This window comes from Marinobacter sp. MA, from assembly GCF_048298425.1.
Lineage (GTDB): Bacteria > Pseudomonadota > Gammaproteobacteria > Pseudomonadales > Oleiphilaceae > Marinobacter > Marinobacter salsuginis.
Genome location: NZ_CP103058.1, coordinates 3214391 through 3271778 on the forward strand (window position 1 = coordinate 3214391; position 57388 = coordinate 3271778).

Annotated in this window: 55 protein-coding genes and 1 pseudogene (1 of these 56 only partly in view); 21 read left to right on the forward strand and 35 right to left on the reverse strand. The window is 55.6% G+C overall.

The features are described 5' to 3' along the window. Together NUW46_RS14855 and NUW46_RS14860 are read right to left on the reverse strand one after the other, a co-directional pair. Positions 1–202, reverse strand: the start of a protein-coding gene (locus NUW46_RS14855) for a branched-chain amino acid ABC transporter permease (protein ID WP_209400614.1). It extends 674 nt beyond the left edge of the window; 202 of the gene's 876 nt are visible here — the first part of the coding sequence; the start codon lies at positions 200–202; its stop codon lies off the left edge, out of view. An 83-nt stretch (positions 203–285) separates the two neighbouring features. Then, complete coding sequence (locus NUW46_RS14860) at positions 286–1443, reverse strand: ABC transporter substrate-binding protein (protein WP_305965960.1); 1158 nt, start codon at positions 1441–1443, stop codon at positions 286–288. Positions 1444–1717: 274 nt separating this feature from the next. Here NUW46_RS14860 and paaX point away from each other — a divergent pair, with 274 nt between their 5' ends. Continuing rightward, entirely contained in the window at positions 1718–2686 is a 969-nt protein-coding gene (gene paaX / locus NUW46_RS14865) for a phenylacetic acid degradation operon negative regulatory protein PaaX (RefSeq protein WP_305965959.1), read from the forward strand. Between the two features lie 7 nt (positions 2687–2693). Here the strand turns inward: paaX and NUW46_RS14870 are convergent, their stop codons facing one another. Continuing rightward, positions 2694–3203 (reverse strand): acyl-CoA thioesterase, encoded by a 510-nt coding sequence (locus NUW46_RS14870; RefSeq protein ID WP_222465105.1) that lies wholly within the window; start codon positions 3201–3203, stop codon positions 2694–2696. A 212-nt stretch (positions 3204–3415) separates the two neighbouring features. Here NUW46_RS14870 and NUW46_RS14875 point away from each other — a divergent pair, with 212 nt between their 5' ends. After that, on the forward strand, positions 3416–4570 hold the full coding sequence (locus NUW46_RS14875) for a hypothetical protein (RefSeq protein ID WP_418140491.1): 1155 nt from the start codon (positions 3416–3418) through the stop codon (positions 4568–4570). Positions 4571–4599: 29 nt separating this feature from the next. Here the strand turns inward: NUW46_RS14875 and NUW46_RS14880 are convergent, their stop codons facing one another. The 3 genes from NUW46_RS14880 to NUW46_RS14890 form a co-directional block, all read right to left on the reverse strand. Then, on the reverse strand, positions 4600–5784 hold the full coding sequence (locus tag NUW46_RS14880; protein WP_418140492.1) for a YbfB/YjiJ family MFS transporter: 1185 nt from the start codon (positions 5782–5784) through the stop codon (positions 4600–4602). A 30-nt stretch (positions 5785–5814) separates the two neighbouring features. Continuing rightward, positions 5815–6381, reverse strand: a complete 567-nt coding sequence (yeiP, locus tag NUW46_RS14885) for an elongation factor P-like protein YeiP (protein ID WP_069182860.1) — start codon at positions 6379–6381, stop codon at positions 5815–5817. 74 nt (positions 6382–6455) lie between these two features. Beyond that, positions 6456–7487 carry a threonine aldolase family protein gene (locus NUW46_RS14890; RefSeq protein WP_418140493.1) on the reverse strand — a complete coding sequence of 344 codons (1032 nt, stop codon included), beginning with the start codon at positions 7485–7487 and terminating at the stop codon, positions 6456–6458. Positions 7488–7647: 160 nt separating this feature from the next. Here NUW46_RS14890 and NUW46_RS14895 point away from each other — a divergent pair, with 160 nt between their 5' ends. After that, positions 7648–9849 (forward strand): LemA family protein, encoded by a 2202-nt coding sequence (locus tag NUW46_RS14895; protein WP_418140494.1) that lies wholly within the window; start codon positions 7648–7650, stop codon positions 9847–9849. Between the two features lies 1 nt (position 9850). Here NUW46_RS14895 and NUW46_RS14900 read toward each other — a convergent pair whose 3' ends face one another. The 5 genes from NUW46_RS14900 to NUW46_RS14920 form a co-directional block, all read right to left on the reverse strand. After that, positions 9851–10549: a crotonase/enoyl-CoA hydratase family protein gene (locus NUW46_RS14900; RefSeq protein WP_069184284.1), complete on the reverse strand. Its 699-nt coding sequence runs from the start codon at positions 10547–10549 to the stop codon at positions 9851–9853. 200 nt (positions 10550–10749) lie between these two features. Next, complete coding sequence (locus NUW46_RS14905; protein ID WP_418140495.1) at positions 10750–11244, reverse strand: DUF1772 domain-containing protein; 495 nt, start codon at positions 11242–11244, stop codon at positions 10750–10752. A gap of 30 nt (positions 11245–11274) precedes the next feature. Further along, positions 11275–11760 (reverse strand): DUF3592 domain-containing protein, encoded by a 486-nt coding sequence (locus tag NUW46_RS14910; protein WP_418140496.1) that lies wholly within the window; start codon positions 11758–11760, stop codon positions 11275–11277. 229 nt (positions 11761–11989) lie between these two features. Then, positions 11990–13543, reverse strand: a complete 1554-nt coding sequence (locus NUW46_RS14915; RefSeq protein WP_418140497.1) for a phytoene desaturase family protein — start codon at positions 13541–13543, stop codon at positions 11990–11992. 191 nt (positions 13544–13734) lie between these two features. Continuing rightward, positions 13735–14013, reverse strand: coding sequence for a 2TM domain-containing protein (locus NUW46_RS14920; RefSeq protein WP_418140498.1), 279 nt, complete (start codon positions 14011–14013; stop codon positions 13735–13737). Positions 14014–14211: 198 nt separating this feature from the next. On the opposite strand from NUW46_RS14920, the gene NUW46_RS14925 reads away from it, so the two are divergent. Both NUW46_RS14925 and NUW46_RS14930 read left to right on the forward strand, forming a co-directional pair. Then, positions 14212–14691: a MarR family winged helix-turn-helix transcriptional regulator gene (locus NUW46_RS14925; RefSeq protein ID WP_418140499.1), complete on the forward strand. Its 480-nt coding sequence runs from the start codon at positions 14212–14214 to the stop codon at positions 14689–14691. A gap of 22 nt (positions 14692–14713) precedes the next feature. Further along, complete coding sequence (locus NUW46_RS14930; RefSeq protein ID WP_418140500.1) at positions 14714–15508, forward strand: esterase/lipase family protein; 795 nt, start codon at positions 14714–14716, stop codon at positions 15506–15508. 337 nt (positions 15509–15845) lie between these two features. On the opposite strand, the gene NUW46_RS14935 is transcribed toward NUW46_RS14930, so the two are convergent. After that, entirely contained in the window at positions 15846–16463 is a 618-nt protein-coding gene (locus NUW46_RS14935) for a hypothetical protein (RefSeq protein ID WP_418140501.1), read from the reverse strand. Between the two features lie 123 nt (positions 16464–16586). Between NUW46_RS14935 and NUW46_RS14940 the strand changes: the two genes are divergently transcribed. Continuing rightward, complete coding sequence (locus tag NUW46_RS14940; RefSeq protein WP_418140502.1) at positions 16587–17726, forward strand: IS110 family transposase; 1140 nt, start codon at positions 16587–16589, stop codon at positions 17724–17726. 604 nt (positions 17727–18330) lie between these two features. On the opposite strand, the gene NUW46_RS14945 is transcribed toward NUW46_RS14940, so the two are convergent. Both NUW46_RS14945 and NUW46_RS14950 read right to left on the reverse strand, forming a co-directional pair. Then, positions 18331–19710: a hypothetical protein gene (locus NUW46_RS14945; protein ID WP_418140503.1), complete on the reverse strand. Its 1380-nt coding sequence runs from the start codon at positions 19708–19710 to the stop codon at positions 18331–18333. Between the two features lie 5 nt (positions 19711–19715). Then, a complete protein-coding gene (locus tag NUW46_RS14950) occupies positions 19716–20771 on the reverse strand; it encodes a hypothetical protein (protein WP_418140504.1) in 1056 nt (351 codons plus the stop codon). A 262-nt stretch (positions 20772–21033) separates the two neighbouring features. Here NUW46_RS14950 and NUW46_RS14955 point away from each other — a divergent pair. After that, positions 21034–21540 (forward strand): annotated as a pseudogene (locus tag NUW46_RS14955) (integrase core domain-containing protein); the annotation flags it as partial. Positions 21541–21675: 135 nt separating this feature from the next. Here NUW46_RS14955 and NUW46_RS14960 read toward each other — a convergent pair. The 3 genes from NUW46_RS14960 to trxC all read right to left on the reverse strand — a co-directional run bounded on the left by NUW46_RS14960 (position 21676) and on the right by trxC (position 23663). Beyond that, positions 21676–22155: a hypothetical protein gene (locus tag NUW46_RS14960; protein WP_418140505.1), complete on the reverse strand. Its 480-nt coding sequence runs from the start codon at positions 22153–22155 to the stop codon at positions 21676–21678. Positions 22156–22247: 92 nt separating this feature from the next. Then, a complete protein-coding gene (locus NUW46_RS14965; RefSeq protein ID WP_418140506.1) occupies positions 22248–22964 on the reverse strand; it encodes a polar amino acid ABC transporter substrate-binding protein in 717 nt (238 codons plus the stop codon). A gap of 258 nt (positions 22965–23222) precedes the next feature. After that, entirely contained in the window at positions 23223–23663 is a 441-nt protein-coding gene (trxC, locus tag NUW46_RS14970; protein ID WP_418140507.1) for a thioredoxin TrxC, read from the reverse strand. A gap of 154 nt (positions 23664–23817) precedes the next feature. Between trxC and NUW46_RS14975 the strand changes: the two genes are divergently transcribed. Continuing rightward, positions 23818–24621 carry an SDR family oxidoreductase gene (locus NUW46_RS14975; RefSeq protein WP_418140508.1) on the forward strand — a complete coding sequence of 268 codons (804 nt, stop codon included), beginning with the start codon at positions 23818–23820 and terminating at the stop codon, positions 24619–24621. Positions 24622–24630: 9 nt separating this feature from the next. On the opposite strand, the gene NUW46_RS14980 is transcribed toward NUW46_RS14975, so the two are convergent. Together NUW46_RS14980 and NUW46_RS14985 are read right to left on the reverse strand one after the other, a co-directional pair. After that, on the reverse strand, positions 24631–25014 hold the full coding sequence (locus tag NUW46_RS14980; RefSeq protein ID WP_418140509.1) for a DUF2750 domain-containing protein: 384 nt from the start codon (positions 25012–25014) through the stop codon (positions 24631–24633). A 47-nt stretch (positions 25015–25061) separates the two neighbouring features. Then, positions 25062–25850, reverse strand: coding sequence for a type II CAAX prenyl endopeptidase Rce1 family protein (locus NUW46_RS14985; RefSeq protein WP_418140510.1), 789 nt, complete (start codon positions 25848–25850; stop codon positions 25062–25064). A 338-nt stretch (positions 25851–26188) separates the two neighbouring features. Here NUW46_RS14985 and NUW46_RS14990 point away from each other — a divergent pair, with 338 nt between their 5' ends. The 3 genes from NUW46_RS14990 to NUW46_RS15000 are packed head-to-tail and all read left to right on the forward strand — an operon-like array spanning position 26189 to position 29102. After that, positions 26189–26893 (forward strand): type II CAAX prenyl endopeptidase Rce1 family protein, encoded by a 705-nt coding sequence (locus tag NUW46_RS14990; protein WP_418140511.1) that lies wholly within the window; start codon positions 26189–26191, stop codon positions 26891–26893. Positions 26894–26901: 8 nt separating this feature from the next. Next, a complete protein-coding gene (locus NUW46_RS14995; RefSeq protein WP_418140512.1) occupies positions 26902–28107 on the forward strand; it encodes a serine hydrolase domain-containing protein in 1206 nt (401 codons plus the stop codon). A 41-nt stretch (positions 28108–28148) separates the two neighbouring features. Next, the gene (locus tag NUW46_RS15000) at positions 28149–29102 is read left to right on the forward strand and encodes a DUF2860 domain-containing protein (protein WP_418140513.1); all 954 of its coding nucleotides are present in this window, start codon (positions 28149–28151) and stop codon (positions 29100–29102) included. A gap of 32 nt (positions 29103–29134) precedes the next feature. Here NUW46_RS15000 and NUW46_RS15005 read toward each other — a convergent pair whose 3' ends face one another. Then, complete coding sequence (locus tag NUW46_RS15005) at positions 29135–30184, reverse strand: mechanosensitive ion channel family protein (protein WP_418140514.1); 1050 nt, start codon at positions 30182–30184, stop codon at positions 29135–29137. A gap of 73 nt (positions 30185–30257) precedes the next feature. After that, positions 30258–31814: a BCCT family transporter gene (locus NUW46_RS15010; RefSeq protein WP_418140515.1), complete on the reverse strand. Its 1557-nt coding sequence runs from the start codon at positions 31812–31814 to the stop codon at positions 30258–30260. A 139-nt stretch (positions 31815–31953) separates the two neighbouring features. Between NUW46_RS15010 and NUW46_RS15015 the strand changes: the two genes are divergently transcribed. Then, complete coding sequence (locus tag NUW46_RS15015) at positions 31954–33147, forward strand: multidrug effflux MFS transporter (RefSeq protein WP_418140516.1); 1194 nt, start codon at positions 31954–31956, stop codon at positions 33145–33147. A 107-nt stretch (positions 33148–33254) separates the two neighbouring features. After that, complete coding sequence (gene ovoA / locus NUW46_RS15020) at positions 33255–35408, forward strand: 5-histidylcysteine sulfoxide synthase (protein ID WP_418140517.1); 2154 nt, start codon at positions 33255–33257, stop codon at positions 35406–35408. Here ovoA and NUW46_RS15025 read toward each other — a convergent pair. Then, positions 35383–35553 carry a hypothetical protein gene (locus tag NUW46_RS15025; protein WP_418140518.1) on the reverse strand — a complete coding sequence of 57 codons (171 nt, stop codon included), beginning with the start codon at positions 35551–35553 and terminating at the stop codon, positions 35383–35385. The two genes, ovoA and NUW46_RS15025, sit on opposite strands and share 26 nt — an antisense overlap. A 127-nt stretch (positions 35554–35680) precedes the next feature. Here NUW46_RS15025 and NUW46_RS15030 point away from each other — a divergent pair, with 127 nt between their 5' ends. Next, complete coding sequence (locus tag NUW46_RS15030; RefSeq protein ID WP_418140519.1) at positions 35681–36619, forward strand: GGDEF domain-containing protein; 939 nt, start codon at positions 35681–35683, stop codon at positions 36617–36619. A gap of 48 nt (positions 36620–36667) precedes the next feature. Here the strand turns inward: NUW46_RS15030 and NUW46_RS15035 are convergent, their stop codons facing one another. Continuing rightward, positions 36668–37054, reverse strand: coding sequence for a pseudoazurin (locus tag NUW46_RS15035; protein ID WP_418140520.1), 387 nt, complete (start codon positions 37052–37054; stop codon positions 36668–36670). Between the two features lie 368 nt (positions 37055–37422). On the opposite strand from NUW46_RS15035, the gene NUW46_RS15040 reads away from it, so the two are divergent. Together NUW46_RS15040 and NUW46_RS15045 are read left to right on the forward strand one after the other, a co-directional pair. Beyond that, positions 37423–38052, forward strand: a complete 630-nt coding sequence (locus tag NUW46_RS15040; protein WP_418140521.1) for a DNA-3-methyladenine glycosylase family protein — start codon at positions 37423–37425, stop codon at positions 38050–38052. 10 nt (positions 38053–38062) lie between these two features. Next, positions 38063–38554, forward strand: coding sequence for a nucleoside deaminase (locus NUW46_RS15045; protein WP_176443066.1), 492 nt, complete (start codon positions 38063–38065; stop codon positions 38552–38554). Here the strand turns inward: NUW46_RS15045 and NUW46_RS15050 are convergent. Further along, complete coding sequence (locus NUW46_RS15050) at positions 38524–39390, reverse strand: DMT family transporter (RefSeq protein ID WP_418140522.1); 867 nt, start codon at positions 39388–39390, stop codon at positions 38524–38526. The two genes, NUW46_RS15045 and NUW46_RS15050, sit on opposite strands and share 31 nt — an antisense overlap. Before the next feature lie 38 nt (positions 39391–39428). After that, positions 39429–39842 (reverse strand): hypothetical protein, encoded by a 414-nt coding sequence (locus NUW46_RS15055; protein WP_053112812.1) that lies wholly within the window; start codon positions 39840–39842, stop codon positions 39429–39431. A 125-nt stretch (positions 39843–39967) separates the two neighbouring features. Between NUW46_RS15055 and NUW46_RS15060 the strand changes: the two genes are divergently transcribed. After that, the gene (locus NUW46_RS15060; protein WP_418140523.1) at positions 39968–40537 is read left to right on the forward strand and encodes an NnrU family protein; all 570 of its coding nucleotides are present in this window, start codon (positions 39968–39970) and stop codon (positions 40535–40537) included. A 20-nt stretch (positions 40538–40557) separates the two neighbouring features. On the opposite strand, the gene NUW46_RS15065 is transcribed toward NUW46_RS15060, so the two are convergent. The 3 genes from NUW46_RS15065 to NUW46_RS15075 form a co-directional block, all read right to left on the reverse strand. Further along, positions 40558–41523, reverse strand: coding sequence for a zinc-binding metallopeptidase family protein (locus NUW46_RS15065; protein WP_069184301.1), 966 nt, complete (start codon positions 41521–41523; stop codon positions 40558–40560). A gap of 116 nt (positions 41524–41639) precedes the next feature. Next, entirely contained in the window at positions 41640–42266 is a 627-nt protein-coding gene (locus tag NUW46_RS15070; protein ID WP_418140524.1) for an NAD(P)H-dependent oxidoreductase, read from the reverse strand. A 124-nt stretch (positions 42267–42390) separates the two neighbouring features. Further along, entirely contained in the window at positions 42391–43287 is an 897-nt protein-coding gene (locus NUW46_RS15075; RefSeq protein WP_418140525.1) for a LysR family transcriptional regulator, read from the reverse strand. A 122-nt stretch (positions 43288–43409) separates the two neighbouring features. Here NUW46_RS15075 and NUW46_RS15080 point away from each other — a divergent pair, with 122 nt between their 5' ends. Continuing rightward, positions 43410–44327 (forward strand): DMT family transporter, encoded by a 918-nt coding sequence (locus NUW46_RS15080; RefSeq protein WP_418140526.1) that lies wholly within the window; start codon positions 43410–43412, stop codon positions 44325–44327. A 119-nt stretch (positions 44328–44446) separates the two neighbouring features. Next, positions 44447–47722 (forward strand): carboxyl transferase domain-containing protein, encoded by a 3276-nt coding sequence (locus NUW46_RS15085; RefSeq protein ID WP_418140527.1) that lies wholly within the window; start codon positions 44447–44449, stop codon positions 47720–47722. 9 nt (positions 47723–47731) lie between these two features. On the opposite strand, the gene NUW46_RS15090 is transcribed toward NUW46_RS15085, so the two are convergent. The 3 genes from NUW46_RS15090 to NUW46_RS15100 all read right to left on the reverse strand — a co-directional run bounded on the left by NUW46_RS15090 (position 47732) and on the right by NUW46_RS15100 (position 52295). Then, positions 47732–49429: a BamA/TamA family outer membrane protein gene (locus tag NUW46_RS15090; protein ID WP_418140528.1), complete on the reverse strand. Its 1698-nt coding sequence runs from the start codon at positions 49427–49429 to the stop codon at positions 47732–47734. A gap of 55 nt (positions 49430–49484) precedes the next feature. After that, positions 49485–51368 (reverse strand): monovalent cation:proton antiporter-2 (CPA2) family protein, encoded by a 1884-nt coding sequence (locus tag NUW46_RS15095; RefSeq protein ID WP_349342644.1) that lies wholly within the window; start codon positions 51366–51368, stop codon positions 49485–49487. Between the two features lie 66 nt (positions 51369–51434). Then, entirely contained in the window at positions 51435–52295 is an 861-nt protein-coding gene (locus NUW46_RS15100) for a LysR family transcriptional regulator (protein ID WP_153637238.1), read from the reverse strand. A gap of 191 nt (positions 52296–52486) precedes the next feature. Here NUW46_RS15100 and NUW46_RS15105 point away from each other — a divergent pair, with 191 nt between their 5' ends. Next, on the forward strand, positions 52487–52750 hold the full coding sequence (locus NUW46_RS15105) for a hypothetical protein (protein WP_227549436.1): 264 nt from the start codon (positions 52487–52489) through the stop codon (positions 52748–52750). Here NUW46_RS15105 and NUW46_RS15110 read toward each other — a convergent pair. The 3 genes from NUW46_RS15110 to NUW46_RS15120 all read right to left on the reverse strand — a co-directional run bounded on the left by NUW46_RS15110 (position 52747) and on the right by NUW46_RS15120 (position 56088). Beyond that, positions 52747–53652: a homocysteine S-methyltransferase family protein gene (locus NUW46_RS15110; protein WP_069184307.1), complete on the reverse strand. Its 906-nt coding sequence runs from the start codon at positions 53650–53652 to the stop codon at positions 52747–52749. The two genes, NUW46_RS15105 and NUW46_RS15110, sit on opposite strands and share 4 nt — an antisense overlap. 10 nt (positions 53653–53662) lie before the next feature. Further along, on the reverse strand, positions 53663–55693 hold the full coding sequence (locus NUW46_RS15115) for an alkyl/aryl-sulfatase (RefSeq protein WP_418140529.1): 2031 nt from the start codon (positions 55691–55693) through the stop codon (positions 53663–53665). 71 nt (positions 55694–55764) lie between these two features. Beyond that, positions 55765–56088, reverse strand: a complete 324-nt coding sequence (locus NUW46_RS15120; RefSeq protein ID WP_418140530.1) for a hypothetical protein — start codon at positions 56086–56088, stop codon at positions 55765–55767. Positions 56089–56299: 211 nt separating this feature from the next. Between NUW46_RS15120 and NUW46_RS15125 the strand changes: the two genes are divergently transcribed. Next, the gene (locus tag NUW46_RS15125) at positions 56300–56776 is read left to right on the forward strand and encodes a hypothetical protein (protein WP_418140531.1); all 477 of its coding nucleotides are present in this window, start codon (positions 56300–56302) and stop codon (positions 56774–56776) included. Here the strand turns inward: NUW46_RS15125 and NUW46_RS15130 are convergent. Beyond that, positions 56771–57373: a pyridoxamine 5'-phosphate oxidase family protein gene (locus NUW46_RS15130; protein WP_418140532.1), complete on the reverse strand. Its 603-nt coding sequence runs from the start codon at positions 57371–57373 to the stop codon at positions 56771–56773. The two genes, NUW46_RS15125 and NUW46_RS15130, sit on opposite strands and share 6 nt — an antisense overlap. Positions 57374–57388: the final 15 nt, after the last annotated feature.

Here is a 57388-nt window from a genome sequence, read left to right on the forward strand (position 1 = left end):
CTAAAACGACCGCCAGGATCATGGGCACACCCATGGCCGTGAGGGAAACCGTCGCCATACCTCCAATCATCAGGAATTCGCCCTGGGCAAAGTTGATGACGTGACTGGCGTTATAGATCAGGGTGAAGCCGAGAGCGATCAGCGCATAGGTTGCGCCGATAGTGACCCCGGTAAACAGGTACTGTAAGAATTCTGCGAACATAGCGGTATTTCCGGTCGAACATCGGCTGGCAGACGCCCAGGGGGAGAGGGACGTCGCCAGCCGCGAGACAGGTTAAAGGAGGATCAGTTAATCAGCTTCCATTCGCCATTCTGGACTTCCAGAATGCGGAAGGACTCCGGATCAAGGCCGTTGTGGTCTTCCGGTGACATATTGAACACACCGGTCACGCCGACATAGCCATTGATGCTTTCCAGCGCGTTACGAACGGCTTCCGGATCGGTAGAACCGGCTTCTTCCATCGCGCGAACTGCCAGCATCAGGCCGTCGTAGGCATAGGCACCGAAGGTAGACACTTTGGAATCCCAACGGGCTTCGTATTCAGCCTTGTAGTTCTGAACCACTTCTTTCTGGGGGTCGCTGTCCGGCAGGGAGTCCGGCACCAGCAGCGGAGAGGCGGGCAAACGCAGGCCTTCGGCAGAAGAGCCAGCCAGCTCCAGGAAGCTGTCAGAAGCTACACCGTGGGACTGATAGAACGGAAGCTCCATGCCGAGCTGAGCATAGTTACGGGTCACGATGGCCGGGCCCTGGCCAAAACCGAAGTTAAGAACCGCTTGCACACCACTTGTGTTACGGATATTGGTCAGCTGGGCGGTCATGTCTGTATCAGATCCGCTGTAGGTCTCATCGGCAACAACTTCCATGCCCATCTGCTCGGCCACTTCCAGGGTCTGGGTGCGACCGGAGCTGCCGAACCCGCCGGTACCGGAAATGAGGCCAAACTTGGTAATACCGCGGTCTTTCATGTCTGCAAGGATACGCTCAGCCGCCATGCGATCGGTCTGGGGCGTCTTGAAGACCCACTTCTTGACAGGATTGGTAATAACGACAGCACCGGCCAGGGAGATAAACGGTACGCCCGCCTGCTCAACGAGCGGAACGGCCGCCATGGTTGCGCCTGTGGTACTTCCGCCAACGATGATGTCCACCCGGTCAGAACGGATAAGACGGCTGGCGAAATTACGGGCCGAAGAGGCGTTACCAACGTCGTCGTAGTGGATCAGCTCGAGCTGACGACCAAGGACACCACCTTCTTCATTGATTTTTTCAACGTACATTTCGAGCGTTTTCAGCTCGGGATCACCAAGGAAGGATGCCGGCCCTGTGACGGACAGGAACGATCCGATCCTGATGGGATCAGCTGCCTGGGCGCTCATCATCATGAGACTGGCGGCTGCAACGGCTGCGCATTTTCCTGCGCGACGAATCACTGTTTTAAACATTGTTTTTGTTCTCCCGAATTGTGCAGGGGCTTGAGTTTTTGTGTCTTCGCTCCCGGTATAATTCGATACCATTGACGAATATCAAACGAAGTTATTGTATCATAACTCTCGTGTCAACAGATTTAGGGAGAGCATCGACACAGCTCTTTCAGTAAAGCCGACACTGGCGCAACGCGCCAGCACGGCAAATACAAAGACAAACCTTTACCTGACACGTAAGAACCGCATAATACGTGCAACGTGTTTCATTGATTCTTATTTGCGAACTCAGGCCATGACTGCAAAAAGCCAGCTCGAATTGCTCGTCAAGAACTTCCAGAATAAGCGGCCGCTGCGCGCAGGCTCTCTCATCATTACCATCTACGGCGACGCCATCGTTCCCCGCGGCGGCAATGTCTGGCTGGGAAGCCTGATGAAGCTGGTTGAGCCCATGGGCATCAGTCAGCGGCTGGTTCGCACCTCCGTGTATCGCCTGGTTCAGGAATCCTGGCTGCAAACTGAGAAAGTGGGTCGTTGCAGTTACTACAGCCTCACCGGCCCTGGACTGCGCCGGTTCGAGCAGGCGTTCCAGCACGTTTACAACCTGGATACCGAGGAATGGAGCGGGAGCTGGTGTCTGGTGTACCTGAACCAGCTGTCCCCGGAGCTGAGACAAAAAGTCCGGGAAGAACTCAAGTGGTTGAGTTTCGGCAGCATGGCGCCGGGTTTGATGGAGCACCCCCGATTCACACGTAGTGAGCTGATCCCGATGCTCCAGGAATGGGGCGCCCTGGAAGACACCATCGTCATGCAGACCATGCCTATGGAGCAGAAGAGCCCAAAGGCGCTGAGACTGCAGGTTCGGGAGAGCTGGAACCTTGAAGAGCTGGGCGGTCGGTACCGTCGATTCCTGAGTCAATTCCGTCCGCTGTGGCGGGAGCTTCAGTCTGAGGACACACTGAGCCCCGAGGAATGCCTTATTCTCCGGATACTCCTGATCCACGAATACCGCAAGATCCTGCTGCGGGATCCGCTGTTGCCGGATGAACTGCTGCCCGGCGACTGGGAAGGACGCAGTGCCAAACAGCTGTGTCGCAACCTGTACCGGCAGATCTACGCACGCGCCGAGCAGTGGCTCGACGAAAACCTGGAAAACGCCTCTGGCCCCCTTCCCGGTCCTGGTGAAAAGTTCTACAAGCGTTTTGGCGGATTGAGAGACACCGCGCCCACGACAGAACCCAGAACAGAACCGGAAGTGCTATAAACCATGGCTAATCAGAGGATTGCCCGTCAGCGGACGAGAGCTGTTCTCTGGTTGCCAAACGCCCCTCGCGACGGATTTCCGCATTCTTGAAGCGGCGTTTCTGTTCGGCCGTCTCTGGAATCACTTCTGGCACGTCCACCGGACTGTCATTGTCGTCCAGTGCAACAAAGGTGAAAAAGGCCGAAAGAATATGCCGGGTGTCGCCGGTGTAGCTGTTTTCGGCCTCCACCCTCGCACCGATTTCCATGGAAGAGCCCCAGCTCCGGTTCAGCGAAAGACTGAATAACAGCGTATCGTTTCCCTTTGCCGGCGCCCTGAAATGGATTGAATCCACGGCAGCCGTCACACAAACATGGGCGGAATGGCGCTCCGCAACCACCAGAGCCAGCCGGTCGCACTTCGCCATGATCATGCCGCCGAACACCGTGTTGTGGGAATTCATGTCGTTCGGAAACACCTTGTAAACGTGCTTCTCAATAGCGGATGCTGATACGGGCTTTGAAGGCTTGTCAGCCATGAACGATCCTCTTTCCGGTTCTGTTAATCATAATTTGAACATCAGCAAGAAAGTCAGCGTCTACCCGACATCCCCGATGCCTCTAAGTGAAACTTCCACATACGGCATTCTCACTCTGTGTCACTGCGCAAAGATAGAACCTGAAATACTGGTTTAGCCCAAATGATGTATTACTATGGCCCCACATTTGTTGACTCAGGGATGATCAAAGCATGGTGAAGCAACATTTCCGTTATTCCGCCAGTATTTTAAAAACCGGCCAGCTACTGGGCGCACTCATTGCGCTATTCGCCTTCATGCTGGGAAGCCTCCTCCTGCTGGAACTGCCAAACCTCAGTGAAATGGACTTCGCCGAGATATTCAGAGACGACTATGGAAACATCCACTTCGAGTTACAGATTCTGGTTATCGTTTCGCTGATCGGCGCGTTGGTTGCAGCAGCCAACCGAAAAGTGAAAGTGACCCTGGACAGTGAAACCGTCAGCATCAAAATTCCCAAACTGACCGGGCTCGGGTTGATGGGATTGACCACTGGCGAGCATCGGATCCCGCTGCACACCATTCGGAAGATCGAGCTGACCCCGGTCACGGGGTTCCGGAATATGGCCCAGGCTATTCAGCAATCGCGGCTCCGCCTGATCACCGACAGTAAAACCTACCTGCTCCAACCCTACAACTTTTTGCAGGTTGGCGCGCCGGATCACCGACTGGGGCTTACGGGAGCCTTCGGGAAACCCAAGGCACGAGTGGAAGCCATAATCAACGAAGCGCCTCTCGTGAGGGCCCTGTCTGAAGCAGCCGGTGAAGCAAGTGTTGCCTCGAAACCTGTTGACCGTTCCGGACCCCTGGCCAAACAGTTCAACCTCCTCAGGCACCGGGGCATGGTGATCGAACTTGTACTGCTGACCGGCCTGGGCGCCTACGCGCTGATCGATTACCTATTGCTCACCAACTATCTGATTCTTGGAGACCTCCCCCTGTGGCCATTTGTCTCTGCAGGCCTACTCGCGGGCGCACTGGGAATACGGCTCGGCAGAGGTGCCCCTGGTGCTGAGCGGGTGGGAGTTGCAGCTATGCTCTGTATGGTGGCGATCGCTGCAACTTATCCCGGAATACAGCGTTACACCCTGATCGCTTCGCCTGAGCCAATGTCCGTTGCCTATGAAATGACCGGGGCGGCCCACTTTGAGCATTCAGACTATCCTGCGATTGACCAACGGAGCAGTAATATTACCGAATACTGGGAAAGCCTCGAGACAGGAACGAACGTCGATTTCCTGATTCATAAACCGGTGCTGGGCTTTAGTCTGGTTGATATGTCCCCTGTTTACGAAAAGAGCCGGGCTTTTTACCGGGCCAGGGAGTAACTGGATTCCCACAGGCACTGCGGCGATACTCACGGGGAAAGAGCAGGTTCGGCCTCTCTTTCCTTCGCCCGCCTTGCCAGGTGGAGCATCAACACCCCCAACGCCATCACCACCAGCGTCAGCCACAGACCGTTGGTGTAGTTGCCCTCCAAATCGGCGAGATAGCCAACCACTGCAGGCGCTACCATCTGTGCGATGCCATAGCTGAACGTGAGCCGGCTCATGGGGCGTGATGGATTTTCCGGGAACACCCGCCCCACCATTGCCAGCATCATGCTGACAATACCGATAAAGCTCGCGCCGTAAATAACCGAACTGAGCATCACACTGGCCAGACTGGTGTTCACGATCAGCATCAGGATGCTGACGGAGTTCAGGGTGTAAGCCAGATACAAGGCCAGCCACTGCCCCCAGCGGCGGGAGAACACATCCCACAACCAGCAGGCCGGCGTTGCCGCAAGGCCTGCAATCAGCCAGACCAGCCAGCCCTGCCCCTGGAGCTCGGGCATGGATTCTGCAATTGCTACCAGGAAGGTGGCCGTGACCACATAGCCCACGCCGGCGCAGAAATACGCCAACTGGAGGATCCGTATGAACCGGCTGCGTTCATCACCTGTTTTGGCCGCACCTGTTTTCGGCAAGGCACAGGCCCTGTAGTCCGGCATCCAGCGCCAGGCAGGCACCAGAAGCGCAAGGGCCACGAGGCCGTAGATTACCCATTGCTGATCCCAGGTAAACGGATCCTTGATCAGCTCCGCGGTAACGGCGGTCAGGACAATCCCGAGGCCGATACCGGAAAAGAACACCCCAAGCTCGGACTTCTGGTTGTGCTTGATCAGCCAGCTCATCAACAGCCCGGCGCCCAACAGCATCCCCGCTGAGGTGCTCAGACCGGAAATGAAGCGCAGCAGGTACCAGAGCCACACATTGGTGGTGTAGCCCATCAGCACAGTGGAGACCACGGCAACCACCAGGCCAAGCTGGTAAAGCCTGACCTTGAGATCAAGATCGCTGATCCGGGTAATGAGCACTGCCCCGGTCAGGTAGCCCGCGTAATTCACAGTAGCCAGCAGGCCCACCACGGACTTGCTCAGCCCGAGCGCAGCCACCATTTCCGGGATCATCGGCGTGTAGGAGAATCGGGCAATACCGACCATCACTACCACCGAAATCACGCTGGCGACCAGCACCTTGATTGTTTCTATCGGCTTCACGGAGATTCCTTACTGCGAAACGTCTTCAGATCAGGCGCGGCCCAGGAACTTGCGCTCCTCCACGTTAATGCGAATGCGATCTCCTGTGGAAATGTGCTCGGGAACCTGAACAACCAGGCCCGTGGCAAAGCGGGCGGGCTTGGTTCTTGCTGTCGCCGAGCCGCCTTTGACAGACGGATCTGTTTCGTCAATCACCAGCTCCACCGTCGGCGGCAGTGCCAGTGCAACCGGAGCATCCTTCAACAGGATGACCATCACGCCCTGAGTGTCCTCTGAGATGAACAGCAACTCGTCGGCGATGGCTTCACGATTCAGGCTGTACTGGGTGAAGTCTTCGGTATCCATGAACACATACTCATCGCCATCCGCGTAGGAGAAGGTGACCTCCCGACGAGTGAGATCGGCCAGGTTGAGCATGTCGGAATCCTTGAACGTCTCGTCCAGCTTCTGGCCGGTGACCACGTCATACATGCGCATGCGGTAGAGACTGCCGCCGGCACGACCCTGAGGCACTGAACGCTCAATATCCTTCACAAAATACACCCGACCATCGTATTCAACGGCGGAATTCTTTTTGATTTCACTGGCTCTGGGCATGTCTTATGGTTCCGTAAAATTTGGGGTTTTGGGGCTGCTGATATACCACGACTTCGCCCCGGAATCGATAGCTCTTAGCTCACGAAGGCTCGTACATCCGACAGGAAACGGTCGACCTGTTCAGTGCTCGTAGCCCAGGAACACATCAGGCGGGCACTGCCACCGATAAAGTTGTAAAAGCGCCACCCCCTGGCCCGCAGAGCTGCCTGCACAGAGTCCGGCATTTCCACAAAAACACCGTTCACCTGCCTCGGATAGCGTAACCGAATACCGGGAAGCCCTTCCAAGCCTTCGGCAAGACGCTGTGCACAGGCATTGGCATGGCGCGCATTCTCCAACCACACATCCCCTTCGAGAAGCCCGCACCAGGGTGCCGAAATGTAGCGCATCTTCGAGGCCAGCTGGCCGGCCTGCTTGCAGCGCCATTCGAAATCCTCCGCCAGAGAACGGTTGAAAAACACCACTGCCTCGCCAAGCGCCAGACCATTCTTGGTGCCCGAAAAACAAAGAACGTCGACACCGGCCTTCCAGGTAATCTCGGACGGGTGCACATCCAGCGCTGCCACCGCATTGGCGAAGCGGGCACCGTCCATATGGATATTAAGCCTGTGGCGATCAGCAACCTCTCGAATAACCCTGAGTTCCTCGGGCGTATACACCGTGCCCACTTCCGTGGCTTGAGTGAGACTGAGCGCCTTGGGCTTGGGGTAGTGAATGTCGGTCCGTTTGGTGACCAGGTGTTCGATACTCTCCGGCGTAAGCTTGCCGTTTTCCCCCTGCCCCAGAAGAAGTTTGGCGCCGTTGGAGGCATACTCAGGGCCGCCGCATTCGTCGGTCTCGATGTGCGCAAGCTCATGACAGATCACGCTATGGAACGACTGACCGATTGACGCCAAGGCCAGGGAGTTGGCGGCGGTGCCGTTGAACACAAAGTAAACGTCACAGTCGGTATCGAACAGCGTCCTCAGACCATCCGCTGCCTTTTGAGTCCAGCTGTCCTCGCCATAGGCTGGTTCATCCATGCGATTGGCCGCTTCCATGGCCTTCCAGGCCTGTGGGCAAACTCCGCTGTAGTTATCGCTGGCAAACTGCTCGGACTGGGACACAACCGCTCCTGAAATCTGAAAGGAAAGCCTTTTACGTTATAGCAACCGCCAGCAGTTGCCAACTTGCCAATACCCGGTTGCCACTGGATTGGCAGAATGGAAAAGCCGGATACTTTATACTCTTGCCCCTTAAAGCCAGCAGCACAGGGGCACTCCCGCCATGAGGCGTTTCAACATCGCCAGCATTCCCGGCCGGATCATTACCGCCATTCTCGCAATCGGCTGCCTGGCCGGCAGCTACTACGCCATGACCACCGGTCTGAGCCAGCTCACCGAGGCGCGGCAACTGGAACGACTTCCCGAGACCCCCGTTGGAGCATTGACCACGGGCCCTTATGTCATCGCCGGCGAAGTCACCGATCAGTTGGGAATCCTGGAAACGCCCTACTCCAAGACCGAAGCGGTCTACTATCGCTACAAGCTTGAGGAGGAATATCGCGACTCCGACGGTGATCTGCGAATCCGCACCCTGGATTCCGGCTCCCGCGGCCGGGATTTCCTGCTGCGCGACCAGACCGGCTCCGTCACCGTGGCCGCAGGCGGCAACCTCCAAAGTGCCGAGTGGGCCCTGGACCGAACCTATCGCCAACAATCGGGCCGACGAATCTATTCGGAGTGGGCACTCGTTCCTGGCAACACCGCCAGGGTAATAGGCCAATACAATAGCAACACCGCGTCTATCAGCTTCGCAGGGCTCGAGGACTTCAGCCTGCCCGCCATGGTTTCGAGGAACACCCTGGCCGCGGACAGTGGCGATCGCTTCTTTGAGGCAGCCATCCGTATTTCCATCGCAACCGGTCTGCTGGCTCTGGGCGTTGCGCTACTGCTGCCCCTTGTAAAGATTCACCGATTCTGGGTCTACGTATTGGTAATGACAGTTACGGTGTCCGGAACACTCTCGGTGCTTGGCATCAACAAACTCCGGCAGGAATGGTCTGCCATCGCCAACTTGTATGAGACCCGCTACCAACAGATCGATGAGGCCGGCAACCCCTCGCTGGTACTGGCCGACGTGGCCGCACTGCAGCAACTGATCCGCCAGAGCACCAGTGGCTGGCTGGATCGCTGGATGTTCCGGAGCGTGGTCCAGAATCGCCTGCCCGTTCCCGAGCTGGATGAAAGGACAGCAAACATGGCCCAATCTATCGTGGCCAGCCAGCCCGAAGGCCGATATCAGCACGCCTGGACCAGCCGGGGGCTGGCAGCAGCCAGCATTATTGCTGCCCTCTTGCTCTTGTGGTTGTCGATCCGGACCGTCAAATTCAAGCGCCTGATTGAGGCGGTTCCCACCAGCAGCACCCGAGGCCTCAGTTTCGGCCTGTCTGAGCTCAAGGCCATGGTGGATGTTGATGATGACCACCCGCCTCTTCGTGACCCACTGAAAAACGAAAAATGCGTGGCCTTCGATTACAAGGTGGAAGAGAAGCGTGGCTCCGGAAAAAACGAAAAATGGCGTGTGATAGAGCATCGCCAGGAAAGCGTACCTTTCTGGCTTGAGGACAACGAGGGGAAGGTTCTCGTACAGCCAGACGGTGCGAAGATCGAATACCCGCAATACCATTCAGAGCGCGAAGGTGACAGGCGTTACACTGTGCGCTTCCTCGACACCTTCGTGAATGTCTATTGCCTGGGCTTTGCCGGCCTGGACCCTGACAGGCCGGACCGACTCACAATCCAGAAGGACGAAGCTTCACCCTTCCTGATCAGTGGCAACGAAGAAGAGGACATAGTGCTGGACCGCGGAGCACGGGGTTTTGCGGGCATTGCCCTGACCCTCGGCCTGTTCCTGTTTGCAACCACCGCCCTGTTTGCGGCAGACGGCGGTTTCAGCCCGGACAACCTGATTCTGTCGGCACTGACGGTACCGTTTGTACTGCTCATTTACACCGGCATCCTGCACTACAACGACATTGTTTTTCTGAAAAACCGCGTTGATCGAGCAGCCGCCAATATCGGTACCATTCTCCAGCAACGCCATGACCTGTGGCCCAACCTGGAGAACGTCGTCAAGGCGTCTCTGACCCATGAAAAACAGCTGCTGAAAGCCATTGCCCAGCTGCGCAACGCTGACCCTGCCGAGATGAATTCGAGCGGGCAGGCAGACAAGCTGATTCAGTTCGAGAAGAAGGTAACCAACGCACTTCAGGCCCGGATCGAAGGCTATCCGGACCTGAAGAGCAGCGAGGTGATTCAGAAATTCATGTTGATCATGGCAGAGACGGAAAACTATCTTTCGCTACTGCGAAACAGCTACACCGAGAGTGCCATGATCTACAACACGCGGATTCAGTCGTTCCCCGACGTAATCCTCGCCAAACTGTTCCGTTTTCGCGAAGCAGCCCAGTTTGGTTCCGAAGCCTGAACTAGCCGTTCAGGCCGAGGTGCTCGGCATCCTGCTCGATGCAGCGATCCAGCAGCGCCAGATAGTCCGCCTTCGCCTTCACCTTGGTTTCACGATGAGCGCGCATGTTCAGGGTCTTGAAGTGGAGCGCCAGCTCGGTGGCCCGCTCAACCAGCTTGTCCTGGGCAACCACCTCATCCAGGAAGCCCGCCTCCACAGCTCCTTGCGGGTTGTAGATCTCCGCGTTCACGACCGAGCGATAGAAGTGCGCAGGCGCCAGTCGATGGCGGGCAATTTCGATCCCGGCGTGGTGCATGGTCATGCCGATTGCAACCTCGTTCAGGCCGAGTTTGAAGGGCCCCTCAATACCAATGCGGTGATCCACTGACAGCAGAATGAAGGCGCCTTTAGCAATGGCATGGCCGCTACAGGCACCAATAATCGGCAAGGGGAACGCCGCCAGTCGACGGGTAAAGGTGGAGCCAGTCTTGACCAGCGTGGCGGCCTCTTTGGGGCCTTTCTGCATTTCTTTCAGATCATAGCCGGCAGAGAAAACGCCTGGCTGGCCAGTCAGGATCACAACGGCCTTGTCCTGCTCTGCCCGATCCAGCGCGGCATTGAGCCCCTCGAACACCTCATGGCTCAGGGCGTTGGCCTTGCCATTGCTGATGGCAATCGTAGCGACACCGTCTTTCAAGTCATAACTTACCAGCTCAGTCACTTGTACTACCTCTCTACCGGAATTAAAGTGAGTGTTTGTTTACTTCACTGAACCTGATTGTGTGGCACACGAGCCCGAGTTTCAATATCCATTTGTCATGTCGCCTGAACGTGCATGAACATTGGCTCAATTAACCCGCCAGAAGCCTCCCCCCAAGACCCTTGAGATCAGGGATTATCGTTCCCTGCTCGCGGGCTGTGTCAAAGCCAAAGAAGAACCAGCATCATTAAGGCGCTAACCGCGGAAGCGAATAATGTCCTGATCAAGTTCCATTTCACCCACCTGGGCTCGAAAGATCGCCTAGCTGAATCGAGCGCGCGTTCATCCATCTCGTTCACATTCAACGTTTGCAAGGCGTTATTCAGCGGAACATTTATACGGAACGTTGGGAGCTGTACTCCAAGGATATAAGCGATTGCACTGGCACTCACCAGGGTTGGTACCATGCCGTCGTGTTGCAGGATGGCCAGAATTGCCGCCGCCACGATAGCGACGACGGACCCTATCCACACAACACCAAAGACCGGTTGACCGGCCTGGATCACGCCGTCGATGGTCTGGAAGGCACGGATGAATTCTTTATCCGACAAGCTTCCGATTCCGGGCATGATCACCGATGCGAAGGCAAAGACAAACCCTGCTGTTAAGGCCGATAACAATGTAGCCACGAGCAATGCCAGTTCAAACAAAGTCATGATCTTTCCTCCTGGAACTATTCTCAGGGTTCAATAATAGGAGGCAATGTAGGTAAGCAGCGGACCGATCCAAATCGCGAAAGAAACGCAGACTCCGAATTTACCGGGTTTCAACAGCGTGCTTTTCTTGGGATTGTTCGGGTTATAGAAAATCTTAACCAAGTCCCCCTGCCGATCCACGCTTTTGAACTGGTGCTCGAGAATACCCCTGGCGTTTCGATTGGTGACGAAGATCCAAGGTGAAACACGTTTGCCCTGATACCTTTTGCCGTGGACCTCATATTCATAGAGGGCGCTGACAACATAACGCGTATCAGCATCATATCGATCACTTCCACCAAAGGTGCGGGTGCCTCCGTCCAGTAATTTGCCTGTGACTGAAGGCCACTGCCTCATACGCAACTGGCCGAAGAGCGAAATGCTCATGATCAAAAAGCAGTAAAGCGCAATGAAAAACATGACACCCTGCTTTTCACCTGCTCTAGCCAGCTCCCACATCGTAATCAGGTATTCCACGCGGTTTGCTCTTTTGGTTGAGGATGGCCTGCCTATTCTCTTTATTTTTTGAGAGGGCAGAATAGTTTTCTTGATGCTGAGCGCAATCAATTAACTGTGACTCACCCCAGGCGAAGGTCGCGAAGCGAACATTCAGATCCAAGTCAGAGAGTTCCCAATTTAGCTTGGGTATGTCGTGCGCATCGGAGGATGCGCCAAGCGTCTAATCTTCATGGATATCTCAAATGCCTTATTTGAGTTTCTGGAATACACGTGGATCAACCGCCGCAGCGCTAAACATACCACCGGCAAGAGCCCCTGCGATTCCTGGACTCATCACGTCCTGGCCTGTCAGGAATAATCCGGGTACAGGTGTACGGGCATTGAGTGCATCCGATAGCATTCGACGCGGAGTGGTTTCGACACCATAGAAACCGCCTTTCTCGTGGCCAGTGAAAAATGCCGTTGCGAGTGGCGTGCCGAGTTCATGGTAGACGATAAGCGGTGCGAGATCCGGGAACTTCTCCTTGAAGAAGTCCAGCATCCTGGATTCGATGGTCTGCTTGAATGCCGCCCACTCGTCGGGATGTTTAGCCGCACCGCCATCCGCAAACCTGGCCACTGACGACCAGTCAGCCCAGAGCATCACATCGCCAGTGTGCTTGCTCGTCGGTCCTGGGTCATGAGCGGGGTTTTTAAGAGAAGAAAACGACACAAACGCCATCGAAAATGGCTCACTGTCTCCCCCTGCCCAGATAGCATCATTGGTGTCCCAGCTATTGTAAAACCAGTGGTTCGAGCGTGTTGCCCCGTGTTTGGCGATATCCCCCTCAAAGCCCAAATAAAGATCGAAGTGACAGATCGATGGTTTGAAAGTGGCTATCTCCTGAGCCCAGGACTGTTTGCGAATTTCCGCAGGCAGCAGGTGCTTCACGGTTTCACCGGCGCCGATCGCCGAGACGATGATTGGCGCATGAAATTCTTCACCGGACTGGGTGCGCACACCTACGGCTTTACCGTTTTCCAGCAATATTGCACTAACCGGTGTTCCAGCTCGCGCACAACCACCGGCCGCTTCGATCACAGGAACCAGTCCTTTTGCGATGGCACCGGCGCCGCCGACGGGATAGCCAGCACCTTCAAGGTAATGCCCCATGACCATGCCATGAAAGGCAAAGCTGGCTTCTTTCGGCTTGCCGCCATAGGTTCCCCACTGGGCCGACAACACAGCGGCGAGTTTTGGATTGCTGATGAGCTCATCTATCACCTCACCCGTGGTGCGATGGGCCCAGCGATTGATCTTCTTTTTATTCCACCAGCGATGGGCCGAGCGAAATGGCTCAGGTATCGATCGCTCCGCACCCACCATATATGCTGCTTCCTCAGCCGACAGCAATGCCTCAAAGTAGGCATCGATTTCAGCCGCATTGTCGGGAAACTGATCTTTAAGCTCCATCTTGTAGGCTTCCGCCGGGCGCCCGACGGCAATCTCGAAACCATCCGGGAAGTGCAGAGTGTCATAGATGGTGCCGAGTGAGCGAAATTCGATGGTTCCGCCACTGAGCCAGTCCAGAATCCGGCCGGCGAATTGGTCGTGGCCAAATATGCCGCAATAGTGGAGACCAACGTCCCAGCTGAAACCAGCGCGAGTGAAAGAGTGAGTCAGCCCGCCAAGTACCTGCGCCTGCTCAAGCATGAGAACCTGGTGCCCCATGCGGGAGAGTGCCGTAGCAGTTGTCATACCGCCCATTCCGGAACCAATGACAATAACATCGAAGCCGTTTTCATTAGATGCAGCAGTCATACGGCGAGACCTCCCTATCCATCTCCCTATGTTAAGCGACAACACCCGAGACTGATTATTTTAGTTCAAGCAATAACTTCTGAACGAGAACGTATATTCAAAATCAAGCCCATCGACCACACCCCGAACTTCCCCCTCGTGAACGCCCCTGATAGGACAAGCTGATGGTTTTAATACTTGTTCCTTTGGAATCAATACTTCTTGCGTTCTTCTTTCTTCATCTCTTTTTGAATCATCTGTTCATTAATAGCCGATTCTCGAGAAAACACGAAGACTCCCAAGGCATGAAAGAATACGCCAATACCCCATCCAATAAGTGGCCACTTGAACCAGAGGTATTGGCTTGATGTGAGAAGGTTGATGACAACAAGTAGGGTATTGATTACAAAATAGAGCGCCAGATGTCTATAAAATCCAATTTTAGCCTGTAGTCTTTTCTTCGCTTTGTGGTAAGCCTCTTGGTTTTCCACTTGCGCCTCCCTTCCTTTCTCAAGGATATGATGCAAAGAAGTCCTGACAGTTAATTAGTCTGCATTCTGCACTTTCTCCAGTTTAATGGACGCGAGCAGCCTGACCCATATTCCCTGACAGCCCTCCGAAAATAGTTTCAATTTAGTTGATCCATAAACCAGTTGGTTCAGTACTAAATCGAATTGGAGGATGCTTTTATGTCGAACACCGAACTTAGTGGAAGGCGAGCCGACTCCTGGCGCGCCGTTGTTGAAGCCTACCAAGTCTGCAGTCAGCGTTATGGCTCAGCCCTCAATCACGTCGAGCTGACGCCCGCTCAGTTCGAGGTAATGCTCTTGATTCGTTCGCTCAAGCAAAACGCCACGCCAAAACGTATCGCTGAACGGCTGCTGGTGACCAAAGGCAATATAACTGGGGTGACCAACCGGCTACTGACCCGAGGCTTGATTGATCGGCGAAGCCATCAAACCGATGGCCGCTCCCTGGTATTCGAGCTCACCTCGCGTGGCCAAAAGCTACTCCTGGAAGCCAACAAGGTGGCGGCTGAATTTGTTCGCCAGCAGCTGGAGCCATTCACCGATGAAGAAGTTGAAATTGTCGGGCGCCTGATGCGCCAAATGAAACAGCACCTGTTGTCGATGGACGCAGACAGCGTTGTGAAAGCCGCCCTGGATTAGGCGAAACCTTTGGAGAATGTCCATGTTGAACTCATCATTTCTCTCCGTGCCACCTGCCAGCTTGAGAGCGCTGGAACTCAGAGCTGCAGCCGACGTGCTGGCATTGCCCCTGTGGATGACCAGGCTGGCGTCACGCAATGTCACGGATGTTGGCCAAAACAGGGCCGTGTTCGTTCTACCAGGGTTTGGCGCAAGCGACAGAGCTATGGCTCCGATGCGCTACTTCTTGCGGCGCCATGGCTTCAATCCACTGGAATGGGGGCTCGGCGTCAATAAAGCCGGCCTGGATCTTCCCCACGATCCGCACATGCTGTCCTGGGATTTCGACATACCCGAAAAGGTTGCAGGCGAGACCGGCGTTCCCTATCTGTGCGATCAGATGGTGGAGCGGGTGTCACGTTTCTGCGAGGAACAGTCAACCACCGCATCGTTGGTGGGTTGGAGCCTCGGCGGCACCATCGCCCGGGAAGTCGCAAGAGATCTGCCACAGTACGTCGACCAGGTGGTCACCTTGGGTTCACCGGTGATCGGCGGTCCCAAATACACCAGTGCGGCAGGTCTTCTGAGCAAGCGAGGCTTGAATCTCGACTGGATCGAGCTCGAAGTAGAAAGACGCAATCGAAAGCCAATCAAACCACCCGTCAGCGCCATCATTAGCCGAACTGACGGGATAGTGGACTGGTCCGCCAGCATCCTCGCCAATGACAGCACCACCCGCTACATAACCACCGACGTCTCCCACCTCGGGATGGGGATCAACCGGCGAGTGATGGAGCTTGTGCTGCAGGAACTGACCCTTGAGCGGAAAGCGCAATGACAGATCTGCAAAACTTAGAACGGGTGGTTCTGTTTGTGCCAGGTGCGATCATGCGCCCCATATCGTTGGCCACTCGCTCGGCGGCCTGATCGCGCTCCATGCTGCCACCCCTGGGCGTGTATTCGCCTTAGTGTGAGCCCGAACGAGCCAAAGCCATAACCGCTCAACTCAAATAAATAGCTCATGACCGATGCCCGCTCGGGTCGCAAAGCGAACATTCAGATTTTGGAATAACGCCAACATTCAGCGGCCGCCTTGGCAGAGCGAGGCGGCGACAAGGCTGTCCGGTGGAGGGCCTTCTGGCCCATAACGAACTGAAACTATTGGTTAGGCCACTTTACACGGCAACCTTTTTAATAATTTGGTTCCATCGAAATAAAGAGATGAACAGAATCGTGGTGGATACAATGATCAGTATTAATGAAGATAGCGCTGTACCATCCAGGCCAATTATCTCCTCCCCTATTTGGGCAGCTACGAAAGCAACTGTCCAGTAAACAGCTATAAATGAAACGTGAGGGAGAACTGCACTAGAAATTCCTCCGACCACATCATGCTCCTGTCGGGCCAGCAAGTGCCAAGCCACTGCTGCACAGTGCCAAAATGACACTGCTGCGATAATGCTAACCCAGTCCGGATGAAGCTGGAAAGCATTAGCCATAAGTAGATAGAGGGTGAACGCCATCACCAAGTCGAGATAAAACCTCAGGAAGCTAAGGGAAGTCATACCAAACGGGAATTTATTGGTTAGCGCATGGTAGACAGCAATATCGTATACAACAAACGAGAATATGGAAATTCCGACGAATATCGTCAACAGGAACTCGCTGACGCCTTGCGACCAAGCTTCACGAGCGACCGGCTCGTAGATTTGTATGCCAAGAGCAACGATTGCGCCAAATACGACATCAATAAACCATACCCATCTCTGAGATTGTTCTGCTGTGATAGTCATACAGACTCCTTAAGTGCCTAGACATTATGACTCCCAACTAGAGGGCTGCCCCCACCTCGTGGGTTAGCCTCAGCCAGAGCCATAATTTACGTGTTCACATGCGTAAAATCGGGGGGCAGCACCATGAAAAAACATAGCACACTGTTTATTGGCCTGGATACGCACAAAGACTCTATTGCCGTCGCCTACGCCACAGATTCCCGAACAGAACCGGTCACTTACCTCGGGGCCATTGGTACCCAACATTACGCCATCCGCAAGATGGTCCGGCAATTTGAGTCCCGGAATCCAGGGTGTCAGCTTCAGTTTGTGTATGAAGCCGGCCCCTGCGGTTACTGGCTCTTCCGCCTGCTTTCAAGCTGGGACTATCCTTGCTTTGTGGTCGCACCGTCACTGATTCCGAAGAAACCCGGGCAACAGGTGAAAACCGATAAACGCGACTGTATGCAGCTGGCTCAGTTGCTGCGCAATGGCGACATTGATCCCATCTACGTGCCAGAACTGGAAGACGAGGCCATTCGCGATCTGTCACGGGCCCGGGAAACCGCCATGTGGGATCTCAAGAATGCCAAGAGCCAGCTCAAGGCGTTCCTGTTGAGGCACGATATCCGATACGCTGGTACGGCCAACTGGTCGGCGGCACACATCCGATGGCTCTCGGAACTGGTCATGCCGACACCAGCCCAGAACACCGTGTTCCGGGAAATGCTCTACACCATTGTCGAACGCCACAAGCGTCTCGAACGGCTCGACAACGAACTCACCTACCAGGTGCGTCGATGGCGGTTCTACCCACTGGTCAAAGCCGTCCAGGCGCTACGAGGTGTTCAGTTGCTGGTCGCTACCAGCGTTGTCGCTGAACTGGGGGATCTCCAGCGCTTCGACAACCCCAGGAAACTGATGGCCTATGTCGGCCTGACACCCAGCGAACGATCCAGCGGCAACCGACGACGAATCGGCCCGCTCACCTGTGCCGGAAACAAGCGGGCAAGACGCATGCTGATCGAAGCGGCTCATGCCTATCGATACCCGGCCAAAACCTCCCGGATCTTGCAGCAGCGCCAGGAAGACTTGCCCAAGGCCATTGTGGAGAAAGCCTGGGATGCGCAGGTCCGACTCTGTCGACGCTATCGATCGCTGATGCAGCGAGGTAAACATCGAAACGTGGTTGTGGCTGCCATTGCCAGAGAACTGGTCGGTCACATCTGGGCGATTGCCCGGGAAGTTGTGATCGCCAAACCCGATCCAAGGTTGATGCTATGACAACGATTATGGGACAGGACAGGCGCTTCAGGCCGCGGAGTGTGAAGCAACCCTCGACGCGCGTTAGGAAGCCTGGCTGAAGCCTCAGACCAGACGCTCGTTCCTAGACGGAGGACCGGCTTCACGACGGAAAAGTAAGGTGGTGAGAACCCACGGATATCAGCATGGGAACCGTCGACGATTACTGGCCTCAGCGTCTGTCCTGACCCGCCCTATATCAGCGGGAACCTAGCTCTGAAAAAACGGGCCTGGACTGGTACGTGCCTCTTGACGTGGGGAGTCATATCAACGCCAGCCATAACCGGCACTCTGACAAGAGCGTCCGGTCGAGGGCCGTAGGCCCAGACTCATTTTAGACATGTCCGCAGAAAGGGATAGAACCCTAACGTGTTGATTGATTTCACGCATCACACAATCACAGAGCAACACTTAATTTCAGCTTATCAAGGGAACTGATCCATTATGAACCCTGCCGATACAGTCAACGGATTTGCTTTCGCTTAGACCATTTCAACCGCATCGGCTCATCAAACATTTAGAACCACCTATGCAGTTGAGCTAGTGGCAAGCCTATGGCCTTATCAGGGAACCTTGCCTCCAACGACTATTTCTTACAAATTTTCGAAATTTCTTGTAAAGGGTATATGAGGTCGGGCGAACTGGATCCCGTCAAAATGTTTTGTCTCACTGAAGGCCAAGGCTTTTCAGGGCAAAGTTCTCTCCACACCGACCAAATCGATTCATCCGGAAGTACAGGAATCGCTCCATCGAGAAGTCGAAAACGCGGTGGTACAGTAATGGTATCGCCTGTAAAAATTGGCCTAGATAAGTCCTGAACGCCATTATACGCCGCTAACAAGTAAAAGAAATCGCCTCGGCCATACTCTGCCTCAGCAATACTCCAAAAGCTTTCACCTGCACGAATTATTCTTGTTTTGTCCGGTTCGCCTAAATTTTCAATGAAATCTTTCTCATTCAATTTTGCGGGATAATATAACCCCATCACTAAATCTGAAACATACACGCTATACGCAACGTTAATAAAAACATTACCACTTCCATCTCGATAAAGCCTTGTATCTCCAGCATCCAGCCGATAAATCATGGTAAGGAGGCCCTTCTTTTCAATATAATCTGAGGCTCTCCTAACGTCACTTACTCCAGCATTGAGTAGATTATTGACATATGCATAAGAGATTGACTGCCTGACCGGTGCGTTGAAAGCATCGTAAACGGAGGGTTCAAAAAGCCCGCTAAAAGCTAAATTAACAGACGCATCAATAATAAATCCACCAACTTTTACCAAGTCTCCAAATACTGAATTCGCATTTAAAAAACCAAAAAACGACCTACTCGTTTCTACAGCCTCAATAACCGGCTCTGAAAAATACAAAATGCCCCGATCATCGTTACTTTCCCATCCCGAATTAACCTCATTCAAGCGTAAGTACACGAGAAAATATCCTTTGGACTCACCAATTGTGGTTTTTGTACCAAAGTCACACCATTTTTCCACGTGTCGGTATTCAGCCCGAAATATAATTTGTTGATCGGTAATCGATAGAATTCTTGGATTTGGCAGCTTTGTAAATGAACAACCATCCTTTTCCTGTTCTCTTACTTTTTTTTGGAATTCCTTTTCTACACCTGGAATCTCAAATTTTATTAATCGCGTCACCTTATAGTGTGGCTCCTTGGATAATCGAATATCACGCGGTACACACTTATTAATGCTACGTTCGCAGCTTTCCAAACGCTGGAATTTATAACCATAACTCCTGATAAGCGGTAATGCTTTTCTGAGATCAGATCGGGAAGGCAGTGCTTCAACCTCTGAATAATATAAATGATCAATAAATGCTTCGATCTTTTTTGGGTCAGTGAGCGGATCTCTAATTGTCCAGTCGTCAAATTCCTTAGCATATGCTGGAAACACAAACATAGAAAGAGAAAGAACGAAAGCTTGCACAATAAACCTTAACATTGCGGTCACCTTTCGTTGATCTTATCAATTCGCATACAACCATTAGAGTTCGAAAGATAGATTTTGTTACGATAATCCGTAGCATATAATATTCTACCTCCAAATAAGTTTGTTAAATCTTTGCCTCCTCTACCGTCAAAATAGATTTTTGGAGCTTGATCAGCATCTTTGAAATTTAGTAAGGGCAAAGACAAATAATTCTTATCTAAGAATGGGTGATGCTCAGGACCTTCATAGGTCGCTACCACTTCATGCGGAAGCGACAAGTTGGTTGTACTCAGGACGGCACTAGAAGTAATTTTTCCGACCGAGATATTGCATTTCGATCCACTGCGCTTGAGGGAATCGTTCAAAGAATAGTTCTCAACGGATTCTTCAGTTACAAAAATATCAGAACGTTCGCAATTATCGTCTTCAGCAGATAGATTGTAAGATTTCAATATTTGCTCTTTTGGAATTTTCGTCCCGGGATTATTTTTAGCAGCCTCCAATAATGCTAGAAATGGTTTAGCCAGAGCAGCACCAGATTCGCCGTATGTCAGGCATGAGACACCTGCATCACATAGGGTTATGCAAGTAAGAGGATCGTTCGTGAAATATGGGCCCGGTAATGCTAACTCAGATCCAAGAGATGCCGCTGTCCTCATTACCGACTCTCTTTTTTTCCGAAACTCGTTCTTTTTCAGGCAGGCAGCTGGTTCACCAATAGTTTCTATCGTGCAACCGAGAAAAAGTTCCGACTTTTCAGTTGATGAAGGAGCCTTTGCCAGATTATCGTCTCTTACGAATTTGTCCAGCTCAGTAAACTCATTATCACCATTTTGACTGGGCACTAATACGGTGACCTCAGTTAAAACATAGCGGCGATTTACTGTATCAGAATTGCGAAGATAAACTTCTCGGCTTTGATCACAGGCACACGCAGAACTCGGATTGCCTACATCTGGATTGACGTATTCAATACTTACTCTATCTGCAACCTCAGGTGGCTCGGGAGCCTGAGAACAGGCAGCAATCAGGAACATGATTGATAGAATGCTAGATTTGAAAGCGTGATGCATTGTCACGACCCTCCTTGGTTTCTTTTTTGCAATACCTCCAACTTCATTGCAGCTTGTATATTGAACACTTCAAATCAATGATAGGCAAATACTGCGAAAAATAGAAGAATCCATCAATCTGTAAAAGCCCACTTCTGGGCTGCCCCTCTAGCTTCACCGTTTTTGGCTTGGTAATGTTCATCGCAGCAGAGAACGATGAACCTTAAGAAGCGATTTTCAGACTAGCAGAACATCAGCATTTTAAAGACTGTCGAGGACGAGGACTTGGTCCATGGATTTCGTCATAGACTTATTGGCGTGTGGCCGACGGCTCAAATGCCTGATCATAGTCGATAACTTCATCAAGGAGTGTCTCGCCATCCAGGTGGCCAATGGCATCTCTGGTGACCTTGTTGCTCGCACCCTGAATGCCGTATCCGCATTAGGAGGCTACCCCCAGTCCATCAGGACAGCTCAAGACCCTGGCTTCATCAGCAAAGCTCTAGATCAATGGACCTACGATAACCGGGTGGAGCTGAAGCTGGTTTAACCCGGAAAGCCGACTCAAAACGGCTTCATTGAAAACTTCAATGGGCGCTTCCGAGACGAGTGCCTGAACGAACACTGGTTCCGAGATTTGACTTCCAGGGAAATCGTCGCTAACTGGCGAAGAGACTACAACGAAAACCGGCCCCATTCAGCTTTGAGCTACCAGATACCATTGGAGTTTGCCGCTAGCTACCGGACTACCGGAAAAGGGTCAGAATTAACCGACATTACTAAGCAGTGAGTGGTTTAGTGATTGGGGGCAGGTCATCGAAAGTTCGCTTTTGTTTAGAAGCTGAGACTCTCGACCGGTCGCAAAACGACCGTCCATTGTTGGGATAATGCTATGAGCCTGATTTTTGCCATCTTTGGGAGGGACTCACACGAGCCAGTCTGAGAGATAATCATCCAAACCGAGACTGGCGACGACGACTCCAAGAACAAGACCTATGGGTAGGCTAAGCCGCCGCAGCAGCGGTCTTTTGCGCGCCTTCTCTGGTTCACGTGCTGGCCGCATAGCACTCGGAAAGAGCTTTTTACCCAAGAAGTCATGTAGAAACACGATAAAAGATAGTACAGCGGACAGCACTGCAATGTTGAACACCGCAGCCCAAGCCCCGGTAAACATCAATTGCACCAAGCCGTTAATTGCCACCCCAAGCAAAACACCAATAACGACATTTACGGCGGAGCTTGCCCCATTGCAGGCCTGTGAAAAAAATGCGGCAGCCCGCTGAGCACGTACCTCGGATTCCTGTTTGTCGGGTGTTGCATCTGGTTTGATCCTCGACCAGACGACCAACGCCATGACAACGCAGATGAAGGTTAAGGCGATGAGAAAGTCGACTAGGGTGAACATGGGGTCACACCTACTCCAGCCTGAGTATGAAAGATAAAAACGCCACTCTCTTCACCTCTGTGCTGGACCCACAGCGGCCAGATCTTGCACCATTAAAGGCCTGGCCGTGGCAGTCCGGGTAGCATGGCCTCCACGTCAATCTTGTAGGTAGTAAAAAAAGCTTCCGCCGCTTCAATCAGTGCCGTCTCGGTTTTGAGTATCCCGAGATAGACCGGCCATTCGGCGTCTATCAGTTCGGTTCTGTAACGGTCCGGGTCGATGGACCCCAGCTGTGCCAGGAACCGGAACTCCATTTCGTTCATGACGATGTAATCGCAGCGGTTGCGCAGAAACATTTGCAGCATTTGCTGGGTGTTGTATGCGTCATGGCGCACCAGCTGGCTCCCGATCCGCTCCTCGAGTCGATCACTGTAGACAAACCATCTGCGAAGGCAGATGCCTCCCTCAAGGTCATCGAAGGAGTCCGTTTTAAGGCTTGGTTGCGCGAACACACGATCGCGCCAGGTCAACAGCGGCCCAACGGCGTGCATTCTGTCCGGCAGAGGCATCCATAGCGGGTTGGCAAAAACCGCGTTGGCCAGTCCTCTTTCCAACGCCCAGGCCTGGCGTTTACGAGCCATCGGGAGGAAATCGGCCGAGATACCAGTCTCCATCGTGAAGTCATTGATCACCTCGACCAGAATGCCCTCTTTGAGTTCGCTGCCGTAATAAAACGGCATAAAGCCCTCATCCGATCCCATAATCTGAAGCGTTTGGGAAGAAACTGGATGGAGCCAGACTGCCATTACAAAAAACAGAACTACTCTCATTCGGTCCCCGTTGAAGTGATCAATCGGGTAAGGCCGTCGTTTGCCCAACGCTGCCTTACTGGTTAAAGACAGTTTGGCTCGAATTCCGGCCAGATGCCATGACAGAGTCGATATCGCTGCGAAGTCAGCTTTACCCACAAAAACTGTGGATAACTTTGTGGGAAGCGTTCGGATAGGTGCCTTCAGCCCTGCAATGGCAAGGCTTCAGCAATTGTGGCGTTTTAATGACCGGCCAAAGAACAAACAGTCTCACCAGGGCTATCGAATACCCTTGGACTGCAGCCACTGACTGATTTGCGCCTGATTCATAGCGCCACTCTGGCGGGCCACTTCCCTGCCATTCTGGAACAGGATCATGGTAGGGATGCTACGAATGCCAAACTGGCTGGCGGGGCCATGGGCCTGTTCAGTATTGAGCTTGGCAAACCGTACCTTGCCCCGCCAGTCCTTCGCGGCCTGTTCAAACTGCGGTGCCATCATTTTGCAGGGGCCACACCAGCTCGCCCAGAAGTCCACCAGCACCGGCAAATCACTGCGCCCGGTATGGGCTGCGAAGCTCTGGTCTGTGAGTTCCAGAACCTGGTCCGGCCACAACGGCTGTTTGCAGGCGCCACAATTTCCGCCGGCTGACAATTTCTCCGCCGGTACTCGATTGACCTTGTGGCAGTGGGGACAAACCAGGTGTCGGATGTCGGTCATGATTCATTACCCTCAGAGTGTTTACTGGTAAAGATGATCAGGGCAGACGGCAGGAAATCAAGCTGCAGCGCTCACGCTCGCATCGCCAGACCGGCCGTTTGCGACCATAATGATCAACAAGAGTGGGAAAGCATCAGGCATACAGGGGTTCAGCATGAGAAGACTCGATGGCAAAACGGCTCTGGTTACCGGAGCGGCCAGAGGCATTGGTGAGGCGATCGCCGTTCAGTTCGCCAAGCATGGAGCGAAGGTCATCGTGTCAGATATTGACGATCAGCAGGGTCAGGCACTCGTTGATAGCTCAGAATTCGACATGCACTATCTCCATCTGGACGTGAGCGATGAAGCCCAGTGGATCGATTGCGCCAGCTTTATCGAAGAGCAGTTCGGGGGCCTGGACATCCTGGTGAATAACGCCGGCATTACCGGATTTCTGGAGAGTAGCGGGCCTCACGATCCGGAAAACCTCGATCTTGATTCCTGGCAGACCGTTCATGCAACGAACCTTAACGGTGTTGCCCTGGGCTGCAAGTATGGGATCAAGCTGATGAAGACTTCCCGGGCCGCCAGTATCGTCAACATTTCCTCAAGATCGGGGATTGTTGGTATTCCAGGGGCGGCTGCTTACGCGTCCAGCAAGGCCGGCGTTCGGAATCACACCAAGACCGTGGCGCTGTACTGTGCCGAAAAAGGCTACCCGATCCGGTGCAACTCCATTCATCCCGGCGCCATTATGAGCCCGATGTGGGAAGCGATGCTTGGGGAGGGGGAAGCCCGGGACGCTGCAATCGCAGAGGTAGAAGCCGGCGTTCCGATTGGCAGGATGGGAAAGCCCGAGGATGTCGCCTATGCGGCTCTCTATCTTGCCTCAGACGAATCAAACTATGTGACAGGCATCGAGCTGAACATCGACGGCGGCATACTGGCCGGAAGCGCCTCCGCTCCGGCCAGACGCTAAGGCCCGAACTCAAAATTCGGACATCACATCCTGCAGATCCTGCTTGAGCTCTGCAGGCTCGGTGATCCAAACCGTTTTATCGAGGCCGGGAAACACGCCCACATCAAGGCCATCCTTTGTTAAGCCGGGAACCCACTTCCGGAAGAAATCGGGCAATGAAATGCTTCGAGGCGTCAGCTCTTCGCCGCCGCTGGCATACTCGGAAGCAAAGGCCGCAGTGGGCCAAACCGGCAGGTACTCCACATCGCCGTCGTCCGAGGCAATCTTCAGGAAGCGGCTGTCGTTGTTGACCAGAATCCAGATTTCCCGGTCCTCGGCCACCTGGCTCAGGAAGTAGTCGTACCGCTCTTCACCATCCATGTCCATTACCTGATTCTGTTCGTTACTGCTCATGTCGGGTACGCCACTCTAGTCGTTTGCTTTTGGGAATTGGTCGGAGACTAACACGTATTTAGAGGAGACTGGCGACCACTTTTCCAAAACATTACTAGCAACGCTGCAAGGGCCAAGTTGCCAAACAGCATGAAGGGGTACATTTCAGGGGAAATCCGCAACCATTCACCGGTGAAGTTCATCATGGCGTGGAAAATCAGGACCGCCATAATGCTTCGACCAGAGCGGTTATAAACGAGCACAATCAACAACGTATGGAAGACAATCATCGGCATCCACCAGTAAAGCTCGGGGTTAAACGTGGTGTTGGCGTAATACCCAGGGAAAAAGACGAAGGGTGCGTGCCACAGCGCCCAAACCAAACCGTTTACCAGGCCCGCCACAAGGGGACTGAAGCGCTGCTGCAGGGCCTCCAGATAAAAACCGCGTAACCCCACCTCTTCAACTGCCGGAAACAGAAAGGAGAGAACCAGCAAAAACAGTAAGGGCCCGGGGTTAACAAACAACTGCCAGTTCGTATCAAGGGGCTCACGAGCAACCCCCAAAAGCAAGGCCAGGCCGGCCATGGCAAGATCGTAAGCGAGCCAGAAGAACAGAATAATCAGCCACCAGCGCCCGGGAATTCGACGCCAGTCCGTCAGGCGCCGCCACAGTTCTACCAACTGCTCTTTGCCACCGTTCGCAGCCGCCAGTCCAAGACCAGCAACAACAGGGCTGGCCCCGCCGATCAAAAACCAGATCAGGTTTGGAAATGCCCAAACCGAGGAATCCGAGAGCAGCACCGGTATCCAGAAAAGATACGCCCACCCGAGGTAAACCAGGGGAAACGCCAGCAACGGTTGCCTGATCAATGGCACAACTCCCTTGAATGATTATTCCAGCCAGTATTGCTGCAGGCCCTGCAACCCTCTTGATATATATCAAGAGACGATCCAATAAATGAGAAGCCTCGTGGTTGCTTCTTTCCGCACTTCTTATCTTCTGAGTATGATAACGGCACAGTGGAAATGATTAAGGCTCCACCTGCCCCGTATACGGTATCCCGAGAATGCCCTCTTCAGTTCAAGACACCCAACCCGACGCTATCCCATTTCGGTCGATGGCGCTGTTTCTCTTTCTGACTTTCGGTATCGCCTGGGGAGTTCTGGCTGCCTTTATCTTTTTCCCGGAAACCATGGTTGGCCTGTTTGGTGAGATCACGGGCGAACATCCACTGTTTTATCTCGCGGTCTGGGCACCGGCGATCTCGGCGTTCGTGGTGATTTTGCGGTGGTCCGGTCTGGAAGGATTGCGCAGGCATTTGGGCCGCGCCCTTCTTTGGCGCTGCGCGTGGCCCTGGTATGCATTCCTGCTTCTTGGCGTCCCGCTCGTTTTCTTTGCGGGTTCGTTCGTCAAGGGCAACCTGTCTGAGGCGACCTTTCCATTCACCTCGGCTTCATCCTTCCTGGTCGCTCTTGCATTGATTGCCATTAAAGGCCCGATTGAGGAGTTCGGCTGGCGGGGCCTGGCACTTCCGCTTCTGCAACGCAAAATGGCGCCGGTTTGGGCTGCGCTTCTCATCGGTGTGATCTGGGGGCTTTGGCACACGCCAGCTTTTCTGCTCAGTGGTACCGAGCAGAGCGCCTGGTCATTCCTGCCGTTCTTTACCGGCACCATTGCGCTCAGTGTGATTGTCACCCCACTGTTCAATGCGTCCCGGGGAAGCATCTTCCTCCCCGCACTATTTCACTTCATACTCATCAATCCCGTCTGGCCCGACGCCCAACCCTACGACACCTATATTTTCGCGTTGGTCGCCGTTGTCATCGTCTGGTTACATCGGAAAAGTATGTTCTCGGGCATTGATAGCGTTACCGAGGTCGTTCCGGACAAACAGTGAACGCATTGATGACTTTCCCAAAAGGCCTGGTTTCCGGCCTCAAACTTTCAATTCTGGTAAGCCTGCTCTGGTTGACCGCTTGCCTGGCCAGCCCTCAGCGGGCAGCCAATGCGCCCCTGGAGGCCGCTTTCTCGAGTGCATTGGAGCGGTTTCAGAACGAGTACGATTTTCCCGGCATAACGGCGAGTTATGTGCTTGCTGATGGAACTGCGCACTCGGCAGCAGCCGGTTGGGCCGATGCCGAAATTCGCGAGCCAATGACGCCGGAGTCTAGAATGCTGGCCGCGAGTATCGGCAAGACATTCGTTGCCGCCACCATGGTGTCGATTGCCCAGGAACGCGCCATTGATCTGGACGCCCCCTTAGCGAGCTGGCTGGGCCAGAACAGCTGGTTCCAACGGCTGCCGAACCATCAGAGCCTGACTGTTCGTCAGCTGCTCAACCACACATCGGGTTTACCGAACCATGTGTACCTGCCAGCCTTTGCAGGAGCGGTCTCAAAACGCTGGGCGGAACCCGGAAACCCATTCCCGCCCGAGGCCCTGGTCGGTTTCGTTCTGGATACTGAAGCATTGTCCCGACCGGGCGAACAATGGGCCTATACAGACACCGGCTATATTCTCATCGGGCTTGTCATTGAGGCCATCACGGGTCGAACCTATTACGAAGAGGTTCACGACCAGTTTCTCGAACCACTAGAGCTGACGGCGACATCAGCATCGAACAAACGCGCACTTCAGGGCCTGGCTGCCGGGTACGTTGCTGACGACAATCCGTTTGCTTTCCCGGCAAAAACAACCGATCGAAATGGTGTTATGAAGTGGAACCCGGCGCTGGAGTGGACTGGCGGCGGGCTGGTCAGCACGTCCCGTGACCTGGCACGCTGGGGAGCTGCCCTGTTTGGCGGACAAGGAGTGTCAGAAGAGATCCTGAACACAATGCTCCAGCCTGTTCCGATCGGCGAAGACATGCCCGGCACCTATTATGGCCTTGGCGTCAGCATTTCCCGATCGGGCCCGCTTGCACCAGTCTACGGTCATGGTGGGTGGATCCCGGGCTACAGCTCGAGTCTCCGTTATTATGCCCGGAGTGGAATTACCATTGCCTTCCAGATCAACAGTGACCGTATCTCTCAACATCACCTGTCTGACATCGAACTATGCCTCGCCAGCCTAGTCATATCCGGTGGGAAGAACACAGATTGCGTGCCATGAACGAACCAGCACCCCTTTAGTCATTACAGTGGAGCTCCAGAATGAAAAAATACCTCGCCCTCCCGGCTCTGTTCATCGCGATGCCTGCCTTCGCGCAACCGGCGCCTCAGAAAGGGTTCAGTGGTGAAATCTCGCTGAATGCGGGGATCATCTCAGCAACGTCCAACTTTAACATCGATGGCGATGCGACCATCAGTTCCCTCGAGAACAAGGCAGACAGCGAGACCGAGGGGCTGATCGCTCCACTTGGCAACGTTGCCTACACGTTCGGCGATGGACTGAAACAGCAGGTTTATTTTGGTACCACTCGTGAAGACATTGCGGTCGGCACCCTGGCTGTGCAACTGGGGTATAAACACAAACTCAGCTCCGGCACGGAAGTGGATGTTTCCTTTTTGCCAACGGTAATTTCGGGAGAAACCTGGCAAAACCCGTACGAGCTGAATACGCCAAGACAAGAGACTGACATCTCGGGCAACGCCTATCGCCTGCAACTGAACAGCATTTCCGGCTCAAACTTCAGTCTGGACCTTGCCTTTGCTACCACTGATGTTGAGGACGACCTGATCGCAGGAACCGACCTTGCTCGCGACGCCGAGAGCTACTACGCCAAGGGCAGTTATCGTTTCACCCTCTCGCAGACCAGCTTTGTCTCACCTTCTGCCATTTACATCCAACACGACGCCGACGGCAGTGCCAGCAGCTTCGACGCCTATGGCGCTGAAGTCAGCTGGTTTAATATTCTGGGCCGGCACAGTCTGGTTTTGACGGCCGGATTCACACAGCGGAACTACGACAGCGCCAGCACGCTGTTCAATAAAAAGCGCTCGGACGATGAACTCAGTATGTTTGCGGCTTACGAGTATCCGGAATTCATGGGCTGGAAGGACTGGTCATTTATTTCGTTTGCCGGCTATGGCAACACAGAGTCCAACCTGACCTTCTACGATGAGTCGTCGTACCTGTTTGCGGTGGGACTGAACTACAGGTTCTGATCCGGCCTGCCGCTCAAGCGCGAAACCCGGGCTCAGTTCTCCACCACCCGGGCCCGGAGCCTCGGTAGCTGGGCCGGGTAGTGTTCCTGGATGAAGGTTACCATGCCCTCCCGAACCGCACATCTCAGGTCCCAGTTCTTGCTGGAATCGGCAGCGCTCATCAAAAAACGCACCTGGATCGCCTGATCACTGGAATCGGTTACCTGTACCGATGAAAATTCTCCATCCCAAAGACCGGATTCATTCAGCAAGCGGGTAAATTCCTGTCTGAGTGGTTCAACCGGCATGGTGTAGTCCACCCAGACAAAGACCGTTCCCAGCAGCTCCGAGGTATTTCTGGACCAGTTCTGGAACGGGTTCTCGATAAACCATTGCAACGGCACCACCAGGCGGCGCAGATCCCAGACCCGCAAGACCACATAGGTGGCTGTTACCTCTTCCACCCAGCACCACTCGCCCTGCACGTGCAGGACATCGTCTATGCGGAAGGGCTGAGTGAGGGCGATCTGCATACCTGCCAGCAGGTTGCTCAATACCGGGCGAGCCGCGAAGCCAAGAATCAGACCGCCAACGCCGGCAGAAGCCAGCAGGCTCGCGCCCATATGCTGAACGGATTCGAAGGTCATCAGGGCAGCGCCCAGGCCGATAATAACGATCAGGATGTTCAGTGCCCGAACGAGAAAGCGGGTCTGGGTTTCGACCTTGCGCGCCCGTTTCCACTGCCCTTCCAGCACCGGATTTAGCGCCACAATGACCTCGCCGATGGCTGAGGTCAGCCGAACCGCCGCCCAGGTAATGGCGAGCACAAGCAACAGGGTTGTCACCTGCTGGACCGCCGCCATCAGGGGCAGATCAGGTGGTGCAGTCTGTAGAGAGCCAGCCAGCGCAAGCAGGCAAAAAACCACACCGAGCGCCCGCGCCGCCGCATCCAGGAACAACCTGATAACCGTTCTGGACTCGGAAAAGTGCCGGAACACAGCGAGGGCAAGACGGTAGACGATATAGGTGACCGCAACCGCCAGAATCGCCGAAAACCCCGGCCACAACCACGCCGTGAAACCGGCTTCAAACGATTCCAGCATCAGCCCTCCAGGAGCTTTCGATCAGAAGAGTCCGCGGCGAGCATGTTCCTGGCTCGCCGCGTTCCATAAAAGCCTAGACCAGGCCCTGCTCTCGCGCCATTGCCATGGCCGCTTTCGGGCCGGTCCAGAGCGAGGGAAGGATAATCAGCGAAACCGGAATCGCCGTCAGCACAATGAACTGCTGCAGCACACCAATCTGGCCGGCGCCCATGTACAGGAGAATTGCCGCCATCAGCGCCATGGCACCACCCCAGAACACACGAATCCACGGGTTTGGTTCGTCATGGCCTGCGCCGACCATGGCAATGGAATAGCTCATGGAGTCGCCGGTGGTGGCGACGAAAATGGTTGTCAGTAGCAGAATCGCAGCCGCCATCCAGGTACCACCGGGCAGGGCCTGTGCCACCGTCAGAGTGGCGACATCAAAGCGGAAGTTATTCAGCGCTTCGGTGAGGTCGAAGGTACCGGCAAGCTGGTGGTAGATACCGGAGCCCCCCAGGAGGGTGAACCAGATAGTGGTGGCGATCGGCGCCAGCACGGCTACCGCCAGGACCATTTCGCGTACCGTCCGGCCCCGGGAGATTCTGGCGACGAAGACCGCCATCAGCGGCGTGTAGCCAATGAACCAGGCGAAGAAGAACACCGTCCACCATTTCATCCACCAGGCTGGCGCCGTTTCGGCAGTCATGGTTGCCATGGCAAAGAAGGAGGTGACGTATTCACCCATCGACTGGGTGTAGGTATTTGCCAGGAACAGAGTTGGCCCGAAAACAAAAATGACACCGGCAATCACCAGCGCCAGTATGACGTTAAAACGGCTCAGCAACTGGATACCCTTGTGCAGACCGGTCATGGCAGATGTCATGTAAACGCCGGCTAGTACCACTAAGACGGTCAACTGGGTGCCATACCCGTCCGCCACGCCAAACAGCTCGTGCAACCCAAAGCTCATCTGGGTGGCGAGAAAACCGATGGGGCCGACGGTTCCGGCCACCACAGCGATCACACAGAAAGCATCAATAACCCCGCCGAGGCGGCCCTGAATCACCTTCTCACCGAAAACCGGGTACAGCAGCGTTCTCGGTTGCAGCGGCTTGCCCTGGCCGTAATGGGCCCGGGTCAGTACCAGCGCGGTAAGGGAGCCGAGCACGGCCCAGGCCAGGAATCCCCAGTGAGTAAACGACTGGGCCATAGCCGGGGCGACCGCTGCGGCGGAGCCGGCTTCGGTGTCAAACGCCGGGGGCGTCACGACGAAGTGGTAAACCGGTTCACCGGCGGCAAAGAACACGCCGCCACCGGCCAACAAGGTACACATGATCATCGACAACCACCGGAAACGGCCTATTTCCGGCTTTTCCAGCCCGCCGATCCGTGCGGCGCCAGCGCGGCTCAGGGCTGTGCCAATTGCAATGAAAAACGTCAGAAGTAGCAGCAACTGGAAAAAGGATCCCAGGTAGGTGGCGGTCCACGCAAACCCGGCGCCGATCAGGTCGGCCACGTTGCTGCTGTCGATGATTGAAGCACCCACGAACAGAAGAATGAAGCCGATAGTGAGCACCAGAACGACGGGATCACTGTCTGAAAACGGTCCGCTTCTGGCTCGCGGGAGAGATTGGGATTGAACGGTCATCTGGTCTGCCTCCGGAAGAAAAAGCCGCGCAGGCTACAGGAAGTGAAAGCCTCTTGCACGGGGGATTTCTGAAAATACGCATGGTCCGATGAAAAACATCACCGTATTGTTAGGATTCTATCTTTTTAGGAGGTTTCTTTTGTCCCATCTGTACCTGGCGATATTGCTTGGCATGACCGTGGCACTCGGGCCCTTGGCACTTGATGCCTACTTGCCTGCGTTTCCGGACATCGCCTATGGTCTGGGCATTGATCACGGGCATGTGGGGCTGACCCTCAGCGCCTATGTCACCACGCTGGGTCTGGCCCAGCTGGTTGGCGGCCCCCTATCTGACCGATACGGTCGCAAGCCAATCCTTTTCGGAGGACTGCTGATCTTCATGGCCGGAGCCGTGATGGTGTCTATGGCCGACAGTCTGTCCGACATGGTGTTCTGGCGGATAGCCCAAGGGATTGGTGGCGCCTTCTGTGCGGTATCGGTTCCTGCCATTGTTCGCGACGAAGTCAGTGGGCAAGACGCCGCAAGGCTGTTTGGCCTGATTGGTCTGATCATGTTCATAGCCCCGGCTGCGGCTCCCTCGCTGGGGTCACTCATGCTGGCGCTTGGCGAGTGGCAGTGGATCTTTCTCATGCTGGCCGGCTACGCGGCGTTTCTAGTGGTAGTTCTGCAGGTGGCGCTTTTCCCGAAGCTGAAACCAAGAGCCCCCATCAAGACACCGGTTCGATCCCTGGTGACCAACTATCTGCTCGTGCTCCGGCACACAACCACCATGCGGTTCATCGGGATACAGGTCCTCTGTTTCAGCACCATGTTGTTATTTATTACCCATTCCTCGTTCATCTACCAGGAGTGGTACGGTCTCTCCAACAGCACCTTCGCCATCCTGTTCGCCGCCAACATTGGCTTCATGGCTGGCCTCAATTTGCTCAACCGCCCCCTGCTGAGACGATTTTCCTCAGTCCAGTTGGTGCGCGCGCAGGTCATCGCCCAATGGCTGGCCCTTGTCGCTCTGGTTACCAGCGTCCAACTCCAGGGACCGCTCTGGTTGGTGGCAGGTTGCATCATTGTTGCCATTGGCTGCCAGGGCGGCATCGTGCCCAACAACATGGCCAACGCCATGGAATTCTTTCCGAACCTCAGCGGCACCGCAGCGGCACTGTTGGGCGCGTCGCAATTTACCATTGCCGGCGCCATCAGCACCCTGTCCTCAATCACGGGGGATCAGACATTGTCCAGCATCGCAATTGCTATGCTGGCTTGTTCAACGGGTGCTGTTCTTTTGGCGCTGGGCGCGCCCCGTGCGGTGACTTTGGCGAAAAAATCCGGCGTGTAACAATTTCAGCACAGGGATCGTCTAAACAGTTTTCGGGGAGGAATGAACCACCTCCTTCCCACAAGACGTATTGCTGTTAGCGAACACAACAAAGGACGTGGCCAGAAATGACAATGCCAATACCGGAAGTAGAATCTCCTACCAGAACACTTGAATCACACGCAGGCTTACTGAGAACACCGAATCTCACAGCCGGGGGCGCCGAGGACAAGCGAGACGAAATCGCTTCCTATTTCACGAATACTTTTGACACCTATACCCGCCTGTTCGATTGCCTGGCCGATGATGCCGGATATTTTTTAAAGTCGATCCCCCTCAGACACCCGTTGATTTTCTACCTGGGCCACACAGCCACCTTCTTCGTTAACAAACTGGTACTGGCAAAACTGCTACCCGAGCGCATTGACCCGCACATGGAGTCTATTTTTGCCGTTGGTGTCGATGAGATGAGCTGGGACGATCTGGACGAGGACCATTACGACTGGCCAACCGTGGCCGAAGTGATGGATTACCGGGCCAAAGTCCGTGCCACGGTTCTGGAGGTGATGGAAACACTGCCGCTCAGTCTGCCGATCAACTGGGAGAGCCCCTGGTGGCCCATCGTTATGGGGGTCGAGCACGAGCGGATACACCTGGAGACCTCGTCCGTGCTGATCCGCCAGCACGATCTGGCACGGGTCCGCCCCCAGCCAGAATGGGCACCCATTCGCGAAACCGGTGAAGCGCCGGAAAATGAACTGATTACCGTGCCCGCCGGCACAGTCTCCATCGGGAAAGCCTACGATGACGCCTGCTACGGCTGGGACAACGAGTACGGCGAGCATGACGCCGAGGTAGATGAATTCAGGGCCAGCCAATATCTGGTCAGTAATCAGGAATTCCTTCAGTTTGTCGAGGCCGGCGGCTATCAGGAGGACCGGTTCTGGAGCGAGGAAGGCTGCGCCTGGCGGCAATTTGCCGAGGCCCGGCACCCGACCTTCTGGCGCTGGCAGAATGGATGGTATTTGCGCCTGATGACAGAAGAAGTCGAGATGCCCTGGGACTGGCCCGTGGAAGTGAATTACCACGAGGCCAAAGCCTTTTGCGAGTGGAAAAGGGAACAAACCGGCCAGCCTATCCGCCTGCCCACGGAGGATGAGTGGTACCGACTTTGTGGTGAGGCTGGGATCGAGGAAGTGGGTCACGACCCTGCCAACGCAAATCTTCATCTGGATCACGGGGCATCATCGTGCCCGGTTACCCGTTTCAGGCACGGCAACTGGTTCGATGTTGTTGGCAACGTCTGGCAGTGGACAGAAACGCCCACTTACCCGTTCGATAACTTCAAAGTTCATCCGCTCTACGATGACTTCACGACACCAACGTTCGACGGGCAGCATAACCTTATCAAGGGCGGTTCGTGGATCTCCTGCGGCAACGAAGCCCGGCTATCGGCCCGCTACGCCTTCCGCAGACACTTCTTCCAGCACGCGGGGTTCCGCTACATCGCCTCTGAAAGCGAGGCGGTGCAACCCAACGCCTACTACGAAAGCGACCGGTTGCTGACTGAGTACGCGGAATTCCATTACGGCGACTCCTGGTTTGGTGTCGAGAATTTCCCGAAAGCCATGGCGGACATTGCTCTGGAAGCCATGAGGGGCAAGTCGAGAGGTAAAGCGCTGGACCTCGGCTGCGCCTGTGGTCGCTCCAGTTTTGAATTGGCGAGAGAGTTCGACCAGGTTGAAGGTGTCGACTTCTCCGCCAACTTTATCCGTCTGGGTGTGGAGATGGCCGAGCAAGGCTCCATCCGCTACGCGCTTGCAGAGGAAGGCGAGTTGGTCAGTTACCACACAAGAACCCTCAAAGAGTTGGCACTTGACGAGCACGCGGCGCAAGTCAATTTTTATCAAGGTGATGCCTGCAATCTCAAACCGCAGTACTCGGACTACGACCTTGTTCTGGCGGCCAACCTGATCGACAGGCTTTATAAGCCCAGACGTTTTCTGGACAGCATCCACGAACGGATAAACGACGGTGGCCTTCTGGTTATTGCCTCTCCCTACACATGGCTGGAAGAACACACACCTAAGGAGGAGTGGATAGGTGGTTTTAAAAAGGATGGTGAAAACCACACCACCCTGGATGGCCTGAAGGAGCACCTCTCAGAGCATTTCCGGTTAGTCAGTGAGCCGAGAAAGGTGCCTTTCGTGATCCGCGAAACCCGGCACAAGTTCCAGCATACCCTCTCGGAAGTGACTATCTGGGAGCGGTTGCCACGCTGATCAGCGCGGTCACCCCCTCTTTTATTGCCTCGTGGTCCACCAACTGATCGAGCCAGTTGGTGGCTACTTGACCGCTCGCCAGGCACAACAGCGCCCCCAGCACCATGTCTCTGTCAACGTTATCGCCACCCAGGTTGGTGTTCATGCGAAGCGCCAAAAGCGGTATTTTTGTTGCGTGGACTGGTTTATCTTAACCATAGGAGACAATGTTTCTATTACGTTCATCACGCAGACACAGAGCTGCTTTGGCTCGGTAATCGGAGAACAATGAATTGAGTGACAACCCCGCTGGACTGGTTGAAGATAGCTCCGTTTACAGAACCTTATTGGAGTCAACCAAAGCGATTCCCTGGAAAATCAACTGGCGAACCATGCGATTCGAGTACATAGGGCCCCAGATTGAAGCCTTGCTCGGCTGGCCCCAGGACAGCTGGCTAACCGTAGACGACTGGGCCACCCGCATGCACCCCGAGGATCGGGAGCGGGTCGTCAATTTCTGCGTATCGCAATCCCAGGCCGGGGTCGATCATGAGGCGGACTATCGGGCCCTCACCGAACGAGGAGAATACGTCTGGTTGCGGGATGTGGTGCATGTACTGCGTGACGATAACGGTGATGTCGAGGCTCTGATCGGCTTTATGTTCGACATCAGCGAGCGCAAGAAAACCGAAGACGAATTGGTCGCTCTGCAGAAGAAATTGGAAGAGTATTCTTACAAGGATGGACTCACCGGCGTCGCAAACCGCCGAATGTTTGATACCGTCATGAACGAGAACTGGAACGACGCCATCCGACACCAGTCTTCTCTGTCAGTCATACTGCTCGATATCGACAATTTTAAAGCGTACAACGATCTTAACGGCCATTTGCAGGGTGATGAATGTCTCAAGCGAATCGCTACGCTACTGGAGAACGGGGCCCAACGGCCCCGCGACTTCGTGGCAAGGTTCGGTGGTGAGGAATTCGTGATCATCCTGCCCGAAACGGACACGCCAGCTGCCATCAGTGTGGCTGAACGTTGCCGTCAGTTGCTTCTTGAGGAACAACTTCCCCAGGGAGACAGCCCGCACAGTAAACAGGTTACTATGAGCATGGGAATAGGCACTGTGATTCCCTCACGCCACGACCGCATCGCCGATTTCTTGGATCTGGTCGACCAGCGACTCTATAAAGCGAAGCGGGACGGCCGTAATCGAATTGTCTTCGATTAAAATAGAAAAGGCCGCGCAGTAATCTGAACGGCCTCTATCCCGATTGACTTACTTCTGGACTTGCTCAAAGTAACCGGTCAGACGGTCCTTGTTCGTTGCAGCGGCTGCAGTGAGCTTATCCACGGCGGCTTTCGCAGAGTCGTAGTTGACAGCTTCGCCTACCTGAATGACACCGGCCATGTTCAACGCGGCATGGGGCGTGCATTTATAAACGTATACGCCCTCTTCGTTCAGGGTCACCGTGATGCCCTCATTCATGGCTCCCTGCCAACCTTCAGCACCCTCAGGCACCTCTACGGACACTGAGTTGTGGGCTGGATCGACAAGGACAAATTTGACGGTATCGCCAGGCTCGGCCTTAACAAATCCCGGTTCAAAGACCATGGCACCGTCAGCGCCGGAGTTCTTCATTTCAACGACGTGTTCGGCCGCCATTGCAACTCCAGAAATAAAAGTGAGTGCAACTGCAGCAACGGTGTGTTTCAGCGTTAATTTCATGGTGACTGCACCTCATTGGTTGGTCATTGAAAGCACTGAGTGTTACGCATCCTACCCATACCAGGATCCCTTTCGACTCTAAGGGCATATCCTTATGGGAATGACACCCCTGGTTCGCCAAGGCTCGGCCCTGAGAACCAATGAGGGCCTGTTTCGTACAAATTGGCATCATGTCTTCGGATATTGAATGATGGCGGAACCAAAGATCGACGGCATACACTGCAAGAGCAAGCTCGCTCCTTTGTGCAACAGCAGATCCTGAACGGAGATCGGGAATCGGCGAGCCATTAAGCTAAAAGGGGTTTATGCAACAAAAGACAATTACTGACGAAACCTTGAGAATGGGCGTTGACGTTCTGGCCGAGAGAGATTCCGATTTATACAGGATCCGGGACCGGCTTGGGTACCCGCCACTCTGGGCTCGAGAGCCGGGGTTTGCCTCACTGGTGCATATCATTCTGGAACAACAGGTCTCGATCAAAGCCGCAGCCACCATGTTTCAGCGGCTCGCGTCGCATCTAGGATCGGTAACCCCGGAATTGGTCCAAAAGGCTGGCGAGTCTGAGCTGAGGCAAGTCGGGCTTACACGGCAAAAAGCCCGGTACTGCGTCGAGCTCGCCAATCGGGTTGCCAGCGGTGCGCTGGAACTCTCAAAGCTTGACACCCTTGACGATGCGCAGGGCCGAAGCCACCTTTTGGATATACCGGGTCTCGGGCCCTGGACCGTCGACGTCTATTACATGATGGCGCTCCGGCGAGCGAATGCCTGGCCTCAGGGAGACCTGGCACTGGCATCCGCGCTACAGGACATCAAACAGCTGGAGGCCCGGCCAACCAGAGATGAACAACTTGTTTTTGCAGAACAATGGCAGCCGTGGCGAGCTGTAGCAGCTCGCATGCTCTGGATGCATTACCTGGACGCACGAGGTCAATGAAGGAGGCAACGTGATCTACGAAACCGAAATGAAGCACCTGGCCCGCTGTGTGGAGTTGGCCTCAATGGCAGTGGACAGCGGAAACCCGCCTTTTGGCTCCGTGTTGGTGGATGAAACCGGTGCCGTCAGGTACGAGGGCCATAACGAGACTGCCGGTGGAGACGAAACCCAGCACCCCGAGTTCGCAATAGCCCGTTGGGCAGCTGCCAACATGACCCCGGATGAGCGAGCCGCCTCAACGGTATACACCTCCGGCGAACACTGCCCGATGTGCGCAGCCGCTCATGGCTGGGTGGGGCTCGGCCGCATTGTTTATGCAAGCTCGTCAGAGCAGCTTTCAAGCTGGCTGGACGAGCTGCATGTGGCGCCACCACCCGTGGCAACCTTGCCAATCAATCAGGTGGTGCCGGGTGTTCCTACTGAGGGTCCTTTCCCCGCTCTTGCAGACGCCATCCGCGAGCTACACCAGCGCTACGCCTTGGCGGAGCGAAACAAAACATAGTTCCCCAACAGCGCCAGGCATGCTCCCAACACAGCCGTTGCTGTCCATTCGAAGCCCTCGAGCCAGGTCGAAACGCTCAGGGCAACCACAGGGAAAAGCACCGTCGCGTAGCCGGCCTTGTCAGCGCCCAGAGTCTGGATGACCGTGATGTAGCAATAAAACGCAATGATGGAGCCAGGCACCGCCAGGAATACAGTCGCTCCCCAGAATGTCGCTGAAGTGGGCACCACCCATTCCACACCCTGCAACAGGCACCAGATGCCAAGAATCACCGCGCCGTAAACCATGGCCCATGCGTTGGCCAGGAACAGCGGCACCTGTGACATCCGCACCTTGATGCTGACCAGGTTACCCATGGAGAACCAGAAAGTTCCTGCAATGGCGAACAAAATGCTGGTGGCGGTGGCGTTACCCAGCTGCAAATCGTGCCAGAACAGCAGGGCCACACCGGTGATCCCCAGAGAGATTGCCGGATACAGCCGAGCGGTGGGCCTCAATCGCAACCAGAGCCAGCCATTCAGGGCATTAAACAGCGCGGCCAGGGAAAATACCACCGCCAGCAGACCGCTTGTCATCGATTCTGCCGCACGATAGATCAGAAGGAAGTTGATGCTGTACAGGGTCGCTCCCTGCAGTACCAGCCAGCCGTGCTGTTTCAGGGTAAGCCTCTCCAATTTGCGCGCGACGGCAAGAACCACCAGTGTCACCACAGAGGCCATAACGAACCGGTAAAACACGGAGATATCGACAGGGGCTGCTTCAACCTGCAGCCGAATCGCTGTCCAGGTCAGCCCCCAGATCAGTACCGTCAAACCATAGTGAGCAGAGATGGGCATGCAATTGGGATCCTGTAACTATCGGGAAGAACCGTTGGCTAGTTCACGATTCCTGATCGGGGCACCAGACACGCCATGGCCGTGAGCGAAACATCCCGGAATACCGCCTCCGAGGCAACAACACTCGGGAATCTATCGTAAAGCATCCGCCGACACGTAGAGGTTCGAGCTTCGGCTTTTTCGACGCAATCAGACTGGGCCGTCGCGCCACTACCCTCGCCCGTAACATCCGAGCAGAAGTCCGGAATCTGCCCGAAAATCCAGTCGACTGCAGCACTGAGTTCAACGGGATTGGCCCGCAAGTTGGAAAGGCGGCTTGCGTCGATGGGGTCGGGCTGTTCACGGGTCTGGTCCCAGAGAACAAACAGCAGGGCGGCAGATACCAGTACAACAGTCACCTTTGGAAACTTCATAGGGGCCTTTTCAATCCGGTGAATCAGATCGCCGATCATAAACGCTCAGGCATGTTCTGTCCCGGTTTCCTATACTACCCGGGACTCAATGCATTGGGGCCCGCTACGGACAACGGCCCTGACACTCAGGAACCACCCTCCAAAAGCCACAAGGAGTTCTGCAAATGGCCACACTGATTGTTGGTCTGATTCTGTTTCTCGGCGTGCATTCGCTCTCCATCGTAAACGAGCCCCTGCGCAACCGGCTGAATGCCTCTATGGGCGAGGGAGCCTTCAAAGGACTTTATTCTGTAGTGTCCCTGATAGGTCTGGTTCTGATCGTCTGGGGTTATGGTGCAGCACGGATGGATCCGACGGTGATCTATGTGCCACCCGCCTGGCTAAAGCACGTGGCCTTCCTGCTTCTGGTACCTGTATTCCCGCTGCTGTTTGCTACCTACTTCCCGGGAAAGATCAAGGCGAAGCTGGGGCATCCCATGCTGGCTGCTGTCAAACTCTGGGCGCTGGCACACCTTCTCGCAAACGGAATGCTCCACGATCTTCTGCTGTTCGGCTCGTTCCTGGCTTGGGCCGTTGCCGACCGGATCTCCATGAAGCGCAGAACCCAGCGGGCCATTCCAACGCTGCCAGCAACCAAAGCCAATGACGTTATTGCAGTCGCCGGCGGCCTGGCAGTGTATGTGGTTATGGTGGTGTGGGCCCACCAGTGGCTGTTTGGTGTGGCGCCAGCCTGATTGGCCGGCGCAAACTCTCACTAGAGGCCCTGGGCGCCCCGGCGCAACCAGTCGTGCACGAACGCGAGTTTGCGTTGCGCCGTTTCTGACAACACAAACGGGTACAGGTCAGAAAGGCCCATGGAGCGGTTCACATGGTTGACCCGAATGGCCAGCGACGCCGCGACGTTAATCAGCATGGCTGTGTCGGGCTCGGCGTAAGGATCCCAGCCCTGTCTGGGCACTTCCGGCGATGTCAGCCCCGATGACACCAGGCTGTCGGTGATGTCTGTCAGGTGGAGCAGGTGCGCGGCAGTCTCTGCCCAGTCCTCGTGAGGGTGTGCCGAGGCGTAACTGGTCAGGTAGAACAGCCTCCAGTCCTCTGGCGGACCGTTATGATAGTGATGCTCAAGGGCCGCCGGATAATCGGCTCGTTCATCACCAAACATTTCCCGGAACGCATCAAGAAAATCTTCCCGCAAACTCAGACGCCACCAGAGCATATGAGCGATCTCATGGCGCATATGGCCAACCATGGTGCGGTAGGGTTCATCGAGGGCTTGTCGTCGAGTGGTACGAACCACCGGATCCGCCTCTGCAACACTGATGGTAACCACACCATTGGCGTGCCCCATGGCAACCGGGGTCAGCCCCTCCGCCAACATATGAAAAACCGGGCGGGTGCCCGGATCTTCCGGGCGAAACCAGTGCCAGCGCCCAAGGTTATCCAGCACCCACCGCTTCGCAGCCTCAGTCTCGGCCCAGTTCGGCATGGCATTGGGAATGTTCGGGTCCGGCGCCAGCGCTGTCATCGCGCACGACCTGCAGAAAGCCCCTTTCTCAGGCGCAATCCAGTTGCAGCCGATAATGTCCCGATTCACGCAGAAAGGCGGCATGGGGACGAATGCCCTGGCCTGTGGATCGTAAGCGACCGGCGTGCCCTCGGCAGTGGTGAGATTGTCAAACCACAGATTTCCGGAACCAACCGGGTTGGAAAAAACCTTCATAGAGCTGGTGCTCCTTTTATACGGCAGTTTGCTCGAGAATGTGTCGCCGTTCTCCCGAACCTATACCCTATAGCCACGGAACACCAGCCAGAGAGGCCAATCGGCCCAGCCAAACCTTACATCGTGATGACCAGATCGTCGTAATCAAAACGCACTTTCGGCAAGCCAGAACTCCGGTCACGGGCACTGCGGTAACCCAGGGCAACCATGGCCGAACTCTCCAGCCCCAACTCTGCCAATCCCAGCACGTCATCATAGGCGTTGTGGTCAAAACCGGTCATCGGGCAGCTGTCGATCCGCATGGAGGCGGCCGCGGTGAGCAGCGTGCCCAGGGCAATATAGGCTTGCTGGTGCGCCCACGCCTGTTTCTCTGATTGCGACTTGGATGCGAGTGCCTCTTTCATGTGAGTCACATAGCCCGAGATCTCCGCCGCAGGTACGCTCCGGGTTTTCTCAAACTGCGTGACATACCTGTCGACGGTGTGATCACCAATGTCTGTCTGCGCTGCAAAGATAACTAAATGCGAGCAGTCCAAGACCTTCTGCTGGCCATACGAATAAGGCAGCAAATCCTTCCGGACCGACTTGCTCTCAACAATCAGAATTTTGTATGGCTGCAGTCCATAGGAAGATGCGCTCTTGCGGGCTGCATCCACCAGTGTTTCCACCGTTTGGCCATCAAGCTTTTCTGGTGAAAACTCGCGGACGGCGTAACGCCAGTCCAGGGCTTCGTGTATGTTCATAGGGTTGCCTCCTTCAGATCGAGGTAACCACTCTATGGAACCGCAGAGCCCTGAAAAACGGATGGAATAGAACTACATATTTTCCAAAATGGAAATAGCGAGAAGTTAAGCCACGGGATCAGCGCTATTCCCAATAAGGTTTCTCGCCCAGGTGCTTGTCCAGGTGCTCAAGCAGCAGGCGAACCTTGGTGGGTTGTTTGCGCCCCGGCGGAAACAGGGCGAATACGGTATAGGGCTTGGGCGGGAAATTGGTCAACAACGGAACCAGGACGCCTTTTTCAATATCGCCCTGCACCAGAAAGCGCGGTAAGAAGCCAATACCAGTCCCTCTCAACAGACTCTGGCGAATCGCAAGGCTGCTGTCTGTCCGATAGTTACCGCTGACCATCACTTCCTGATCGCCGAGCTCCCAGACCCTGGGCCTGTCGTGAAGACTGAACGTCAGACAGTTGTGCCCTGCCAAATCATTCGGGACATGAACCTCAGGTGCGTTCTCCAGATACGCCGGTGATGCGCATACGATATTTCTGGATGTTCTGAGTGGTCTTGCCATGAGGGTGGAATCGGCCAAAGAGCTTCGAACCCGAATGGCGATGTCTACGCCCTGCTCCACCAGGTCAACCATGCGATCGGTGAGCTGGAGGTCAACGTCAATGTCAGGATAAAGGCGGAGAAAGCTGTCGATGGCCTCAGTTATGTGGGTCAACCCGAACGACATGGGAACGTTCAGCCTGATCGTGCCTCGAGGCTCTGCCTGCAACCCTCTTGCCTCAAGCTCTGCCTCGTCCAGATCATCCAACAACGCCTGAGTACGTTGCAGAAAAGCGAGCCCGGCACCAGTCAGGTTCATGCGGCGGGTGGTGCGGTTTATCAGCCTGGTATCCAGATCCCGTTCCAGAAAGGCAATATGCTTACTCACCGTTGCAGCGGTTATATCCAGGTCATCCGCAGCCCGGGTGAAACTACCCAGCTCTGCAACGCGCCTGAAAATTTTCATTGCCACCAGCTTGTCCGTAGCCACTTAAAACTCCTGATTATTTCTGATTTGGAAGGAGTATTATTCGCCCAGACCCAATTATCAACCCAATCGATTGCTGCACACTGAGTATCAACAACCCGCCTCACCAACCGGAGCATTCAGTGATGATAACGACAGCGCAGCGTTCCTTTATCCCTCCCCAAGCCCTGATCTGGGGCCTACTGCTGGCCAACGGATTTCTGATTGCACTGATGCTGGCGCTGGCGAAAGCGGCAACATCCCAGGGTATGCCTGCCGTCACCTATGCCTTCTGGCAAACGCTCATTGCAGGAGCCGTTCTACTGTTGTGCTCCCAAAAACGCCGTTCTCTGCTGGAACGTCGCCTGACCCGCTATTTCCTCATCAGCGGCTTGACCGGTATCGCGATCCCGAATGTGATCGGATTTTATCTGGTGACCAAACTCGGAGCCGGTTTCACGGGAATCATGTATGCCCTCCCCCCAATCTTTACGTTCCTGCTCGCCACCAGCATCGGCCTGGAAAAACGAAGCTGGATCAAACTGACCGGGTTATCCATTGCGGTCGTCGCCTGCGCCTGGATTGTGCTGCAACGTCATTCCGAGATCAGCAGCCCGAACATACTCTGGTTCGCCATGGGCCTGATTATCCCGGCGATGTTATCCATCGGTAACGTCTATCGCTCAGTCGCCTGGCCTGATGATGTAAAACCCATGATTCTTGCATCGGGTACGCTGCTGGCGTCGGCCTTCACGCTTGCCCTGGTCGCCAGCCTGACGGACACCCCTATTTTTCCGAAGGGCACGGGATCGGATCTTATTGGCATTGTGGTTCTGCAGGGACTACTAACAGCGCTGACCTACCTTTGCGCCTTTGAGCTTCAGCGTCGCTCCAACCCGGTTTTTTACAGTCAGCTCGGTGCAGTAGCAGCCATGTTCGGATTGCTAATCGGGGTTATCTGGTTCAGGGAAAACTATTCGTTAACCATCTGGCTGGGAGCCTTCATGGTGATTGTTGGGCTCAGGATCAGCAACAGGAAGAACGCACGAACCGAAGCATCGTGAGACCATCAGTCAGATTCATACCCAATGCTTAAACAAATTCATTTGCCTCATCGGTGGACCGTTCCTAGGATGGTGACTTCTGACCCACAAGAAGAACGATACCCGGGGAACCAACCACCATGACTTTCCGCTCCGTACTGATTGCCAATCGCGGAGAAATCGCGATCCGTATTGCCAGAGCATGCAGCGAACTGGGTTTGCCGGCAGTCACGGTATTCTCTGAAGACGACGCCTCCAGCCTGCATACCCGTATGGCCGACGAGGCGGTGGCTCTCACGGGCAGTGGCGTTAAGGCCTATCTTGATGGGGCACAGCTGATAGACATTGCAAAGACCCATGGCTGCGATGCGATCCATCCGGGCTACGGGTTTCTGGCGGAAAACGCCGGTTTTGCCCGCGAATGCGAGCAGGCCGGTCTAGTCTTTATTGGCCCGTCACCAGAGGTATTGGAAGGGCTTGGCGACAAATCGGCAGCCCGGGATCTGGCCGAGAACTGCAAGGTTCCTTTGATCAAGGGAATCAACAAGCCGGTGAGCCTTGGCGAAGCCCAGGCTTTTCTGAGGGAACATGGCCCTCTGATGCTCAAGGCCATTGCCGGTGGCGGCGGCCGGGGCATGCGGGCCGTTCACGCCGAGACAGAGCTCGAGCAGGCTTTCCGGCGCTGCCAGTCCGAGGCCCAGGCGGCGTTCGGCAACGGATCGCTCTACATTGAACAGCTCATCGGGCGGGCGAGACACATTGAAATCCAGGTAGTTGGCGATGGTACCGGAGCCGTCAGCCACCTCTGGGAGCGGGACTGCAGCCTCCAGCGGCGCAACCAGAAACTGATCGAGATTGCGCCGAGTCCTTCACTGGACGCCTCGATCCGTGATGCCATGATCGACTGCGCCCTCAGGCTGGCCAGCTCCGTTAACTACCGCGGCCTGGGAACCTTTGAGTTTCTGGTGGACCAGGACCAGCCTGGCCGTTTCTATTTCATGGAAGCCAACCCCCGCATCCAGGTTGAGCACACGATCACCGAAGAGATTACGGGTGTTGATCTGGTGCAAACCCAACTGCAGTTACTCGCAGGCCACAGCCTTGCGGATCTGGGTCTTGAGTCGGCACCGACGGTGCGGGGATTTGCGATCCAGGCGCGAATCAACACCGAGACGCTTCACTCCGATGGGCGTGCCAACGCGGCAACTGGCACACTCGGCACCTACGAGCCGCCCTCAGGCCCGGGTTTACGGGTCGATGGCTATGGTTATGCCGGTTACACCATCTCCCCATCGTTTGACTCCCTGCTCGCCAAGCTGGTGGCCCAAGGCAGCGATTATCCTTCAACACTTCGGCGACTGTATCGCGCCCTGTGTGAGTTCCGGCTAACCGGGGTCAGCTCCAATATTGGTCTGCTGCAGAATCTGGTTCGCCACTCCGGCGTCGAAACCTGGACGGTTTCCACCCGCTTTGTTGAAGATAATCTGAATACCCTTGTTCCGGTAGAGACCAAAAACGCCCATCCGCACCTGCACTTTGGCAACACATTCAGCGCGGAGGAAGCCAGGAGACCGGACTCCTCACTCGCACCGGCGGGTACCATCGGCATTGAAGCGCCCAGCTCAGGCACGGTCGTCAGTATTGATGTTTCACCCGGAGATTCCGTCGCCATCGGCGACCCGATCGCGGTGCTTGAAGCCATGAAAATGGAATTCGTGGTCAAGGCAACCGAGTCCGGCATCGTCCACACGCTTGCCGCAGAACCGGGAGCAACGGTGAACGAAGGCCAGGCAATGGTCTATCTGGAACCCGCTGAAGTAGACGCCAGTGGCATGCAGAATGAAGAGACGGTCGATCTGGAGTACATTCGAGCCGATCTGGCCGAGGTTCTGGAGCGACACGACCTGCTGACTGATGAGCGCCGACCGGAGGCCGTCGCAAAACGGCACAAAGCGGCCCAGCGAACCGCCCGAGAAAACGTTGAAGACCTGCTCGACCCGGACAGCTTCAATGAGTACGGAGCCCTGGCACTGGCGGCACAGCGCCGCCGACGTTCGGTGGACAAACTGGTTGAAATGAGCCCGGCGGATGGGCTGATTACCGCTATCGGCACCGTGAACGCGCCGATGTTTGGCCCGGAAGCCGGCCGTTGTGCCGCCATGGCTTACGATTACACCGTGTTCGCCGGCACCCAGGGGCTGGCCAATCACCGCAAGGCAGACCGTATTCTTGCTCTGGCGGAGCAATGGCGAATCCCGCTGGTTCTGTTCGCAGAAGGCGGCGGTGGTCGCCCCTCCGACACAGATACCAACGGCGTATCCTTTCTTGACTGCCATACGTTTGTCAGTATGGCCCGGCTATCCGGCGTTGTGCCCACGCTAGGTATTGTGTCCGGCCGTTGCTATGCGGGCAACGCGGCGCTGCTTGGCTGCTGCGACACCATCATTGCCACCGAAGACGCCAATCTGGGTATGGCCGGGCCCGCGATGATCGAAGGCGGCGGCCTTGGGCGCTTCAGACCGGAAGAGGTAGGGCCGGCTTCCGTCATGGCGCCCAACGGGGTGATTGATGTCCTGGTCAAGGATGAAGCCGAAGCTGTTCGCGTTGCGAAGCAGTACCTGTCTTACTTCCAGGGCAGCGGGAAGGACTGGCAGTGCGCCGATCAACGACGGCTCCGCCACCTGATTCCGGAAAACCGAATGCGGGTCTACGATATCCGCCAGGTCATCGAAACCCTGGCCGATCAGGACAGCGTTCTGGAACTGCGCAGGCAATTCGCGCCAGGCCTGATCACGGCCCTGGTCCGTATTGAAGGCCGCCCCATGGGGCTGATCGCCAACAATCCCGCCCACCTGGGAGGTGCGGTTGATGCCAGCGCAGGCGACAAGGCCGCCCGATTCATGCAGCTGTGCAACGCCCACAATCTTCCGCTCCTGTCATTGTGCGATACGCCAGGATTCATGGTGGGACCTGAAGCGGAAAAACAGGCCACCATTCGCCATGTCTCGCGCATGTTCGTGGCAGCAGCCAGGCTCAATGTGCCCTTCTTCACCGTGGTTCTGCGCAAGGCCTACGGCCTTGGCGCCCAGGCCATGGCTGCGGGCAGTATGCTAACGCCGTTCTTTACGGCTGCCTGGCCCAGTGGCGAGTTCGGCCCCATGGGCTGGGAGGGTGCCGTGCGTCTGGGTTTTGCCAAGGAGCTGGCCGCCCAGCCCGACGAAGAATCGCGAAAAACCATGTTCGACACCCTGGTTGCCAAGGCCTATGAGCAGGGCAAAGCACTCAACGTGGCCAGCTACCTGGAGATTGATGCGGTGATTGACCCCCAGGAAACACGGGCCTGGCTGGTTCGGGGGCTGAATTCCACTGCCGGCACGCACTCAGGGGATCACGGAAAATTCATCGATACCTGGTGACCCGGAGGGTCAGAACTGGCTTCGACCCCGCAACAGTATCTGAAAATCATCAATACTGTCGTCGCCGTCCAGCGGGAAGGCAAAGTCGAGGTGCAGCATCCGTTGCACCTCGATGCGACTGGACGCCAGCCTCATGCCAAAGCCGACATCTTTCAGCACCCCTTCGTCAGGACCACTATTCCGGTCGTCGGTGAACCAGGCCCGGCCGACGTCGGTAAACACCACGCCGCCCACCCGGAACAACTGGAACGGATGCCAATCCGGGAAGTAACGTCTCTCAAGGGTCCAGAGCACCCGGCGATTGCCCTGCTGGTACTCACTTGGGTAACCGCGCAGCCCGTTCTCGCCCCCGATGAGCAGCTGCTGATCGGCCGTCAGATTGTGCGCTGCGGTGAACGCCAGGTTGGTGTACCAGCTGTTCCAGCGTTCCGAGCCGCCATGAAAGTATCGCACGCTTGCTGTACCCAGCAGGTTTTCCACCCGGTCCTCGTCGAGGCGGTATGTGCCGCTCTGGCTGAGGGTATAGCTGGCATAGTTGGTCTCGGTTACGTGCAGCACATCCCGGAAATCCATATTGAGAACCACACGGTCCTCAGTGGCACCCAGCCCGCTGCCGGAATAACCCAGCTCGGTACGCCACACGAAGCCATCCCGCACATCTTCGACCCTCTGAAGCCGGGTCAGGTTGGTCATTTCCCGGAAGCGATTCTGGCGGTAATCGAAGCCAATCCAGGGATAACTCAGGGTTCTGTCTTCCGGCAGGATGTCGAGATTGGGTTCGTCGGGTAAACGGTCGAATACCAGTGCATCGTAGCGGTAGCCTGCAAGCAATCTCAGTTGCCGGTCGTCCTTCTCAGCCAGGCGCCAACCTCCATCAATGCTGAAAAATTCGTGGCTGCGCCGATAATCGGCAATGGCCTCCGCCCCTACGTAGCGGGATTCCTCCCGGACATCGTCGATACCACTCAGGCCAAATCGCCAGTTGGTGGTTTCGCTGAAGAAAGGCCGCTCAAGGTAGGCGCCTCGGCCCCGGCCATCGCTCCGTTCATCGAACGAGAACCCGGCCTGCCAGTGCGAGCCCAGCAAGTTCGGATCATCAAAGTAGAGACTTGTTTCCGTACGATCGGGGTCCTTTGCATAGCCGATACCAAGGCTCTTCCCTGACCCGGCAAAGTTGGGATCAGACAGCCCGAAGTTGGTGGTGTTCTCACCACCGGATCGCGACACACCAACGCTGGGGAAAAGCGTCCAGGTATCCCGCGTCAGAACACTTACCTCAAGTTCGTCCCCACAAACCCGGGTAACGCCCACCCAGGCTGCGGTGAGATACTCCCGCTGGCGCAGCACCCGCTCGGATTCGGAAATAAGCTCGGGCTCGTAGACGTCGCCTTGCTCGAACACCAACTGGGCTCGCAGCGCGGATTCCCAGGTAGGCGTGTTGAGGGCGTTAAGGGTTCGATACAGCGCGTTGTTCTGCTCCGGATCGGTGGTATCGAAGATCGGACGGCGAAGAATGCGGATGCTACCAATGCGCGCGCCCTCCGGAATGACCAGATCGTTCTGCCGGGCGAGTTGGTCCTTCGGTTTGTCCAGATCAATGGCTTCCGGCTGAATGCTGCTGGCAATGCAGTTGTATCTGTCCGATTCGGCCGCAGCGCAGGACCCTGCGAAAACCAGGCCTGAAACAACAAGCGCTTTCCTGAACACCACACTCACCTCAACAGCCGTACCGACACTAATCTAGCCCAGCGTTGTTTCACTGTCAGCGGTCGGGCGGTCGCCATACAGGAACATCCTCCTGTTTCGGCTCTTCCCAGTCACGGTGCATGGCGCTACTGAGCGCTTCTTCCAGCTTCATGAACAGTTCACCATAACGGGGGCTGAACCGGATACCTTCCTCGATTTCTTTCCAGGCTTCGAACAACTCATCCTCGTGGGCTTTTTCGTTGTCGAGAAATGCCCAGGTCATCTGGCGGGCACGCATCGGATGCACCCCCATGGCGGTCAATGCATGACCGCCGAGCTCAAGTGCCGAATGATAGGTTTCACTCACGACATCATCGGCACCTGCTTCCCTCAACCGGTAGCCGTGCCCCCGGTCGAAAGCCCGTGCCAACACCCAGACACCGGGGAAAAACTGCTTTACGTGCTCCACCATCTGGACCGAACGGTCCCGATCGTCGATAGCCACCACAAGCAAGCGGGCCTGTTCGATGCCGGCGGTCTCCAGCAAATCCGGCCGGCTGGCGTCCCCGAAGAAACTCTTGATATTGATTTGCCGGAGGTTCTCGATCTGTTCAATCTCATGGTCCAGCGCAACAATCGGGACATTGTTGGCCCGCAACAACCGGCAGACTATCTGGCCGAAACGACCAACTCCGGCGACGATAACCGGCGCCTGCTCGTCGATGGTATCCGCCTCCCGCTCATCGTTCTGGGATCGCCGGTAGCGCGGCAACACCAGCCGGTCATAGACAATAAACAGCAACGGTGTCAGGAACATGGACAGCGCGACTACCAGGGACAGAATCTGGGAGGTGTCCACAGGAATCACGTTGTTCTGGACGCTGTAGGTCAGAAGCACAAAGCCAAATTCACCAGCCTGAGCCAGAGATAGCGTGAACAGCCAGCCATTACTGCCATGAACCCTGAACAGCAACGCCAGGCCCAGCAGAATCGCGGCCTTGACGACAATCACGGACACCGCAAGGGACACCACCGTGCCCCATTGCTCAGCCAGAACGTCAAAATTGATGCCCGCGCCCACGGTAATAAAGAACAGGCCCAGAAGCAGTCCCTTGAACGGCTCAATATTCGCTTCCAGCTCATGCCGGAATTCACTGTTAGCCAACACCACACCGGCCAGGAAGGCCCCAAGCGCCGGAGACAGATTCACCAGGCTCATCAGGGCCGCAATCCCGATCACCAGCATCAACGCGGTGGCAGTAAAGACTTCACGCAAACCGGACTGCACCACATACCGAAACAGGGGCCTGCTCAGGTAATGGCCACCCACAACCACGGCGGCGATGGCCCCCACCACAACCAGCCCATGGGCCCAGCCTGGCAGGCTGTCTACCAGGCTCAAGCGGGTTCCATGGTCTTCAGCAGCCCCACCGGCCGCCATCAGTTCCGGCAACGCCAGCAGCGGAATCAGTGCGAGCATGGGAATGACCGCAATATCCTGGAACAGCAATACCGAGAAGGCACTGCGACCGCCTTCAGTTTTAACCAATCCCTTTTCGTTGAGTGTCTGCAGGACAATCGCCGTGGACGACAGGGCGAAAATCAGGCCGACCGCAAGCGCTGTCTGCCACTGAAGCCCGAGCCAGGCAGCCACTGCCATACCGGCGGCCGCAGTCAACACCACCTGCAGTCCGCCAAGACCGACCAGACGGACCCGCATGGCCCACAGCGCCTTGGGGTCGAGCTCCATGCCTACCAGAAACAGCATCATAACGACGCCAAACTCGGCAAAATGCTGGATGGTGTTGGCTTCCTGCCCTACCAGCCCGGTGACAGGACCAATCACCACACCCGCCACCAGGTAGCCGAGGACCGAGCCGAGCCCCAGTCGTTTTGCCAGGGGCACAGCAATTACCGCTGCGACCAGGTAGATAAACGCCTGGACGAAATATACTGTCATCTATGGTTTCCTTGATTGAAAATCGGGGGCCAGGGGTGCGCAACGGTCCATTCGTGGCGCCTTCGTTTAGCGTAGACCCTGGAACGCTTCTTTCACATGAGACGCGAGCGCATCATTCAGGGGGTTTGAACCCCGCCGTACCAAAGCCAGCTGATAGAATCCGATTTGCGGGAGGGTATCACCGGCTACCTCTTTCAGAGGCGGGCGGATCAGGCTTTGCGGAAACGGGGCCACGGCCAAGTCCGCCAGCATTGCCGCCTCCTGGCCGGAACAATGCTCACAGGTGTAGGCAATCCTGTAGGGTATGCCCGCCCTGTCCAGTGCCCTGAGTGTCATGCGCCGCCAGGCACATCCTTCGTGGGCCATGGCAATCGGCAGCGGAGAACGTTGATAGGCCGATGAGCCCTCTCTCCCGGCCCAAACCAGCGGTTCTTCGTGAACCACCTCGCCACGGGGGATTCGTCCCTCATCGGCCACGGTCACCAGAGTCATATCAAGCTCACCGGCATCCAGACGCGCCAGATTCTGTTTGCTAGAGCCAACCACAACGTCAACCAGCACGGCAGGGTAGGATCTGGCAAATTCCGCCAGAACGTCCGGCAGAATCCGGGTGCCAACATCGTCGGAAGTGCCAATACCCACTTTTCCCTCGAGGGTTGGCGCAAGGAAATGCTGCACGGCCTCTTCATTAAGGCGTAACAGCCGGCGCCCGTAATCCAGGAGAACCTCACCTTCCGCCGTCAGAGAGACTCTCCTGGGCTCCCGGATAAAGAGAGTTTTGCCGAGGTTCTGTTCAAGCTGTTTGATCTGCATGCTGAGGGCTGATGGCGTTCGGTGCACAGCCTTGGCGGCACTGGTGAACGTGCCGTGTTCCGCAATGGCAATGAAACTCCTGAGCACGTCGTTATCAAGCAGAGGCATATTCATGTGCGGACCTTTCGGTTGGATTGATGACCTGCAACTCCCTTAAGCATAACTGAACGAGATCTTAAATTCTTTTCGTTTGATTGAAGGCAAAAACAACACCAAAATATTGTCTACAGGCACCCGTTAGCGAGTAACACAACACCTCTAAACGAGCTGCGGCAAGCCATTCACCAACACTCGGGGCCGTAGACATGTTGAAGCACACAGAGCATCACGCAAACGCCGCAATGCAGTGGATTGAAGGGTACGCAAGGCGTCAGAAGTTCCGGCGTATGGCGCAGTCACTGCTTAAAGAAAAAGACGATACGCTTTCCGATCTTGGTTACGAACGCCTTGATCTGGAAGGGGCACTGCACCTTCCTATCCGGAATGATGCAATGCAGTACATTGAGGCACGCCGCTCCAAACGCGCCATGGAAGCGCGCAGGACGAAAAGCCCTCGACTCGCCGGTTAACGGCGGGCCAGTTCCGAGAACTTTATCAGGCGATACTCGTCTGTCAGCACATCGGCCAGATGGCTGATGTGCTCCGGCGTGATTTCACAACAGCCGCCAACGACGGCTGCGCCGTCCTCCAGCCACTGCTTCACCTGAAGCGCATACAGCCCGGGAGAAACGTCCGGTCTGGCTTCCAGTTCATCCACCAGCGCTCCGCCGGCCATCGGCTCAACCGTTTTGAACGCGTTGGCGTAGCCGCCGGTGCATGGGAACAAACCGGCCAGCTCTGGCATTGCCAGCGAAATGACTTCCGGGTCGCAGCAATTGAGCATAATGGCCGTTGGTCCTGACGCCTTCACCGCTTCGACGGCCTCTGCGAGGGTTTCTCCTGACCGGAGCTTGCCATCGGCCTCCAGCCTGAATGCCACGCCGAAAGGCTTACCTGATTCACTGGCGGCAGCACAAGCGGCGCTCGCCTCCAGCGAGTTGGTCATGGTTTCGATAAGGAAAACGTCCGCGCCACCCTGCAATTTCACGAGCACATCGAACTCTGACTTCAAGTCCTCGAACGTCCGGGCAGGTTGTTCACGGTAGCTACCAACCAGCGGTGGCAGACAACCGGCGATATCAACCTCGGCGCCGGCTAACGCGATGGCTCGCTCCAACACCTCGAAAGCGCGCTGATGGATTGCACCAATCTCGTCGCCGAGGCCCTCTCTGGCCAGTCGCGTTGGCGTCGCGGCATAGGTGTTCAGTGTAAGGGTCCGGGCGCCCGCCCTGATGAAGTCAGCGTGGACATCGGTGACAACCTCCGGTTGCTCCCGCATGACCGCCACCGACCACAGCAGTGACGTAACATTCATGGCCCTGCGATAGATTTCCTGGCCCAGGCCGCCGTCGAGAAGTGCAACAGGTTTCATAAAGTACTCATCAAGGTGTAACGATATTGAACCGGCCCTCGGGCTTGTCCAGCATGCTGAAAAAGCCTATCAGGTCGAGCCGGCTTCCCTCAAAGCTGATCTCGTCGCTGAACAGAAGTTCCTTCAGGCCAGCCCGGCCGATCAAGAGATCGACAAACAGCGGCCGGGTCAATCTAAGGGTAGCGTCAGCCGGCGTGTCCTCACTCACCAGACGGTTATGCAGTACCGAATGTTTCAGCGACAACAAATAACTTTCCTGAAGATCCGTAAACGAAATCTTGATAGTGGTGCTCTCGCCTTCTGCGTCCTCGGCGTTCAGCCGAACCGCCATGCTGTCAAAAAAGAGCGACACCGGCGTGTTCAGCAGCACCTCTCTCATCATCGCTGGTTTGATGCCTTCTTCCGGAGAGCCATGACGTAATTCATAGGCGCCGGTCAGGTAGAAGTCCCGCCAGGGGGCAGATTCTGCCTGATAGCCGAGCTGGTCATAGACGCGGGCCAGCAGTTGCTTTGCGTCATCGTTGTCGGGCTCGGCAAAAACAACATGGTTGAGTAACTCCGCCAGCCAGCGGTAGGTGTCGCGCCCATCGGTCGTGCTCATATCTGATGCCGCTTCGAATTCCTCGTGGGCTTTTTCCAGCACGTTGTCCGCACCTCCCATCATCGCCACATAACGTCTGGCGGATTCGCTTTCCGGCAACGGATTGAGCTGAGCCGGATTGGCGGTAAACCAGCCCAGGTAGTGCTGATACACCGCTTTGGCATTATGAGACACGGTGCCGTAATAGCCCTGGTTGTGGAAAGCCTGATTCAGCTCCGGCGGCAGCGTGAGCTGGTCGGCAATTTCTCGAGGCGTGGCGCCCTGGTTCATCAAACGCACTGTCTGATCGTGAATGAACTTGTAGGTATCCCGCTGAACCGCCAGGAAGTCCTGGATGTTCTCCTGCCCCCACAGCGGCCAGTGGTGGCTCCCGAAATAGATATCGGCATCGGCAAACAGGGTCTTTGCCTCATCGATAAAGCTGCTCCATAGCCGGGCATCTCGAACTTTGGCACCCCGCAAGGTATATATGTTGTGCATATTGCGGCTGACCAGCTCAGCACCGCAAAAGGCCTTCTGCTCGGGGAGATAGAAGGTGAACTCGGCAGGCGCTTCGGAGCCGGAAACAATCTGGAACACCATGGGCACGCCGTCAACTTCCAGCTCTGTGCCGGTTTCGCTGATCAGATCCGTGGCGGGCGCAAAGCCAAAGGTGCCGAACGCCGGCCCTTTTCCCAGCCCAGTGCCGACATGGCCGCGTTCGTCCCGCTCCAGGCGCTTGCCGTACATGAACATGGCGCGGCGAGTCATGGCGGGTCCGGCGATGATGTTCTCGCTGGTTGCCTCTTCCTCAAAACCGGCTGGCGCGATAATACGCAAGTTGGCTTTTTCGTCGTCCGACAGGTGCTTGAGAATGCCCTGCACGCCACCGAAGTGGTCAATGTGGCTGTGGGTAAAGAGAATGGCCCGAACCGGTTTTTCGCCGAGGTGTTCCCGAGCAAACAGAAAGGCTTTGCTGGCCGTCTCGCTGGCTGTCAGCGGGTCCACCAGTATCCACCCGGTATCGCCCTCGATAATGGACATGTTCGCCAGATCGTAACCCCGGATCTGGTAGAGCCCGTCGGTGACCTTGAACAAACCGTGAATGTTGTTGAGGGCTGCCTGGCGCCACAGGCTTGGATTGACCGAGGCCGGAGCATCCTCTCCATCCTCATCGATAAAGTCGTAGGCTGGCATGTTCCAGACCCCACCGCCTTCGAAATGATCAATGACAAGATCCGGATCCTGTGCAATCAGACCCCGCCGGGCATTTTCGAAATCGTCATGGTTATCAAAGGGCCGCTGGTCCAACACATCCCGATTAGTCTGTTCGGTCGTCGAGGTCGGCGCAGTGTGTCCGGCACTGTTGGCTGCCGATGAATTCGATCCGGAATCACAGCCGGTCAAGGCCAGTGCTACCGAAAACAGAGTGAGAAACAGGGTCTTCAGGGGCAGGAACATTCGGGAACCTATCGAGCTGTTGTTATTGGTTCCCGTGAGTTTACTCCAGAGTGTGCGTAAATCTGCGCAAGTCAGCCAAAATAGTCCTGAATCCACTCGAACAGTTTGGTGGTTGTCATGTCGCCAAGTGCCATCTGTTGAAAGTCATTGCCCACCTCATCCTCGATGGTCACAAACTGATATAGCAGAACGCCAGGCTTTTCATCGTGAAGAATCAGCGTAATTCTTCGCCGGGTGCGCAAACAGTCAATGGTCATCACATCCGCGGGTATACCGGCGTCGCGCATACCACGGCGAACTTCCACCACCGGATTGATGTGCTGATGGGCTGCCTGGATGCGGGCATGGGCATCGCTGGCAAGGTCGGAAAGGGTTTTGAGGGGATCTTCAGACATTGGCTGCGGTGGACTCCAATTTTTACGTATTCGCTCAGCAACAACCATGGTAGCCCAATACTCGACGACGGCGGAACCTCACGCCTCAAAACAGGCGCCAGGCCAGACAGCGTAAGAAACTCATTAACAGAGAATGAGCAAACCTTAAGTGAAATCAGGCTCTACCGGGAGTAGCCTGCGCCTGAATCGATCAACGCGGGGATTAAACACTATGATCAACATGCTGGCCGCGATTCCAGTGCGCGCCCTTTTCGCCCGGCTGTTTTCGCTGGTTTTCTTTGTGTTGGCTTTTACTCTTGTCAGCGCAACAGTCATGGATGTGATCAGTGACCTTCAATCTGGCCAGCAACTCATGCAGGCCCTGATCAAAGGCGTCAACGGGAGCATAATTGCTCTTGCCGTATACGAGCTGGCAATGGTTATCCGTTCCGAATACAGCGGACGCTCAGAATCGCACGATGTCATAACTATGATGCGGCGAACACTGCCGCGTTTTATCGGCACGGTTTGCGTTGCGATGTCTTTGGAAGGCCTGATCATGATCATCAAGTACAGCCAATTGGAGCTGGCTGGAAATCTCTACTATCCGGTCGCTATTATCGCGAGCACCGCTTTGCTGCTGGCGTCGCTGGGTGTATTCCTACGAATGGCTCCCAAAGATCAGAACTCCCCCGGAGAGCCGTCATAAGCTCGCTGGCAGAGTCCCATGCCACACCGGCAACCCCAGATCTTCCGGATCGTCATTCGGTCCGCCGGTGCGGCTTTTGAACGCCCCCTCTTCAATCGGTATGCGGAATAAAGCCGTTGCTTTTCTCTCCTTGTCATTTGGCGACCTGACCTGTTCCCACCGTCCTGGCTCAATCTGGTTGATAATCGCGCGGAACGCGGCATCAAAGTCGGCATCATCAGTTACCGGAACCGCATGGCCATACAACACCAGTGATTCATAGTTGGCACTGTGATTGAACGCCGATTTGGTCATCACCCATTCGTTTGTCACGGCGAAGGAGATGCAGAGCAATGCGCCCGATTCCAGACGCCGTGACAATCGTCCACCATTGAGCGTGTGCACGTAGAGGTCGTCATCCAGTCGCCAGGCCGTGATCGGGATGATGCGAGGCTCGCCCTCTTCCACAAATCCCAGGTGAGCCGTTTTGAGCCGATCGATCAGCCTGTAAGCTGTTTGCCTGTCATAGCTTGCCCGCTTTACTGCCCTCTGTACCCTGCTGCGTGGGCAGGAAGTCAGTGGGGACGCCTTGGTCACGGCCAAATCAGTGGTTGTCATCAGAAGCTCCTTTAC

Coding starts and splice junctions, on each gene's coding strand:
- NUW46_RS14860 (WP_305965960.1), bottom strand. CDS start 1,443: ATGTTTAAAACAGTGATTCGTCGCGCAGGAAAATGCGCAGCCGTTGCA.
- paaX (WP_305965959.1), top strand. CDS start 1,718: ATGACTGCAAAAAGCCAGCTCGAATTGCTCGTCAAGAACTTCCAGAAT.
- NUW46_RS14870 (WP_222465105.1), bottom strand. CDS start 3,203: ATGGCTGACAAGCCTTCAAAGCCCGTATCAGCATCCGCTATTGAGAAG.
- NUW46_RS14875 (WP_418140491.1), top strand. CDS start 3,416: ATGGTGAAGCAACATTTCCGTTATTCCGCCAGTATTTTAAAAACCGGC.
- yeiP (WP_069182860.1), bottom strand. CDS start 6,381: ATGCCCAGAGCCAGTGAAATCAAAAAGAATTCCGCCGTTGAATACGAT.
- NUW46_RS14895 (WP_418140494.1), top strand. CDS start 7,648: ATGAGGCGTTTCAACATCGCCAGCATTCCCGGCCGGATCATTACCGCC.
- NUW46_RS14905 (WP_418140495.1), bottom strand. CDS start 11,244: ATGACTTTGTTTGAACTGGCATTGCTCGTGGCTACATTGTTATCGGCC.
- NUW46_RS14915 (WP_418140497.1), bottom strand. CDS start 13,543: ATGACTGCTGCATCTAATGAAAACGGCTTCGATGTTATTGTCATTGGT.
- NUW46_RS14925 (WP_418140499.1), top strand. CDS start 14,212: ATGTCGAACACCGAACTTAGTGGAAGGCGAGCCGACTCCTGGCGCGCC.
- NUW46_RS14930 (WP_418140500.1), top strand. CDS start 14,714: ATGTTGAACTCATCATTTCTCTCCGTGCCACCTGCCAGCTTGAGAGCG.
- NUW46_RS14935 (WP_418140501.1), bottom strand. CDS start 16,463: ATGACTATCACAGCAGAACAATCTCAGAGATGGGTATGGTTTATTGAT.
- NUW46_RS14940 (WP_418140502.1), top strand. CDS start 16,587: ATGAAAAAACATAGCACACTGTTTATTGGCCTGGATACGCACAAAGAC.
- NUW46_RS14945 (WP_418140503.1), bottom strand. CDS start 19,710: ATGTTAAGGTTTATTGTGCAAGCTTTCGTTCTTTCTCTTTCTATGTTT.
- NUW46_RS14950 (WP_418140504.1), bottom strand. CDS start 20,771: ATGCATCACGCTTTCAAATCTAGCATTCTATCAATCATGTTCCTGATT.
- NUW46_RS14960 (WP_418140505.1), bottom strand. CDS start 22,155: ATGTTCACCCTAGTCGACTTTCTCATCGCCTTAACCTTCATCTGCGTT.
- NUW46_RS14965 (WP_418140506.1), bottom strand. CDS start 22,964: ATGAGAGTAGTTCTGTTTTTTGTAATGGCAGTCTGGCTCCATCCAGTT.
- trxC (WP_418140507.1), bottom strand. CDS start 23,663: ATGACCGACATCCGACACCTGGTTTGTCCCCACTGCCACAAGGTCAAT.
- NUW46_RS14975 (WP_418140508.1), top strand. CDS start 23,818: ATGAGAAGACTCGATGGCAAAACGGCTCTGGTTACCGGAGCGGCCAGA.
- NUW46_RS14980 (WP_418140509.1), bottom strand. CDS start 25,014: ATGAGCAGTAACGAACAGAATCAGGTAATGGACATGGATGGTGAAGAG.
- NUW46_RS14990 (WP_418140511.1), top strand. CDS start 26,189: ATGGTTGGCCTGTTTGGTGAGATCACGGGCGAACATCCACTGTTTTAT.
- NUW46_RS14995 (WP_418140512.1), top strand. CDS start 26,902: ATGACTTTCCCAAAAGGCCTGGTTTCCGGCCTCAAACTTTCAATTCTG.
- NUW46_RS15000 (WP_418140513.1), top strand. CDS start 28,149: ATGAAAAAATACCTCGCCCTCCCGGCTCTGTTCATCGCGATGCCTGCC.
- NUW46_RS15005 (WP_418140514.1), bottom strand. CDS start 30,184: ATGCTGGAATCGTTTGAAGCCGGTTTCACGGCGTGGTTGTGGCCGGGG.
- NUW46_RS15010 (WP_418140515.1), bottom strand. CDS start 31,814: ATGACCGTTCAATCCCAATCTCTCCCGCGAGCCAGAAGCGGACCGTTT.
- ovoA (WP_418140517.1), top strand. CDS start 33,255: ATGACAATGCCAATACCGGAAGTAGAATCTCCTACCAGAACACTTGAA.
- NUW46_RS15025 (WP_418140518.1), bottom strand. CDS start 35,553: ATGAACACCAACCTGGGTGGCGATAACGTTGACAGAGACATGGTGCTG.
- NUW46_RS15035 (WP_418140520.1), bottom strand. CDS start 37,054: ATGGCGGCCGAACACGTCGTTGAAATGAAGAACTCCGGCGCTGACGGT.
- NUW46_RS15040 (WP_418140521.1), top strand. CDS start 37,423: ATGCAACAAAAGACAATTACTGACGAAACCTTGAGAATGGGCGTTGAC.
- NUW46_RS15050 (WP_418140522.1), bottom strand. CDS start 39,390: ATGCCCATCTCTGCTCACTATGGTTTGACGGTACTGATCTGGGGGCTG.
- NUW46_RS15055 (WP_053112812.1), bottom strand. CDS start 39,842: ATGATCGGCGATCTGATTCACCGGATTGAAAAGGCCCCTATGAAGTTT.
- NUW46_RS15060 (WP_418140523.1), top strand. CDS start 39,968: ATGGCCACACTGATTGTTGGTCTGATTCTGTTTCTCGGCGTGCATTCG.
- NUW46_RS15065 (WP_069184301.1), bottom strand. CDS start 41,523: ATGAAGGTTTTTTCCAACCCGGTTGGTTCCGGAAATCTGTGGTTTGAC.
- NUW46_RS15070 (WP_418140524.1), bottom strand. CDS start 42,266: ATGAACATACACGAAGCCCTGGACTGGCGTTACGCCGTCCGCGAGTTT.
- NUW46_RS15080 (WP_418140526.1), top strand. CDS start 43,410: ATGATAACGACAGCGCAGCGTTCCTTTATCCCTCCCCAAGCCCTGATC.
- NUW46_RS15085 (WP_418140527.1), top strand. CDS start 44,447: ATGACTTTCCGCTCCGTACTGATTGCCAATCGCGGAGAAATCGCGATC.
- NUW46_RS15095 (WP_349342644.1), bottom strand. CDS start 51,368: ATGACAGTATATTTCGTCCAGGCGTTTATCTACCTGGTCGCAGCGGTA.
- NUW46_RS15100 (WP_153637238.1), bottom strand. CDS start 52,295: ATGAATATGCCTCTGCTTGATAACGACGTGCTCAGGAGTTTCATTGCC.
- NUW46_RS15105 (WP_227549436.1), top strand. CDS start 52,487: ATGTTGAAGCACACAGAGCATCACGCAAACGCCGCAATGCAGTGGATT.
- NUW46_RS15110 (WP_069184307.1), bottom strand. CDS start 53,652: ATGAAACCTGTTGCACTTCTCGACGGCGGCCTGGGCCAGGAAATCTAT.
- NUW46_RS15115 (WP_418140529.1), bottom strand. CDS start 55,693: ATGTTCCTGCCCCTGAAGACCCTGTTTCTCACTCTGTTTTCGGTAGCA.
- NUW46_RS15120 (WP_418140530.1), bottom strand. CDS start 56,088: ATGTCTGAAGATCCCCTCAAAACCCTTTCCGACCTTGCCAGCGATGCC.
- NUW46_RS15125 (WP_418140531.1), top strand. CDS start 56,300: ATGATCAACATGCTGGCCGCGATTCCAGTGCGCGCCCTTTTCGCCCGG.
- NUW46_RS15130 (WP_418140532.1), bottom strand. CDS start 57,373: ATGACAACCACTGATTTGGCCGTGACCAAGGCGTCCCCACTGACTTCC.